Source organism: Candidatus Avelusimicrobium sp. (assembly GCF_050873505.1).
GTDB lineage: Bacteria > Elusimicrobiota > Elusimicrobia > Elusimicrobiales > Elusimicrobiaceae > Avelusimicrobium.
Map to the genome: position 1 here is coordinate 170,312 of NZ_JBNMIY010000003.1, position 42,536 is coordinate 212,847.

Here is a 42,536-nt window from a genome sequence, read left to right on the forward strand (position 1 = left end):
CGACTGGCGCGGCACTCGCGGCGTCTATTTTGCCGATTTGTCGTCGTACCGTAGCGGCAATTATGTCAAGGGTGTGCGTTTGGAATTTAAAGACGGGCGCGCCGTCAAGGCGGATGCCGAGCAGGGCGCGGCTTTTGTACGCAAAATGTTGGCAATGGATAAGGGCGCGGCGCAGATTGGCGAGTTCTCGCTGACCGACAGACGCTTCTCCAAAATTACCAAATTTATGGCCGATATCTTATATGATGAAAACTTTGGCGGCAAGTATGGCAACTGCCACGTTGCCGTCGGGGCCAGTTACGCCGACACCTACACGGGTGCGCAGGACAAACTGACCAAAGCCGTAAAGGAAAAACTGGGCTTTAACGATTCCTCCCTGCATTGGGATTTAATCAACACCGAGGACAAAAAGGTTACAGCCCGCTTAAAGGACGGCTCCTTGGTTACGGTGTACGAAAAGGGCCAATTTAAATACTAGGACCTTTTGACCCCTGGGCCTAGGTCCAAAGACCCTGGTATAAAAGGTTGTATTATTTTAAACTAATAGTAAGGAAGTTACTTAAAAAAAGGAGAGAACTATATGAAAAAATTTTTAACAGTAGCATTAGCGTTGTTGCTGACGACGGGGGCCTTTGCCCAAAAGAGAATTGAAAAAAATAACGTCTTGGACGCCAAATTGGCCAAGGCTATTACGGCGGCCACGCAAAATAAAGCAGGCTTTGAAAGCGCCGTAAACGTGATTAAGGCTTATGAGAATTTTGCTAAATCCGTCCAAGCCAAACAGTACCACGATTTTGGCTATATCTTTCAGGCAATGGACGAAGTCCGTGTAACCTTTATGGCGGTGCAGGAAAAATCGCCCGAAGCCGCGTCCCAAGTTGCCAAATACATCAACCGCCCGGTGGCGATTGCCAACGGTTCCTATTTCTTAACGCTTGAAAATTACTTGCGTATGGAAACGGTGAACCTGACCCAAGGCGAACAAGTGAAATTTGACGCGTTCCATACGGCTTTGGAAAATGCGCTGAACTATGCGGATGTTATTACGGTAAACCAAGCGTTGCCGAAAGAGTATGCCGAATCGGTGGTGGCGTTCCGCAAATTCGTAAGCGGCACCAAGGAACTCAAACCGAACTGGATTTTGCAGAGTATGATGAACCCGATGGACGAATTTAACGCCCAGTTGCAAAAGAACCCGCAGTTGGGCCCGGCGATGGCGAAGGAATTTGTAAAGCCGATTAAAGCCGCTTGGGGTACGGTGGAACCCGTGGACTTTATCAACGAGTACGCCATTACCTTGCAAGGCCCGGTACAGGACGAATTGTTTGACTTCCGCGACAATCTGAACCGCTTGGCCCGCTAATAAAAGCCTTTTCATAGAAACCGCCCGGAGCAATTGTTCCGGGCGGTTTTTTTATGGGCCTGGTCTAAAATTTTTCAGGGTCAAAAGGCCCTTGTGGTGCTCCTGTTAAATTTTTTAAACTACTAGTAGATAAAGGAGAACAATCTTCTATGAAAAAAATTCTAGTTTTGTTAATGGCTCTGTTGGTTAGCACAAGTGTTTTTGCGCAAAAAAAGGGAAAGCGGGTTACTGCTTCCCATTTGCGTGCCCGGTTGGACTGGTTGCAGGAGCAAGCGCTTGAACAGCGTTTGATTCAAGATGATAAAGTTCAAATGCAAGAAAAGTTGAACGAAGAACTGGAAGAAGAGTTGGAAGAAACCATAGAAATTGACGAAAACGCCTTGGGCACGATGGAGAGTTTTGTGGCTTTTACCAATGAAATTAAAACAAAAACCTCCCAAGATGTTGCGGCCATTTTTCAGGCGTTGGAACCGGTGGAGGCAAACTTTATGGCGTTGGCCGCTGAAAACCCCGATGAAGCCGCGCATTTGGCTACCGTTTTAAATCATCCGATTGTGTTGGCTGACGGCAAAAACTTGCTCCTAGCCAATTATCTGCGGGCAGAAATGGCTAAATTGCCCGCCGAGCAACAAATGAGACTGAAAGATTTTCGGGAAACTTTTTTAAAGTCCTTGGAAGAAGCCGTCTTGGTTACCGTGGATAATACGCTCCCGGAGGATTATAGCGAGGCGGTAATTGCGTTTCGCAAGTCCGTGGCCCACGCTCCCCGGGAAAATGCGTCCTTTATTTTACAAGGGATGATGAACCCAATGGACGAGTTTTATAGCCAGTTAAAGAAATACCCCCAGTTGGGGCCCACAATGGCAAAGGAATTTGTAAAGCCCATTAAAACCTCTTGGGGTATTGTTAAACCACTGGATTTTATTAATGGGCACGCCGTAGAATTGCTTAGCCAGCCGATGCAGGATAAATTGTTTTCTTTTGCCCGGGATTTAAGACGGCTTTCCCGTTAAACAAGCCTTTTATAAAAAACCGCCCCAATGTGTTTGGGGGCGGTTTTTTGTTGTTTTAATGGGTGCAAAAGGCCTGCTTTTTGGGGGGATATTCCCCGGTGGCCCATAAAAAAACGCGCCAGCAAGCGCGTTTTTTGCAAAATAAAACCAATTTTACAACTCGGTATGCATTACCTTTAAGGCGGCCTTTTCTTTGGCTACGGGCAGGCACTCTTGCACGCGGTAGTGTTTGCCGTCGGTCAGTTGCGTGATAGCCGCAATGTCCGCATCGGTCAGCACTTCCTTGTCATAAGTGGTGCGGAACTCGTATCCAAGTCCGCTTTCTACAATTAATTTCATAGATTCGCGCAGCACCGCCGGGTTAAAATCCACTCCCGTGATGAGTGAATATTTTTCCAGCGGGGCTTTTAAATCCATTGCGATAAAATCCAGCAATTTATCGTGAATTAATTGTTTAAGCACATCCGGGCGGGTGCCGTTTGTATCCAACTTGGTGGCATAGCCCATCCCTTTTAATTTGGCCAGGAACTGCGGTAAATCTTCGTGCAGGGTAGGTTCCCCGCCGGATACTACAATTCCTTCCAAGGTGCCTTGGCGGCGCTTTAAAAAGGCGTCTATTTCTTCTTCGGCAACGGGCTCGGCGAACATATGCGGATAGACCAGTTCCGGGTTGTGGCAGTAGCGGCAGCGAAAGTTACACCCTTGCGTAAAAATCACCGCGGCCGGCCGTCCGGGAAAGTCAATTAACGTAAATTTTAATAATCCGCCTATCTTCATACCCAGTCCGTTGCGCTAAAAGCGAAAAACTTATTTGTCGCAACCGCAAGAGCAGCCGACGTGCATCGTTTTTCTCATCGCAAATTCTTCTTTTTTGCCTTTATTCCAGTTTTGTACGGGGCGCAGATAGCCTACGACTCTGGAATAAACTTCGCATTTAGAACCGTGAACGTCGTTCAATTCTTTTTTAAGTTCCGAGATTTTGTTTTCAACTACTTGTCTTTCCTGTGCAGTCATTTGTATGTCTCCTAACGAATAATAACCTATGTTGACGGGAACGGGCCCGTGAAAACCCGTTACTTTATTATGGCACTTTATGGTGCCGGCCGCAACCGCTTTTTTGGGTTATCTTTGACGGGCAAAGTAACCCAAAAAAGGTAATATTTTACAGAACTATTTGCTGTATAACTGTTCTTCCAACAGTTTAATTTTGTGTTCCAGTTCCTGCATCCTCTCGGCCTTGCATTTGGGGCATTCAAAGTGTTCGCCTTCAATGTAGCCGCACTTGGGGCAGACGCTGAACGTGGGGGTGATAGAAAAGTACGGGAGAGTGTACTTTTCGCAGACGGTTTTGATGAATTTCTTCATCGCTTCCAAGTCTTTAATCTTTTCACCCGTAAAGATATGCTGTACCGTACCGCCGGTGTATTTGGATTGGATCGTGCTTTGCAAGTCCAACATTTCAAACACGTCGTCGGTATAGTTGACGGGCAACTGCGAAGAGTTGGTGTAGAAAGGCTGGTGCCCTTGCTTGTACAATTCTTCGTTGGCACAGATAATTTCGGGATAGTGCTCTTTATCCAGTTTAGCCAAGCGGTAGGACGTACCTTCCGCCGGGGTGGCTTCCAAGTTGTAGTTGTTGCCGGTTTCTTCCTGGAATTTTACGAGCGTCTCGCGCATATAGGTCAGCACGTCTTCGGCAAATTTTTTGCCTTTTTCGGTGCCGATATCTTCGCCCAACAGGTTGACGGAGGCTTCGTTCAAGCCCACGAGCCCGATGGTGGAAAAGTGGTTCTTCCAAAATTCGCCAAAGCGCTGGCGCACCGAGCGCAGGTAGAAACTCATATACGGATAGAGGTTCCCCTTAGTAAAGCGTTCAATGACCTTGCGTTTGATTTCCAAACTGTTTTTGGCTACTTCCATACGGTCCTTTAAGAGGGCAAAGAAGTCCTTTTCGTCCTTGGCCAAGTAGCCCAGTCTGGGCAGGTTGATGGTTACTACGCCGATAGAGCCCGTCAACGGAGCGGAACCGAACAGCCCGCCGCCGCGTTTGCGCAGTTCGCGGTTGTCAATGCGTAAGCGGCAGCACATAGAACGCGCATCTTCGGGGTTCATATCGGAATTAATAAAGTTGGCAAAGTACGGGATACCGTATTTGGCCGTCATTTCCCACAAGGGGGTAAGTTTGGGGTTGTCCCAATCAAAATCTTTGGTGATGTTATACGTCGGAATCGGGAACGTAAACACGCGGCCCTTGGCGTCGCCCGCGAGCATTACTTCGCAGAACGCGCGGTTTAACATATCCATTTCCGCCTGGAATTCGCCGTAGGTTTTGTCCTGCAATTTCCCGCCGATGATGACCGGCTGGTCCTTATAGTAGGACGGAACCGTCAAATCCAACGTTAAGTTGGTAAACGGCGTTTGGAAGCCCACGCGGGTAGGCACGTTTACGTTGAACAAAAACTCCTGCAAGGCTTGTTTTACATCGTTGTAGGAAAGTTTATCGTAATAGATGAACGGCGCGAGCAAGGTATCAAAGTTGCTGAACGCCTGCGCGCCGGCGCTTTCGCCCTGCAAGGTGTAAAAGAAGTTGACCACTTGGCCCAAGGCGGTGCGCAAGTGCTTGGCGGGTTTGCTTTCGGCTTTGCCGACCACGCCCGTAAAACCGCTTAAAAGCAGGTCCTGCAAGTCCCAACCGACGCAGTACGCGCCCAACAGGCCCAAATCGTGCAGGTGGAAATCGCCTTCGCTGTGCATACGGCGGACATTTTCGGGATAAATTTTGTTGAGCCAATAGACCTTGCTGATTTCGGAGGAAATATAGTTATTTAACCCCTGCAAGGAGTAGCCCATATTGCTGTTTTCGTTTACCTGCCAGTCAATTTTTTGCAAATACTGGTCCACCAAATCCACGTTAAATTTGGAGGAAATTTCACGCATACGGGCGTGCTGGTCGCGGTACAAAATGTAGGCCTTGGCCGTTTTGTGATAGTTAGAGGTCAAAAGCACATCTTCCACGATGTCCTGCACGTTTTCCACGTTAGGTACGGTGTCGGAATAAAGTTGCTGGATAATGTTAATGGCGCGAATCGTTAATTTCTTGGCGGTTTCGGCGTCAAATTCGCCGGTCGCTTCGGCGGCCTTGGTAATGGCACGGGTAATCTTTTTAGAGTCAAAATGTTGTGTCGTACCGTCTCTTTTAACGATACGGGTAATAACTTCGGAGTTTTCCATAATAGTTGTAATCCTGGTAGAATAATTCGCCGCTAAGTAAACTAACGACTTTTAAAATTTTGGCAAAAACGGACCAAAAATGCAAATCCCGTCTTAAAACCGATTTTGCCACAAGCCTAAAAATGTGCCCCTCCGACGGGAAAAACGCCCTTTTGCTGTGTCTTTTGTGCGGGGCCGGGCAGGCTTGTTAATAGTAATTATTACTAATAAGCGGGTTGTTTGTCAAAAATAAATCCGATAATTCCTAAAAAATAAGGGAAAACGGTGCGCGTTTTTATGTTGCTTTTTTAACCTCTTTTCCGGGGCTTGACGAACGCCGGGCAAAAAGTTTTAATAAAGAAAAAGCCGTAAAGGGGGAAATATATGGACTTTTACCAATGGTGCGTACTTGTAGCGGTAGTTGCTTTTGTGGTGCTCGTGATTTTTGCGGTGCGGGCGTTCCTGCAAATTACCCGCACGGCCGAAGCCGTGGAGTATTTGGCGGTTTCCGCCGCGGAAAATGTAGATAAAACCAAAAGCGCGTTTGACTTAATTGATAATGTTTCCACGCTGCTGGATTCTACTTTTTACAAGGTAATGAAGGTGGGTATGGATTTGGTGCGCCATTACCGCAACCGCTAATAGGGTTTTCTTTTGCAAAAAGCCCCGGTCTGTGTGCCGGGGTTTTTTATTGTGTCTAATTAAGCAGCCAAAAGCCGAGGTTTAAATAACACGCAAAGAACAGCCACACGGCATAGGGTACCAGCAGTAGGGCGGCCAGTCCATCCTTTTTGCGCGCTTCCGCCCACAGCCAAGAGGTTTCTATCAGCATTACCAGTAGTAGCAACAGGGCAAACTGCATATTGTGCCGCCCGAAGAAGAGCGGCGTCCACCAAATATTAAGCACCAGTTGCAGGATAAATAAAATAGCCGTTTTCTTGCGGCCCTGCAAACCTCTATTAAAAAGAAAAAACGCGCTTATCCCCAACAACAAATAAAGCAGGCTCCATACCGCGCCGAAAACACCATCCGGCGGCACGAGCGGCGGCTTGGTAAGCCCGTGGTACCAAACCAAATTTTGCCGCACGATATACCCACCGGGTAAGGCGGGCAACTGGCAGACGGCCAGCCAAAACAAAAGCGATAAAAAGGTCCTGTAAATGTTTTTCATAATTCCACCGTAGCATTTTGGGCTTCGCGGCCCAAGGCCGAAAAAGGGTTATAAAAGCGTGTTGTTCGGTTTATAAAAATGGTAAAATAAACTAAACGTATTTTATTTATCTATTGAGGACATTATGGACACCAAACTCATTACGGAAATTACCGATTGGCTCAAAACCACCGATTTAGCCGAATTTTGCTACGAAAAAGACGGCGATTGTATTGAAGTAAAAACCCAAGAAGCCCTGCCGGAGCCCGCACATTTTGAGTGCTCGCTTACGGCGGTATCTTCTCCGGCCATCGGCATTTACCACGCGGCTGAAAAAGGCAAAAACTTGGCGCTGAAAGAAGGCCAAGCCGTAAAAGAAGGCGACGCCTTGGGCGTGGTGGAAACCGTTTCCCAAAAGCATAAAGTAACGGCCCCCGTGTCCGGCAAGTTGCGTGTGGTAACCGCCAAAGACGGCGCTCCCGTGGAATTTGGTTTGCCGCTATTTTTTATTGAGCAGGCCGCCAAATAGGAGCGTAACCAATGTCTGCTAACATTAAAATTACTCCCTTTAAAAAAGTCTTGATTGCTAACCGCGGCGAAATTGCGCTGCGCGTTATCCGCACCTTAAAAGAAATGGGCATTAAGTCCGTGGCCATTTATTCGGAAGCCGACCGCAACAGTCTGCACGTCCGTATGGCCGATGAAGCCGTTTGTATCGGTGCGGCGCCCTCGCCTTTAAGTTATTTAAATATGGATGCTATCGTTACCGCCGGGAAAATTACCGGGGCCGATGCCGTCCACCCGGGCTATGGCTTCTTGTCCGAAAATGCGGACTTTGCCAAAGCCGTTACCAAAGCCGGGATGACGTTTATCGGGCCGACCGCGCACTCTATTGAAATGTTGGGCGTTAAATCCACCGCGCGCGAAATTGCCGTACGCGCCGGCGTGCCGATTACGCCCGGTTCCGACGGTATTGTAGGCAAAAACTTCCGCGAAGTGGCCCGCAAAATCGGTTTCCCGATTATGATTAAAGCCACCTTGGGCGGCGGCGGAAAAGGTATGCGCGCTTGCCTGAAAGAAGAAGATTTGGAACTGATGATGGAAACCGCGCAGGGCGAAGCCCGCGCCAACTTTGGCGACGACCGCGTATATTTTGAAAAACTCGTTTTGAACCCGCGCCATATTGAGGTGCAGGTAGCCGCCGATAACTACGGTAATGTAGTGGCGTTTGCGGAGCGCGATTGCAGTATGCAGCGCCGCCACCAGAAACTGGTGGAAGAATCCCCGTCCCCGTTTGTGGACCCGGTAACCCGCCAAAAACTCCAAGAAGCCGCTTGCAAATTGGTAAAAGCCGCCGAATACCGCGGTGTCGGTACGGTAGAGTTTTTGATGGCGCAGAATAAAGAATTTTACTTTATGGAAGTAAACACCCGCTTGCAGGTGGAACACCCGGTAACGGAATCCGTCTGCGGGCAGGACCTCGTTAAAATGCAGTTGCAAATTGCGCAGGGCGAACCGCTCCATATCACGCAAAAGGATGCGGCGGTTATTAAATGCCACGCGATTGAGCACCGCATTAACGCCGAAGACAGCGAACACAATTTTACGCCGTGCCCCGGCACTATTACCGAGTGGATTCCTTCGGGCGGCTTGGGCGTGCGCGTGGACAGCCATATGTACACGGGCTACACGATTCCCAGTTATTACGACAGTTTGATTGCCAAACTGATTGTTACCGCGCCGGACCGCGAGCACCTGCTTGCGCGTTGCCGCCGTTGCTTGGGCGAATTTTTGATTGAAGGCGTAAAAACCACGATTCCGTTCCACCAAAAAATCGTCAATAACCCGGACTTTATTAAAGGTAATATGGATACAGGGCTTATTGAGCGGATGATGGCGCAGGAGAAGGAAAAAGGTGAAGGCAAAAAATAAAATTTTAGGCCCGCGCGCGCTTAAAAAATTTGTGGAAACTGCCCGTGCGGAAGGCAAAAAAATCGTTTTTACGAACGGTTGCTTTGACATTTTGCACGCGGGGCACGTCAGCGTGTTGGAATTTTCCCGCTCCAAGGGCGATGTGCTGGTGGTCGGGCTCAACAGCGATGCTTCCGTGCGCCGCTTAAAGGGGCCTACCCGCCCGGTAAACACCCAAGCCGACAGAGCGTTGGTGTTGGGGGGGCTGGAAAGCGTGTCCGCCGTCAGCATTTTTGAAGAAGACACGCCGTATAATTTAATTAAACTCGTCCGCCCGGACGTTTTGGTAAAGGGCGGCGACTACAAGACCGACGAAATTGTCGGACGCGAATTTGCAAAAAAAGTGGTGCGTTTCCCCTTGCTTAAAGGTCGTTCCACCACCAATATTATTAAAAAGGTAAGTAAATAAACCGCTTTGCGGCTTTTGGGCTGCGGCGCGGTTGTTGCGTCAAGAGGATAAAATATGTCTGATATTTTTGAGAAATGCAAAAACTACAAAGACGCCAAACTGGCTATGCGCCTAGGCATTTACGGCTATTTCCAGCCGATTGAATCCGCGCAAGGGCCGGAGGTAATGTTGGGCGGCAAAAAATACATTATGGCCGGTTCCAACAACTATTTAGGCTTGGCGGATGACCCCGAAATGAAGAAAGCCGCCGCCGAAGCCGCTTTGAAATACGGTACCGGGTGTGCCGGCTCCCGCTTTTTAAACGGCAACACCAAGGCCGCCGATGCGTTGGAAGAACGCATTGCCAAATTTAAACGCAAAGAAGCAGGGCTTATCTTTTCTACCGGGTATCAGATGAATTTGGGCGTAGTGTCCTGTCTCGTTAAAAAAGGCGACTACGCGATTGTAGATAAATTGGACCACGCCAGCATTTTGGACGGTATTAAACTTTCCGACGGCGAAATGGTGCGCTTTAAACACAACGAACCGGGCGATTTGGAACGCGTCATTTCCAAACTCCCCGCCGAAGCCGGCAAATTGATTATTGTGGACGGCGTATTTAGTATGGAAGGGGACATTTGCCCCTTGCCGGAAATCGTCAAAATCGCCAAGAAATACGGCGCCCGTATTATGGTGGACGATGCGCACGCGACGGGTATCATCGGCAAAACGGGCCGCGGTACCTGCGAATATTTCGGCTTGGAAAACGGCGAAGTGGATTTGGTCGTCGGTACTTGCTCTAAAACCTTTGCCACCGTCGGTGGCTTCGTGGTGGGCGATGCGGATATTATCCATTACATCCGCCACAACGCCCGCAGCCAGATTTTTTCCGCGGCCTTGCCGCCTGCCTGTGTGGCCTCTATCACCAAGGCGTTGGAACTTATTGAAAACGACACTTCCCGCCGCGACAATTTGTTCCGCTTGACGGCCAAACTGAAAAAAGGCTTGGAAGACTTGGGCTACGATTTGGGCACCAGCACCACGCCGATTTTGCCGGTACACGTCGGCAGCAATGAAAACTGCTTTAAAATGTGGCGCGCCCTGCACGAGTTGGGCATCTTCTCCAACCCGGTGGTCAGCCCCGCCGTGCCGCCAGGCCACGCGCTTATGCGCTTAACGCTTATGGCGACCCACACCGACGAACACGTTGCCAAAATCATTGACGCTTTTGCCAAAGCGGGCCGTGCGGTAGGTGTGATTAAATAGTTTAGTAGCAGGATAACCCCGGTCTTTTCGGCCGGGGTTTCTTTTTTAGAGGGGAAAATATGAGTGTGGAAATACGTCAAATAGCGGACAAGGAGTTGGACTCTTTTGTTAATTTTCCGTTTGAATTATATAAAAATGACCAGTATTGGGTGGGCGAATTAAAAGCCGATACCAAAAAGTTGCTGCGCTTGGATAACGTCTTTTGGGCAAAGAACGAACGAGCCTTGTTTTTGGCATACCAGGACGGTAAAACCGTCGGGCGCATTGCCGCCATTTTAAATAAAGAGCACAACGAATACCACCACGAAAATATCGGTTTCTTTGGGTTTTTTGATACGGTAAAGGATGAAACTGTTTCGGCGGCGCTTTTTCAGGCGGCTGAAAACTGGCTCCGCGCCAAGGGCGTAACGGCCGTGCGCGGCCCGGCAAATCCGGACAGCAACCACGTTTACGGCCTTTTGGCGGACGGGTTTGACAGTATGCCCGCTATTATGATGCCGTATAACTATCCGTATTATATGGATTTGATTGAAAAAGCCGGATATGGGAAAATCAAGGACTTGCTCGCCTTTGAGCGCAGTAAAGACGATAAATTTTCCGAACGCTTTTTAAAGGTCTGCGCGCGCTGTTCGCGCGGGCACGGCATTACGCTTAGGCGGCTGAACCTTAAAAATTTGGACGCGGAGGCTGAAATCATCCGTGAAATTTACAATAAGGCCTGGGCGGAAAACTGGGGCTTTGTGCCGATGAGCAAGCAGGAAATGGCCGACGTGGTAAACGAGTTAAAATTAATCGTCCGCCCCGAAGGAACCTGCGTGCTGGAAGTGGAAGGCGTGCCTGCCGGGTTTTATATTGCCATCCCGAATATGAACCACGCGCTTAAAGAATTAAAGGGGTCGCTTGCCAACCCGTTGCGCATTGTAAAAGCGCTGTTGGCTTGGCGCAAAATTAAGGATGCGCGCCTGATTATGCTGGGCGTGGCGCCTGAATTTAGAAAGCGCGGCATTGACCTTATTTTGATTAAGCACATTATTGACCACGGCGTTGCCATTTGGAACGAGGCGGAACTTTCGTGGGTGCTGGAAGATAACGAGGGCATTATCCGTGGCATTACGGAGTGCGGTTGCCACACCAGCAAACGGTACAGACTGTACCAAAAAAGCCTGTAAAGACTTATTTTTGCGCCCTAAAACCAATAAAAAGGGTTTCGCTCCCTCCCACGGAAAACGAAACCCTTTTAGTGTGTTGCCCGGGGTAGCGGGTCCCCTCCCGCTTCCGGACGGATGAAATTTGTTTTAAGTGGACGCCCCGCCGGGTACTCCGGCTGGGGCGTCTTCCTTTAAAGCGCACCGTGTTTACCCCACTTTACGCTTTCCCCCAGTTCCCGGCCCCTTGCTTATCCTTTATCCCCCGGGCCGTTCTCTATATTTAAAGGATAGCGCATAAAACGCCAAAATAAAAGCCCAAAAAAGGATTAGTTTTTTAGGGCAAAAAAACCCCCGCCGGCTAAGGGCGGGGGAAAAGATTATTTACCTTCGGTAACGCGCTTCCACGCGGCTAAAAAGTCCGGCGGAACGGGCGCTTCAAACTTTAATTTCTTGCCCGTCAGCGGGTGTTTAAACTCAATTCTCCGCGCGTGCAACATTAAGCGGTCTGCCGTGGCGCCGCGGTAGAGCCAGTCCCCCAGCACCGGGTATCCCAACCAACTTAAATGTACGCGCAACTGGTTGGTACGGCCCGTGCGCGGGTAAAGTTCAATATAGGTAAATCCGTTTTTGCGTTCCAATACCTTGTAATCGGTTACGGCTTCGCGCCCTACGTCGGAAGCCTTGATTTTGCCCCCGGCCACGCGCCCTATCGGCACATCAATCGTGCCCTCGTCATCCGGCACTTCGCCGCAGGCAATGGAGTGATACGTTTTGTGCACCTCGCGGTTGGAAAATAGGGCCACCATTTCGGCCTGAAATTCCTGCGTTTTGGCTACCACCATTACGCCGCTGGTTTCGCGGTCCAAACGGTGTACAAGCCCAGCGCGCGGCATAGACGTATCAAAACCTTTGGGCGGGTTTGCCAAAATGACGGAGACCAGGGTTTCCTCGGTAGAAAACACCGCTTCGGGGTGCTCCTCCCACACGGGGCTTTGCGGGTGCACGAGCATACCCGCGGGCTTAATTACCACAAAAAAATCTTTACCGTCGTGGATGATTAAATCAGACAGTTTAGTTTTGGCTTCGGGGGCGGGCATTTCAAACTCCACCACCTCGCCGGGCGTAAGAGGCCAAGAGGGTTTTACCTTCTTGCCGTTGACGGTAATTTTGCCGTCTTTAATCATTTTTTGCACAATCGCGCGCGAAAAGTCGGCCAGTTCGTCGGCGGCAAAAATGTCTAAACGGCGGGAATATCCTTCAAAAACGATTTTTTTATTTTCCGGCATAAATAGCATCCTTTTTTAAGCGAGTCCAAAGCCAGCACGAGACCGCCGCGGCCACTAAGGCAATCCATTGGGAGGGGGATAACCCCAACCAATAGGCGCCGCGGTAATCCCCGCGGAAAAACTCAATCACAAAGCGCATTACGCTGTAACACAGTACATATTGCACTAATATTTTTCCGTCTTTATGCGGGTGTTTGGACGCATAATGTAATAATACGAATAAAATCAGGTTCCCGGCGGCTTCGTACAGTTGCGTAGGGTGGAGCGGCACATTTAAAAGTTCCGGGGCTACCAAGGAGTGCGGGTCGGTAAACCGTACTCCCCACGGCATTGTGGTCGGGCGGCCGAAACAGCACCCCGCCAAAAAGCACCCAATGCGCCCCAATGCGTGCCCCAAAGGCAAGCCGACAATTAAAAAGTCGCTCGTTTTTAAAAGGGGCAGGCCCTTTTTCTTCATATAATAAATAAGTGCGCCAACGGAAACAATCATCCCGCCGAAGAAGACAAACCCATAGCGGAAATCGCGCACGATGTTGGTCAGTTTTTCGGCTAATGTGGCCCCTAATTGCGGCCAAGAAACAATAATGTAGAGCAGTTTGCTCCCGGCCAACGCGCCGATAAAAGCGATAAAAAGCAGGTTCCAAAAGGTGTCTTTATCTAGGCCGATTTTTTTAAGGCGCGGCACTAAATAAAGCGCGGCGGCCGCATAACCGAGTGCAGTCATCAGCCCGTAACTGGCCAGTTCAAAGGAACCTATTTTAAAAAGTACTGGGTGCATTACAGGCGCTCCTCGTCGCGGATGGCGTTGCGCATAAACGGATTTTTTACCCGTTCATAGCCAATGGTGGAACTGCATTTCCCACCGTAGGCGTGGCCTGCAAAAATTTGCGTATCTTCGGGCAGTTTGGAAAGTTTTACCAAACTTTGGCGCATTTGGCGCGGATTAGAGGACGGCAAATCCACCCGTCCGCACGCCCCCGGGAAGAGGGTGTCGCCCGTAAAGAGTGCGTTGACAATGTGCAAACACACGCCGCCCGCCGTATGGCCGGGGGTGGGGATAATATGCACGGCAAAGGGCCCTATTTGCAAGTGTTGTTCGCCTTGATAAGTGTGTACAAGTTGCGGGTCCAAGCCCGAAAGAGCAAGGTCATTTTCCTCCAAAAAGGCCTGCAAATGGTGCTTTTGCAAGAGGTCTTGGGAAAATTTAACGTGGTCAAAATGCCCGTGCGTAAAAAACACGGCCAGCAAGTTTAACTTTTTTTCTTTTAGGGTATGTTCCAAATAGTTCATATCCCAAGCCGGGTCAATCAAAATGGCGTCTTGCCCTTCGCTTAGTAAATATGTGCAGTTGCCCATAGGGCCTAAATTGATAACGTCAATGTTCATAAGTTATTTATCGGGTTGAAATCTAAATTCCACTTCGTCCGCGCCTATCATATTGTATTGGGTGCGGGCGATTTTTTCCAAATAAGCGGAGTCGTCTTTTTCCAACAGGGCCATTGTGGCGGTCAACTGTTCGTGTTCTTTATCCAGTTGCACGCTTTGGCGCGTTAATTTGCGCAGTTCCAGTTTGTTATGCACCAAACTGACAATGCTGCTGCCTAAAAAGAATATAACCACTACTACCAGGGCGGTCCCCAGTAGTAGCGGTTTTTTGTTTTGGATAATAAAATCCGTTATGGCTTGCGTGTTCATTTGCGGCTAAATACGGAGTCCTGCGCGTACTCGGCTTTGTCGCCCAGTTCGGCTTCAATTTGGAGCAGACGGTTATATTTTGCCGTCCGTTCGGAACGCGCCGGCGCGCCCGTTTTAATGGCGCCAGCGTTGGTGGCTACGGCCAAATCGGCGATAAATGTATCCTCGGTTTCGCCGGAGCGGTGCGACACAATGCGCGAATAGCCGTGCTTCTTGGCCAGTTCCATTACGTCTATGGTTTCGGACACGGTGCCGATTTGGTTGACCTTGATTAAAATGGAGTTGGCGGCCTTTTCGGCAATGCCTTTTTCCAAGCGTTTTAAATTGGTAACAAACAAATCATCGCCCACCAGGTTAATTTTTTTACCCAGTTTTTCGGTAATGTGTTTCCACCCGGTCCAGTCGTCCTCTTGCAAGGGGTCTTCAATAGACACAATGGGATATTTTTGGCACCAATCGGTGTAAATATCGGTCATTTCCTGCGCGGAGTGCATTTTGCCCTCAAAGCGGTAGGAACCCTCGTGATAGAACTCGCTGGCGGCACAGTCCATAGCCAGCGAAATTTCCGCGTGCCCCGCTTGTTTGGCGGCGGCTAAAATAGTTTTGAGCACATCCTCGTGTTTGGTGATTTTCGGCGCAAAACCGCCCTCATCCCCTACGGCAATCACCATACCCTCTTTTTTAAGCAAATCCTTTAAGGCGTGATACGTTTCGCTCGCTTCGCGCAAGGCTTCGGCGAAAGTTTTGGGCGCGGTGGGCACAATCATAAATTCCTGTACGTCCAAGCCCGAGTCCGCGTGTTTCCCGCCGTTAATAATGTTAAGCATTGGCGCAGGCAAAACATAGCGGCTGTTATCCAAATTATAGACATTGCGGATATGCTGATAGAGTGGTACTTTGGCGCTGTGGCATCCCGCCCGCAAGACGGCCATAGATACGGCCAGCATTGCGTTGGCTCCTAAATTGGTTTTGTTTTCCGTGCCGTCCAGCGCGAGCATACTTTCGTCCACCAGACGGATATCAAACGGATTCATCCCGGCTAATTGCTGGGAGATACGCTCTACATTGGCTACGGCCTTTAAGACGCCCTTGCCGTTGTAGCGGTCCCCGCCGTCGCGCAGTTCAAGCGCTTCGTGCGAGCCCGTAGAAGCCCCGCTGGGCACGGACGCGGTGCCCGTGTTGCCGTCATCCAACAGGACATCGGTGGCTACCGTTGGGTATCCGCGCGAGTCCAAAATTTCTCTTGCCGTAATTTTTTTAATGCGAACCATACAACCCCCTTCCGGCAATGTGCCGGATTAGACAATGCTGTCTATGATTTTTTTGCCTTCTTTAATCAGTATTTCCGGCAATTTCGCATCTTGCGCTTCGGCGTACATACGGATTAACCGCTCGGTGCTGGACGGGCGAATCGCCAGCCAACTGCCGCCCTTTAAGATAAACTTAAACCCGTCGGTGTTGTCAATGCGCCACACGGAGGTTTTGTTAATGGAAAGCGGCGGTTTGATATCCAAGCGTTCCATAATGCGGTTAATTTCGGTTTCCGCCTTGGGAATACTAACTTTTTGGTCAAACAACTGTTTGTATTTTTTATAAAATTCTTTTTTCAGTTGTTTTAAGGTCTTGCCTTCGGTGGCCAACATATCCACCACCAGCAGGCAGGCCAACAGGCCGTCTTTGTCCGGGATGTGGTGGGCAATCGCAATACCGCCCGACTCCTCCATACCCATAATGTACTGGCCGGTAATCATTAACTCGGTAATATATTTAAAGCCTACTGGGGTTTCGCGCAGCATTAAACCGTTTACCTTGGCTACCTGGTCAATCAGGTTGGAGGTAATTACGCTTCTGCACACGCGGCCTTTGAGGTTTTTGTTGTGAACCAAGTGTTCCAGTAACAGCGGGGCTATTTCGTTGGGGGACACCCAGTTGCCTTCGGCGTCAATAATGCCGAATTTGTCGCAATCCGGGTTGCAAGCGATGCCCAAGTGCATTTTTTTGCTTACGACTAATTTTTTAAGATCCGTCAAACTTACAGGGCCGGCGTTAGGCGTGTGCCCGCCAAAGAGGACGTCTTCCCCTTCGTGGATGCCTTCCACCGTTACGCCGTGCTTTTCTAAAAAGTCGCGGAAGTAATATTTAGACGTACCGAAAAGCGGGTCAATGGCTACTTTTAATTTCGCCTTTTTAAGCGCCTTTACGTCAATCATTTTTTCCAAGCGGGCCATATAGCCTTTGCGGAAATCCTTGCTGACGGTCGCCGCGGCGTTCAAGACGCCAAACTCGGTGGATGACGCTTTTAAAATCTGTGCGTTGGGTGAAGGAATACGCTTTTCAATATCTTGTACGATTTCGTTGTTGGCAATACCGCCATAGTACGAAATCCATTTTACGCCGTTTACATAGTATTCGGCTTCGCTGCCCGTAATTACGATGGCGCCGACGGCGCACTCATTGAGCACCGCCCACTCGGCCACCGGGGTAGGCAGGGGCAGTTCGGCCACCTTTACGGTAATGCCGCTCTGCACAAGGGCGTTGGCCGCCACATAGGCAAATTGTTTAGAAAGAAAACGGGTATCATACCCCACCAGTACGAGGGGCTTTTTGGGTTTTTTGCCTTGTTCTTCACAGTGCTTGCGGTAACCAGTACCTTCAAATCCATAGAAAGGATGTTCCAAAATATGTTCGGAAATCCCGTAAGTCAAACGCTGTACGGACTGGGCGGTCAGCCCGTCCGCGGTAACGGCCCGGAAGCCGGCTGTGCTAAATTTAATATCTTCACTCATCGTGCTGGTATTATACTAAAAAATAGGCATTTTTTCATCTTTCTGCGGCTTTGTATATTGGATAGCGGAAAATGTTAAAATATATATACCCCATAATAAGGAAAGAAAAATGAATTTTGAATACGTCAAACAATACATAAAAGATGCGGGTTTGCCGAACTTCCGCATCTCGCAGGTAAAGGATGCCATTTTTAAACGCGGAATTTCGTCTTGGGACGAAGCCACCAGCCTGCCCGCCGATTTGCGCGAAAAATTGAAACAAGACCGGCCGTTGCTCAGTTTTAAGGTGGCCAAAATTGTCTGCTCGGACAGGGACAAAGTGGCCAAGGCGCTCTTAACGCTCAAAGACGGCTACCAGATTGAAACCGTATTGTTAAAACCGCAGGATACTTGGAGCGTGTGCGTATCCAGCCAAGTGGGGTGTCCGCTGCGCTGTTCCTTCTGCTCTACGGGCAAAATGGGCTTCAAACGCGATTTAACGCAAGAGGAAATCACCGATCAGGTGCTGATGTGGTACCAGTATGTGCATAAAGAAAAACTGGGCGAGCGTATTTCCAGCGTGGTTTTTATGGGGATGGGGGAACCGTTGCTGAACTATTTAAACGTGGTAAAGGCGGCGCAGGAACTTTCCAACCCGGACTATTTAAATATCGGCGCGCGCCATATTTCTATTTCCACTTCGGGCATTGCCGACAAATTGCATAAACTGGCGGTGGACTTGCCGCAGGCCAATTTGGCTATTTCCCTGCACAATGCGGACAACGCCGAGCGCAGCAAAATTATGCCCGTAAACCGCAAGTTTGATTTGGACGATATCAAAAAAGCGTTGGAAGAATATATCGCTATGACGGGCCGCCAAGTGTTTTTGGAATATTCCGTCATTGAAAACGTAAACAGCCGCCCGGAGCACATCCGCAAACTGGCGGATTGGATTTACAGCATTAAGGACAACTATTTACTGCACGTCAATTTGATTGCGTGCAACCTGGGCCGCGGCGAAAAGACCGAAGACCGCGTAGTAAAGGACTTTGCTGCCGGCTTAAAAGCAATGGGTATAGGCGTAACTATCCGCAAAAGTATGGGTAATGATATTTTAGCCGCGTGCGGACAGTTGGCTTCCCAGAAAAAGGAGGGCAAATGAAAAAATTAGGGTTACTGGTAGCCGGGCTTTTGTTGGCCGGGTGTGCCACCTTGGAAATGAACAACTTGGATTGGATTCCGATAGGGCCGGATTTCCCGCCTACCAAGGCTAAAAATGTGGAAATTATCGGCAGTAAGAGCGAAATTACCCGCCCGTACGGCAACTTGGGGCTCTTGCGCATTAAGAACTTACAGCCTACCCGCGACAATTTAAAAATGGGGGTGGAAAAAGGCCGCAAGTTTGTAGCGTCCAAGGGGGCCGATGCAATGCTTATCGGCCAATATAACAGCGCTGAGGACGGTGCGTCCAATCCGCGCGTAACGCTGATTATCTATGCCATTAAATATGTGGATAATTTGAGCGAAGAAGACGAAAAAGCGATTGAAGATTTTAAAGTATTGGGGATATTAAATGAGCGTTCTGATAGCTAAAACCGCAGGGGAATGTGAACAATGGACGGATGTAGCCGTCATTGTGGATGTGTTGCGCACGTCCACCACGCTGTGCGAATTGTTGGCGCGCGGCAAAAAGACTGTTTTAGGGTTTGATAAGGCGGAAGATGTAGCCGCTTTTAAAACGCGCCACGCTGATTTTGAGGTGTACAGCGAGCAGGATATTGCGATGAGCCACGAGGATGATTCCCCGTATGCGGCTTCCCGCGCGTCGGGCCGTACTCCTGCCTTGGTGCTCAGCAACGAGGGGATGAAGGCGTTGTTCGCCGCCAAAAACGCCAGCACCGTGCTGGTAGGCGGCTTCTGCAATTTTTACACCTTGGCGGATGTGCTTGCCAATATGGATAAGGATGTTTTATTAGTCCCCGCTTCGCTGTATGGCACGGCGGATGCGGTAGAGGACGGTTTTTGCGTATCCGCGTTGAAAGATTGCGTGCAAGGTATCGGCAACCCCGAGGACGCCATTGTGGAATATAACAATTCAATGCGCTGTGTAGAGTTTTTGAAGCAGGGTCCTAAAACCGCCGAAAAGGACGCTAAAATTGCGTTTAAAGTGGATGATTTAAAGGTGGTGCCGCAGGTGTCGTTTTCCGACCAAGGCTATGCGGTTTGCTACCCGTATGGGACGCAGGTGCCCGCGGCTTGGCTGGTTACCAAACAACCCGAACAGCAACCCGCCGCGGCCCCGGTTCAAACGCCTGTCGCTCCGGCGCAGGAAGAACCCGCCGCCAAAACAGTGGCTAACACCAAGAGCGGCCTGAAAAGTTTTTTTAGTGGGATTTTAAACACCGTGAAAGAGGAAAAAGAGGAATTGGAACAAGAAATTGCTAACAGTTTTGGCGAGACCCAGGCTGAAAATGCGCCTGCTCCGGCGGAGGACTTATTAGACGCCGCTTTGAAGCAGGCCCCGGCTCAACCGACCGCTAAGGCTGCCGCGGGTGTTCAGGCGACTGCGCCGCAACAGGCTGTGCCGTCTGCCGAAGTTACCTTTTCGGGCAAAACGGCGGCGTTTGGCGGTAAAACCAAAAAGAAAGCCATTGTGCTTTTTTCGGGCGGGTTGGATTCCACCACTTGTTTGTATTGGGCGTTGGCGCACGGCTACGAGTGCGAAGCGCTTACCGTTTCTTACGGGCAGCGCCACGACCGCGAGGTGTTGGCCGCACAAATGATTGCGCGCAACTTGGGTATTAAGCACCATATGATTACGCTTAATTTGCCGTGGCTGTCCTGCTGTTCCTTGGTGGATAAGAACCAGGTCCTGCCGGATGTGGCGTTAGAGGACATACCGAAAGAGGGGATTCCTTCTACCTATGTGCCGGGGCGGAACCTGATGTTCCTCTCTATTGCGGGCTCCTTGTTGGATGCAATTCACGCCGATGCGATTATCGCAGGCCCTAACGCGATTGACTTTTCGGGCTACCCCGATTGCACTCCCGCGTTCTTTAAAGCGGCGGCGGATGCGTTAAACCGCGGGACCAAAATGGGCGTAACGGAAGGGATTGAAGTGTTGGCGCCGCTGATGCGGATGTCCAAAACCGATATCGTGCGCTTGGCCGCTAAGTTGAAGGTGCCGTTTGAACTCACTTGGAGTTGCTACGCGGGCGGCAAAAAGCCGTGCGGTCATTGTGATTCGTGCAAACTGCGCGCCAAAGGCTTTGCCGAAGCGGGCGTACACGATACATCGCTGGATTAACGGGGCCTATATGAAGAGACTTCTTTTTGTTTTATTATCTGTGTGCTTGGCAGGAGGAATAACGGCGGCGGAACTAAAAGATACCGATGCCGGAACCCCGGCGGAGTGCAGTTTGCCTGCGGAGTCGGCTCCGGCTGTTAAAAAGACGGACGAAAAGTCCGCCCCGGCGGAGCAAAAACAAACGCCCGCCGAACAGAAAAAAGCCTTTAAGACGCGCCAAAAACGCATTAAAAAGTTGGTTAAGCAGTACAAAAAAGCCAAAGAGGCCGACAAGCCCGCTATCAAGGCCAAACTGGCGGAAGAGGTTTCCGCCGGAGTGGATGCGGGCCTTGCGTATGTAAAGGACCGCATTGCCGCCGAACGCACGAACTTGGATAACTGGGAAAACAAGATAAAAGCCGACGAGGCCAACTTGGAGCAGGTAAAGGCCCAGCGCGTGGAGGACTTATTGTCCGGCGTGGCCGAAAAGAAGCACAAGGAAGCCAAAAAGGCTTGGAAGAAACAACTAAAAGAAGCCAAAGAAAAATTACAATAATCCAAAAGTATTTTCCGATACCCCCGGCCCAACCCCGGGGGTTTTTGTTTTTTAATAACACCCCGTACAGAGACACGACGGGGTGTCGCCTAGCGGAAGGGCGGCAGTTCAGAATGCCCTCCAATTTTTATAACGGTTCTGTTGTATTGCTTTTTGTCGTCATCCCGTAGTGTTCTTATATGGGATCTGTCGTTTCGTAAGAGAACAACAACAGCAAAAACAGATTCCTGAGCGTTCCACGCCGGCCGACACTCGGGAATGACAAGGGAAAATGACCACTTATTAAACAAACGGTCATCCTGAACTTGTTTCAGGATCTACCGCTTGGGTAGTTGGTCGTTTGTAAAAATAAAGGTCATACTGGAAGGTTTGCCGTCGCGGAGCGTTCCTGTATCTAATCCTTATTTTAATAACAACAGATCCTGGACTACGACTTTCCAGGATGACGGCAACGACTAGCGACACAATTGGTAGATTCTGAAAACCCTGCGGGCCGCCAGTTCAGTGTGACGGCAAACAATGTTGTTTTTGTCGTTGCTTTTCAGTTGTTTACTGTAAAGGGGTTGTTTCGTTTTTTTTTTTTGTTAAAATTTTGATAAATCGCGGTGGTCGTACCCGGATGTATCCGCCGTATAAAAACGCGTATAAAAGGCCGTTTTGCTCAAATATAAAGGCCTAAACAAGGAGAAAAAATGAAAGGATTTAGTAATGTTTTATTGACTTTGTTGTCATTCTGGGGCCCGCATACGAGCGGGAACCCGGAATCCAGAAATAAAATAAAGAGGTTTTCTAATAAACAGACTGGATCCCGGGTCCACGCCCGGGATGACAACTATAACGACAGATCCCGTATAAGGACTCTACGGGATGACGGCTTAACAGCACCCAGGCATAAAAGCATAAGGGCGGGTTTTACTCTGATTGAACTCCTTGTAGTCGTGCTTATCATTGGTATTTTATCGGCGGTGGCTCTGCCACAATACACCAAAGCCGTAGAAAAAAGCCGCGCCACCGAGGCCTTAACTATGATTCGGGCGGCTATTCAGGCCGAAGAAGCCTATTACTTGGCAAATGGTGAATATACTGACGATATGGAAGCCTTGGATATCTCTATTCCAAGCACAGATAATTTTTATTTAGAGTCCTTGGCCGATGGCGATGAGGACGACTCCCGAATACAAATTTATAATGAAAGAACAGGTATGCGCTCTTGGTGGATATATTATTATAAAAATAAGACTTTAAATTGTCAGGTGGAAAAAGAGGAACCTAGTGGTTCTTTGGCAAGAAGTGTTTGTAAATCTTTTTCCAGTAAAGAAGTAACTTGTTTGGAGCCTGAATACGATTGTTATGTGATGAATTAACAAAGCCCCGCGGCGTGCGGGGCTTTTTAACTAACAAACTTCCTATTTAAATTTTTTATTCAAATATGCCGGAACTTTCCAGCGCATTGAGGGCTTTGGTAATGTCGTTTACCACTACAATCCAGCGGCTGTTGGGGCCCGCTCCGGCGGTACCATAAATAGTAGTGATATTAATGCCGTGGCCGGAAAGTACCGCTCCGATATCGTGCAATAACCCCACGCGGTTGACGGTGTCTATGCAGATGGCGTCCGTCTTTACGCTGGTAAAACCCGCCTTTGTCAGCGCGTGGCTGATTTCCTGGTCGTATTTCACCACCAGGCGGACGACGGCCGCATCATAGCGGACATCCTGCGAAATAGCGATTACGTCCACATTTTCGCGCACGAATAATTCGGCAAAATTTTTGAGCGCACCCGGTTCATTTATCAGGAAGACGCTGTACTGTTTCACTACGTTGATAGACATAAAAACCCCTTATAAATAAAACCCTATTTAAAATTATATCACACCCCCGCCCCTGATACAACAAAAAAGGACCGCTTTGGGGCGGCCCTTTTCAAAAGTGTTTAATACTTATTTTTCGGTTTCTTTAATGATTTTGAGCATTTGCGTGTGAATTTTGCCGTTAGAGGCCAAAATCGTGTGCCCGAAATCTTTTATTTTTTTGTATTTTTTGCCGGAATAATCCGTAACCTTTCCGCCGGCTTCTTGCAGGATAAGCACCCCCGCACTTACGTCCCACGGATTCAAGTTGTCTTCCCAGTAGCCGTCCAACCGCCCGGCGGCCAGCCAGCACAAATCCAGCGCGGCGGAGCCTAAACGGCGCACATCGTGGCAGGAGTTTAAAAACCGCCCGAAGCGGTTTAGCAACATCGGCAGGCGCGTAAAGCGGTCATACGGGAATCCCGTAACCAATAGGGATTGCTCCAATTTAGGTGTTTTGGAAACGTGAATCTTTTTGCCGTTTAGCGTGGCGCCCTTGCCCTTTTGGGCCAAAAAGGTTTCGCCCGTGGCCGGGTTTACTACGCCGCCCAAAACGGGTTCGTTCTTGTAGAAAAGCGCAATAGAAACGCTGCATTGCGGGAAGGTGTGCGCAAAATTGGTGGTTCCGTCAATCGGGTCAATAACCCAAGTGTAATCGGCCCCGGTGTTTTTTACGCCGTTTTCCTCGGCTAAATAGTCGTGCTCGGGGAAGTTCTTTTTAAGGAGCGACAAAACAGCCTTTTGGCTGGCGACATCGGCCTTGGTAACCAAGTTGGCCTTGCCTTTTAATTCGTAGCCCACCTTGCCAAAATTCTTGCGTACGATTTTGGCCGCGGCCTGTAAGCACTCTTGGAGTACGGCAAATTCTTTCTTCATTTTTTCAGGTCCAGTACGTCGGCTTCCTTTAATTTATTTTCAAGTACGAGCATCGCCTTGCAGTCGTCCTCGTTGTACATCAATACTTTATTGAGTAAATCTTGGTTGCCGGTTTTGAGCCAGTTGGTAAAATAGACCATACTGTCCATTGCGCCGCAGTCGTCCTGCCGCCAGTTAAAGCCAAAGGCGGGCGCGGCCGCTTTGAGCGAAAAACTGGGCGCGGGCAAGTAAAACTGCTTGTTGACGGATACCTTTAAGTCGTAGCAAATGGAGCACAGCGCCTTTAATTTGGCTTCGTCCTTCGGGTTTTTTCCGGCCAGATTCTTCATCTTTTTTACTTCGTATTCCGTCCAATGGTAGAGGGCGGTGTCGGAAAAATCTTTAATATAATCGTAAAACTGTTCAAAAATTTTAATTTCTTCTTCCGGCGTTTTGGCCACAAAACTGACGTATTTGTCTTCCTCTTTGTCCCAAATGCCGATTAAATAGACGAAGGACACGTTATCTTTGGTAAAAGTTTCCGTGGCTTCAAAATCAAAATACAAATTGTATTTTTTTACGGGTGGCGGAAAGTGCCCCGCTTCGCGCAGTACGGGCTTGTTGTACAGATACGCCAAAGAATTGTAATAGGAATCCGTGGCGTGCGGCTCTTCCAAAATGCCCCGTAATTTTTCCAGCCCGGCGTGCGCCACATCATCGGTAGTGAACATTCCGTTTATTTTAAGGCATTGGCGCATTTCGGTATTTAGGCCGGGGAGCATTAATAAATCCTTGCTTTGGGCCACCACTTTATTGGCGTAAACGCGCCACGGCGCGCTGGCGGCCTTGGGCGGTTTGTGCGCTTCGGGGCGGGCTTTGCCGTCGCGGATACTGCGCCAATAGGCCAGTTCGCGGGCCAAGCGGTCGCAATGGTCGGCGTAGCAGACGTCAATTGTGCGGTCGCGCAGAAACACGCGCGTGTTGGCGGGCGTGTATTTTTGCGCACAGCCCAACATACGGTTGAGCAAGCACACCTGTAAGGCGTAATGCTCCTTTAAATCGTGCGCGCGCTTAAATTGAAAAATATGATAATGATAGTTGCCCCACGCGCTGGGTGCGTCGTTGGAGCGGACGAGTAAATTCACGCTGCCGTAGGTGCTTTCGGGCAGGTTCCACAACAAGGCGTTGGCAATCGCGCTTTCGCCTTTGGCCATAGCGGCCAAGGTGTTTTTAAAGCGTTCGCTTTCCGTTTCGCCCGTGATAAACACCACGCCCGGGAATTCCTGCTTAATCCAATGGTCGCGGACGGTGCGGTCCGTGCGGATTTTTAAATTTTCGTAGCGGTTGGTTTCCGGCACGGCTTCTTCTTTGGGTGCGTGAAAAAAGCACCAAATGCTAAAAGGGTCTTCCAGCAAGGAAAACATCTTGGAAGCATTAAAATCCTGTTTACCGGGCACGCGGCCTGCGGAAAGGGTGTTAAAAAGGGTTTGCAACTCGTTCTCTGTCATTATATATGTATTCTATCTTTTTTAGCGGGGGAATAAAACCGCTTTTTGGCAACTTGCCAGCGGGGGGGCTTATTTGCTACCATAAAAACCTAGAATTATGGCTTTAAAAGAACAAACAAAAATGAACCTGGGCAGCCTGATTACGGCGCAAAATGTGCTGGTGGCGCCCGAAGGCTTAAACAAAGAGGGCTTAATTGAAACCTTGGTGCGTATGGCCTGCCGGAAGAATCCGCGCCTGAACCCGGCCGAGGTAACTGCCCAAGTGTTGGAGCGCGAAAAAGGTATCAGCACCACCCTAGATACGGGCTTGGCTATTCCGCACGCCCGCGTGGAGGAACTGGACGATTTCGCCGCCGCGCTTGCCGTATTGCCCGCCCCGGTGGCGGACGAACGCCATAATAATTTGCCTATCCGCGTGATGTTTTTGTTCTTATCTCCCGCAAAGCCATCTTTCTTTCAAAAGCACTTACAGGTATTGGCCGCCTTGGCCGAGACCTTCCGCCCGGATTTTATTCAAGAACTCCTTACCCTAAAAGACCCGCAGTCCGTGGCCGAACGCCTATCCCGCTGACGGGGCTTCCGACCGCGCCCAATTATGCTAGAATAAATTTATGGCAATATTGCGTGTAACAAAATACGGCGAGGACATCCTGCGCCAAAAATTGAAACCTGTTGATTTTAAAGCGTTGCAGCCGCAACTGCCCCAACTGCTAAAAGATATGGAGGAAACTTGTCTGGCGGTTAAGGGTGTTGGATTGGCGGCCAACCAAATTGGGCTGGATTACCGTTTGGCGGTAATTTTAATTCCCGAAAGTGATAAAGAAAACGCTCCTTTAAAAAGGTATGTTATTATCAACCCCGAAATTCTTTCTATGCGGGGGGAAAAGTTGGAAGAAGAGGGCTGCCTTTCTCTGCCCGGTTTGTGGGCGGAGGTAAAGCGCGCAACGGACGTAACCTTGAAATACACTGACGAAAACGGGGTAGAACAAGTTAAGCGTGCGCGCGGTCTGCTGGCCAAGGCGTTTCAGCACGAGGTGGACCACTTGGACGGCAAGTTGTTTATTGATTTGGTGGATCCGGTATTAAAGCCGGAACTTAAAAAAGCAATAAAAAAATTACGCAAAAACTGGAACTGATTATGAACAAATTACTCTTGTTAGGTCTTTTGTTTTGTACGCTTCCTGCGGGTGCGGAAGTAATCTCGGCGGTGTCGTATAACCCGTCGCGTATGGGCGATTACGTCTATTTAAAGGTGGCCGATAAAGCCAATTTAAAAGGCGGTATTGAAGCCAATACGATGAACGTTCGTTCCGGCGGCACGGTGAGCGCGAGTTCGTCCAATTTAAATTACGAGGTCCCCGCTGTGGTGGGTGCTTCGGGCTCTGCCTTGGATATGCCGAACACGGCTATCCACGGAAACGCGGTTAATACTTATAACGGTTATCAGGCCGTAAACAGCGGTGCACCAAGCGCACTTTTGAATAATGTGTATGTAAACGGTGGAAAAACGACCGTTAAAAATGATTCGTATTTGTCCACGTTAGACGCAGTAAACCGCTTAAAACAAAAGGCGACTACCCTGCGCGCGAATAAACTTTCGCTCAGCGGTTCGGAGGATGCAGGCCTTTACGACGGAGCAACGACGGACGGCTTTACATTAGCGGGGAACGATATCCCCCAACCGACGTCTTCGCACGTGAATACAGGTTCGGCACTTAGCAACTGCACCTTAAAATGGGAAGAGCGCACCACGAGCGACAACCAAAAAGTAAAACTCTTGGCTTTGGCTAACTGCGGAAGCGGCAGTTCCAGCGGGGACATTGGCGGAAGTGAAAAGTGTACTTGGGAGTACCGAAATCAGTTGAGTAGTTGCACAATGAACCATAAAATATATTGCAGCGTCGCGGGGGATTGGCCAAGTATTTTGTCTGCTTCTTCGTGTTCGGGGGCAGTTATGTCCTTGGATAAATGTCCTGAACCTACTCCTGGTGCTGAATGTTTAGTACGGGAACAGCATACCTATCCGATTGATTGCAACCCAGAAAAAATGAACTCATACACAGATACAATTACGGCTTGCCAGGCGCGTACTTATCGTGCAAAGTGTACGGCTTCTAAGTTTTAATAAAATTTGTGCTATAAAACCCCCGGGTACTGTAAAAAGTCCTCCCCGGGGGGTTATTAAAGGGAGTTTCCCTATGGTCGTCATCCCCGTAGAGTTTTTTCTCTCGTCATCCCCGAAGGTTTCTGTCGGGGATCTGTCGTTTCGCAAGAGAACAGCAACAGCAAAAACAGATTCCCGACTACGACACTCGGGAATGACGGCTTTATTAAAAAAAAGAGGTCATCCTGAATTTAGTTCAGGATCTACCGATTGTGTAGTTTGTTGTTTTAACAACCCAAAAGGTAGATTCTGAAACCTATTAATGGACCCCGTACAGAAACACTACGGGGTGCCGCCTAGCGGTAAGGGCGGCAGTTCAGTATGACCCCCAATTTTTATAACCGCTTTGTTGTATTGCTGTTTGTCGTCATCCCGTAGGGTTTTTATACGGGATCTGTCGTTAGTGTTGTTGTCTTAACCCTGAATTGGGGGCCCGCGGCGTGCTGTCAGGTAACAACCACGACCAAAAATGACTGCAAAAAGGTTGTTCCTCTTTTTACTTTGCCTTGCCTTGGTTGGCAACGGCCGCCATTTTCTTTTTGATTTCTTCCGCGTCGCCTAAAAAATAATCCTTTTGCAGTTTTAAGTCGTCCGAAAATTCAAACACATACGGCACGCCCGTCGGCAGGTTAAGGCCGATAATGTCCGCATCCGAAATGTTTTTAAGATGCTTTACAATTCCGCGCAGACTGTTGCCGTGGGCCGCCACAATAATTTCGTTGGCCGCTTTTAAGTGCGGGAAAATAACCTCGTTCCAATACGGCAAAATGCGGTTTACCGTGTCGCACAGGGCTTCGGTCAGTGGCAAATCCTTGGAGTTTACACTCGCGTAGCGTTTATCGTTTTGCGGGGCGCGCGGGTCGTCCAAGGTTAAAGCGGGCGGGCGGACATCATAACTGCGCCGCCACAGTTTTACCTGTTCGTCGCCATATTTTTTGGCAGTTTCGGCTTTGTTTAAGCCCTGTAAAGCACCGTAGTGCTTTTCGTTAAGCCGCCACGTTTTTTCCACGGGCAACCAATCTTGGTTGAGCACGTCCAGCACGCAGTTTAAGGTTTTTACGGCGCGTTTTAAATAAGAGGTATAAGCCGCATCAAAATAGAACCCGGCTTCCTTTAATAATTTCCCGGCGTTTAAGGCCTCTTCCACCCCTTGGGGCGTTAAATCCACATCCGTCCAACCCGTAAAGCGGTTTTCCAAATTCCACTGGCTCTGCCCGTGGCGCAAAAGTACAAGTCTTTTCATACAAACCTCCTGTTTGCCTATATATTAGTTCTTTTTGCGGCAAGCGTAAAGCGGCTTTGTAGGTTACTTTGGTATAATGTTTGCAGGGGAATTTAAGTATTTATGCAACCGATTTGTATTATGAAGTTTGGCGGAAACACCTTAGCCAACAAACAAAAACTTTTAATGGCGGCGGACTTGATTAAAGCCCGCTACTCGGCCGGGTTTATCCCGGTGGTAGTGGCTTCCGCCAATGGCAATTTGACCGATGTGCTTTTGGACCACGCGTTTAGCATTACGCCTAACCCGGATAAGCGCGAGTTGGATATGCTGATTACCACCGGGGAGCGCGTGAGTGTGGCGCTTTTGTCTATTGCCTTGCGGGCCAAGGGGGTGCCGTCCGTCTCGCTGACGGGCTCGCAAATCGGCCTTATTACTACTTGCACCCACACGGGCGCGGATATTTTAAAGTTAAAGGGCGACCGTTTATTGCGCGAAATTGAGGCCGAAAATGTGCCCATTGTGGCGGGCTTTCAGGGCATTGGCGAGAATAAGGAAATTACCACCTTAAAGCGCGGGGGGAGTGATGTGTCCGCCGTGTTTTTGGCGGCCCAATTAGGCGCGGACCACGTGGAAATGATTAAGGATGTGGACGGTGTGTATTCCGCCGATCCTAATAAGGACGTAAAGGCGCAAAAATACGAGGTGCTGGATTTTGACGAAATGTACAAACTGGCCTTAAACGGAGCGAGCGTGCTTCACCCGGATGCCGTGCGCCTGGCCAAAGAAAAGGGCGTAGAAATACGCATTGTCCACTATCAAACGGGCCAAACGGGCACGGTTATTAAATAGGAGTAAAAAATGCACTTAACTTTTAAATTTAACACTTTTGGGATTATTTCGTTTTTGGTGCTGTGCGGGCTATTTTATTGGCTGTGTCCGGTGCCGGATAATGCTTTTTGGCGCTACCTTATATATGGGGTGTTTGCGCTGGGGGCGTTTTTTGCCAGTTTTGTGATTGTCCGCCCCAAATAACGGGCGTATCTGACCCTTAAAAATATGGTATTATAAAAACTATGGAAACTACCGTCATTTTACAACTTATCGGTTTTACCGTTTGCTTTATTTTACTGTTCGTTTTTACGGCCAAGTACCGCGCGGCCTTGGCGCACGAAACGGACTTTGAACCGGCTGTGGAGGATTTAACCGTTGTAACCGTGGCCCAGCCGCCCGCCTTTAAACCGCGTGCTTCGCTGCTGCAATCGTTGCAGGGGTCGTCCTCTTTGGACCTGGCCGATTTAAAGGAAAAAGTGAAAAGTTTGCATTACCGTTTGGAAGAACTCAAAATGGCGCAAGATAAATCTGCGGGTGATTTGGCAAAACAAATGGCCCGTATGGAACAGCGTATGAGCACCTTTGAACAGGAATATGTAACCAAACTCCAACCCACTTTGTTAAGTCTGATTGAAGACTTGGAAAATATGAAAGTGGCGGAAGAAAAAACGCAAAAATAGTTCCAAATTTGCTTTATCCTTACTTAAAACCGTCGCAAAACTTGCGGCGGTTTTAACATTTTAAGCAAAAATATTTTGGCCTGGGACTATTTAAAAACGCAAAATCAGCCTTAATTTTGCAAAAAATGCTCTTTTGATAAAAATGCGGTCTAGGACGGAGAACCTTCCAAAACCGGGCACAAAGAGGGCAAATTCTGACAAAACGGATTAGATTTTGTCAATACTCTTGCGCAAAAAGACGGTTTAAAATTTGTTTTGCCTTGCTAAATTTCCTAAAATATATCTATATACGTATGCCAAGGAAAGAGGATTTTACGTTAGGAGAACAAATGAAAAATAAAAACCTTGAACCTATCGCCATTGTTGGTATTGGGGCGATTATGCCCGGAGCGTTGAACAAAGACGAATTCTGGACAAACATTAAAGAAGGCAAATACTGCATTACCGAAATTCCCGCGTCGTACTGGGACTACCATCTCTTTTACAGTCCCGATCACAAAGCAGAAGACAAACTGTACTCCAAAATCGGCGGTTTTATTCCGCAAAGTTTCAAATTTAATTCCTTAAAATACCGTATTCCCCCGCAAATTGCCAAGCAAATGGACACGGTGCAACACCTGGCCATTGAAACCACCCGTATGGCCTTGGAAGATGCCGGATACGATAAAAAAGCCTATGACCATAACCGCACCGCGGTAATTATTGGTAACTCTATGGGCGGTATGAAGAACGAAATGTCCAACACCCGCTTGAACCGTCCGTTCTTGTACGAAATTCTCAAAAATACCTCCTCTTTCAAGTCGCTGGCCCCGGCCGACGCCCAGAAAATGCTGGACGAAATGGATGCGGGCGTGCGCGAAAAATTTTCCCCGATTAACGAAGACTCTATGCCGGGCGAACTGGCGAACGTTATTCCGGGCCGCGTAGCCAACGTGTTTGATTTGCACGGCACGAACTTTGCGGTGGACGCCGCTTGCGCCACCTCTTTGGCGGCTATTGACCAGGCCGTGAACGGCCTGCGTATGGGGAACTTTGATATGGCCGTAGCCGGCGGCGTGGACCAAATGATGTCGCCCTCCGCTTATATTAAGTTCTGCAAAATCGGTGCCTTGTCCGAAGACGGCTCCTATCCCTTTGATGCCCGCGCAAACGGCTTTGTAATGGCCGAAGGCGCCGGTATGGTTATTTTGAAACGCTTGTCCGACGCCGTAAAAGACGGCGACCGCGTGTATGCCGTTATCCGCGCCGTGGGGGCCTCCTCCGACGGTAAAGGCAAAGGCATTACCGCGCCGAACCCCAAGGGCCAAAAATTGGCTGTGGAAAAAGCGTTTGAACAGTTGGACTACACCCCCGGTGATGTAGGCCTGATTGAAGCGCACGGTACGGGCACCCGCGTAGGCGATGCTACCGAACTGGGCGCTTTGACCGAACTTTTCGCTCCGTATGCCAAACCGGGTACGATTGGCCTCGGCAGCGTAAAGAGCCAAATCGGCCACGCCAAAGCGGCGGCCGGTATCGCTTCTTTAATCAAAACGACGCTCGCCTTATATAATAAGGTGTTGCCGCCGTCCGTCAATTTCAAAACGCCCAACCCGATTGTGGATTGGACCACCTGCCCCTTCCGCGTAATTACGCAGACGGAAGAGTGGAGCACCAACAAAGTGCGCCGCGCCAACGTTTCCGCGTTCGGCTTTGGCGGCACGAACTTCCACGTGGCTATGGAAGAAATGAACGACGGCCTTTTGAAACAGGCCGAAGAAGCCACTCATCACACCGTTTCAACCCCCGTACAGGAGAAATCTACTATGAGCAGCAGTTACACCCTTCACGTTCCCGGTGAAAAAATCCAGAGCGACGTTTTAACTTTCTCCGCCGCCACCAAACAGGAACTTTTTAACGTGTTGGATAAAGCCGTTGTCGCTATCCAATACGACCCCACCTATTTGCCGAGCATTTCCTACAAGAACCATATGGCCAAACCCGGCAAATTTGCGGTAACCATTAACGTGGAAAACCCGGAAAAATTAAAAGAAAAAATTGAATTTTTCAAGAAAACCGCTTCCACCCAGGATGTGTGGGAAAAAGAATCCTTGTACCTGCGTATGAAAGGCATTTATCCTTTCACTCCGACGGAAATCAAACCGAAAGTTTGCTTTATGTTCCCCGGCCAGGGTTCCCAGTATGTGGATATGATGAAGGACTTGGCTTCCAAATATAAAGTAGTGCAGGACACCTTTGACGAAGCCGACCGCTTGCTTTTGAACATTATCGGCCAAAACTTGACGGACACCTTGTGGAGCAAACCCGGCGAAACCAAAGAACAAATCGCCGTGCGCGAAGCCGCTATTAAAAAGACCGAAATGACCCAGCCCGCCGTACTCACGGCCGATATCGCTATGATGCGCTTGTTGTCCTCGTTCGGCATTAAGCCGGATGTGGTAATGGGCCACAGTTTGGGCGAATACGCCGCCGCCGTAGCCGCCGGGATTTTTGATTTTGAAAACGGTTTGAAGGCTGTTTGCACCCGCGGTAAGGTAATGTCTGAAATTAAAGTAGAAGACAATGGTAAAATGGCTTCTATCGCGGCCCCCGTGGAACGCGTAGAACCCGAACTCGTGCGCATCAATGGTTATGTGGCCGTGGCGAACAAGAACTGCCCGACCCAGACCGTTATTGCTGGCGGCAGCAAAGCCGTGGACGATGCGATTAAGATGTTTACTGATATGGGTATTCAGGCGGTGCAAATCCCGGTTTCGCACGCCTTCCACTCCGCTATCGTGCGCCCGGCTATGCCGCAGTACCGCGCGTTCTTGGATACGCTTACTTTCCACGCCCCTAAGATGCCGATTACGACCAACGTTACGGCGGAATTTTATCCGAGCGACCCCGAAAAAATCAAAGACCTTATGGTTACGCAGATTTCGCACTCTGTGGAGTGGATTAAACAACTCCAAACCACTTATGATTCCGGCGTGCGCTTGTTTGTAGAGTGCGGCCCGAAACGCGTGCTTTCCGCCTTGGCCTCTAACACCTTGTCTGATAAAAAAGATATCAAAGTGTTGGCCTCCAACCACCCCAAAAAGGGCGGTATTGTGGAATTTAACGATTTGTTTGCGAACTTAATTTCCTCTGGTATTCATTTGGATTGGACTGGTACTGATATGTACGGTGATAACCATACCTTTAACCCTGCTTTTGTAAACTGGGTAACCGGCAATGCCACCCCGGTTGAAAAAACCGAAGGCACCACCGAAACCCCCAAAACTTGTGCGTGCAAAGTTTCCGCGCCCGCCGCGAACAACGGTAAAAAATCCGTTGTAATTAGCGGTATTGCCGCCGGCGGTCCCGGCAGTTGGGATAAAATCTTCCGCGAAGGCGTACTGGACGAAATTCTTTCCGGCCGCAATATGATTGAGCCCGTCTCTGCGGAAATCCAGCAAAAACAAATTGATAAACACGTTGAATTTGTTATCAAATCCAAAGACGGCAACCACCGCTTTGAACGCTTGACCTCCCCGATGCAGGCCATTAAATTGGCGGCCAAGGGCGGCGCGTTTGACTTGGAAAAAGAATTTGGCCTGCCCGCCAAATGGGTCCGTTCTATGGACCGCAGTTTCCAACTGGCTATTGCCGCGGGTATCTTGGCCTTGAAGGACGCGGGTATCCCGTTGGTGCTTTATTACAAACCCACCTCTACGGGCGGTTACTTGCCGGACCGCTGGGGTCTGCCGGCTGAAATGATTGACGAAACGGGCGTGATTTTCACCTCCGCTTTCCCGGTGGCCAACAGTATGATGGGCGACCTTTCCAAACGCGTGGCCGGTTTGCTTAACAACAAAACCGCCAAAGAAGTCCGCGCGTTCTGCGATAAATTTGTTGCCCAAATTTCCGATCCGGCCCTCAAAGCCGAAATTGAGGCTTGGTACAGAGATAACTTTAAAGATAAAGAAATTGAACCCGAAGCCTTTACCTCGGAATTTATTTTAAAGACCATTATTATTGCCCATTGCCACTTCTGCCAATGGATCCGCGCCCGCGGCCCGGCGACGGCTATGAGCGCCGCTTGCGCTTCCACCGCCCAGGCGATTGCCGTGGCGCAGGACTGGATTAAACTCGGCCGCTGCAAACGCGTTATCGTCATCAGCGCCGACGACATTACCAATGATAATGTGTCTGAGTGGATTTTGACGGCCTTCTTGGCCTCCGGCGCCGCTACCACGGAAGCCGACGTTACCAAGGCCGCCTTGCCTTTTGACCGCCGCCGCAACGGTATGATTGTGGGTATGGGTGCGGTCTCCTTAGTAGTGGAAGACGAAGCCGAAGTAGCCAAACGCGGTATGAAACCGTTGGCTAAAATTTTGTCCACCGAAATCGCCAACAGCGGTTTCCACGTAACCCGTTTGGACGTGGGCCACGTTGCTCAGGTAATGAACCGCTTGGTAACCCACGCGGAACAGGAATACGGCTTGAACCGCTCCGACATTGCCAAACAGTTGGTGTTCATCTCTCACGAAACCTATACGCCGGCCCGCGGCGGTTCCGCCAGCGCCGAAGCGTATGCGCTTAAATCTACCTTTGGTAAAGATGTCAGCAGTGTTATCGTCAGCAACACCAAGGGTTTCACCGGGCACTCTATGGGTGCTGGGTTGGAAGACGCCATCGCCGTGCGCTGCCTGAACACGGGCCTCGTACCGCCGATTGCAAACTTTAAAGAAGCCGACCCCGAATTGGAAGGCATTACGCTTAGCAAAGGCGGCCACTATAACTTTAAATACGCCTTGCGCTTAGCCGCCGGGTTCGGTTCCCAAATTGGTATGACTTTACTTGAAAAAGTGTGGCAAGAGGGCGAACCCCGTATCGCCGATGAAGCCAAACACGCGGCTTGGTTAAAAACCATTTCCGGCCAGGAAGCCCCGGTGTTGGAAGTTGTGCAGAACACCTTGCGCATTAAAGACAACTACCGCCACGGCGTAAAACCCGCCTTGGTAATGGAAGGCTCCCAAGCGTTTGTGGATAAAGTGAACACGATTCACGCCCACGAAGCCAAAGCCGCGACCCCTGTGGCCGCTCCTGCGGCGCAACCTGCGGTAGCCCAAGCGGCGGTAACGCCCGCGCCTGTGGCCGCTCCGGCTGTCGCGTTGGACGAAGCCAGCGTAACCAAAGAAGTCGTCAAAATGGTTGGCGAAAAAACGGGTTACCCGGAAGATATGTTGGATATTGACTTGGATATGGAAGCCGACCTCGGCATTGATACCGTGAAACAGGCCGAACTCTTTGCCGCGTTGCGTGAGCATTACGGTATCGCCCAGCAAGACGGTATCCAGTTAAAGGACTATCCGACGATCCGCCATTGCATTAACTTTGTGCTCGCTAATGCGGGCAAACCTGCGGCTGTGGCCTCTGTGGCCACCCCGGCTCCGGCTGTACAAGCCCCGGTCGCCGCTCCTGTGGCGCAAGCCGCTGTGGCTCCTGCCGCTAAACCTGCGGTCGCGCTTGACGAAGCCAGCGTAACGAAAGAAGTAGTAGGTATGGTGGCTGAAAAGACGGGTTATCCGGAAGATATGCTTGATATTGACCTGGATATGGAAGCCGACCTCGGCATTGATACGGTCAAACAGGCTGAACTTTTTGCCTCTTTGCGTGAGCATTATGGTATTGCCCAGCAAGACGGTATCCAGTTGAAGGACTATCCGACGATTCGCCATTGCATTAAATTTGTGCTCGCTAATGCGGGCAAACCTGCGGCTGTGGCCCCTGTGGCCACCCCGGCTCCGGCTGTACAAGCCCCGGTCGCCGCTCCTGTGGCGCAAGCCGCTAAACCGGCAGCCGCGTTGGACGAAGCCAGCGTAACGAAAGAAGTAGTAGGTATGGTGGCTGAAAAGACGGGTTATCCGGAAGATATGTTGGATATTGACCTGGATATGGAAGCCGACCTCGGTATTGATACGGTCAAACAGGCTGAACTTTTTGCCTCTTTGCGTGAGCATTATGGTATTGCCCAGCAAGACGGTATCCAGTTGAAAGACTATCCGACTATCCGCCATTGCATTAACTTTGTACTCGCTAACGCGGGTAAAGCCGCGGCCCCTGTGGCCGCTCCTGCGGTGGCCCAAGCGGCGGTAACGCCTGCCCCTGTACAGGCTCCGGCGGCTGTGGTAGCCCCTGTGGCTGCTGCTAAACCGGCGGCCGCGCTTGATGAAGCGACGGTAACCAAAGAAGTGGTTAAAATGGTCGCCGAAAAGACGGGTTATCCGGAAGATATGTTGGACTTGGACTTGGATATGGAAGCCGACCTCGGTATTGACACCGTTAAACAGGCTGAACTCTTTGCCGCAATGCGCGAACACTATGGCATTGCCCAGCAAGACGGTATCCAGTTGAAGGATTATCCGACAATCCGCCATTGCATTAAATTTGTGCTCGCTAATGCGGGCAAACCTATGGTCCCTGTGGCCGCTCCCGCTCCGGCGGCTGTTGCGGCTCAGCCCGCAGTAGCCCCGGCTCCTGTGGCGCAACCTGCGGTTGCTCCGGCTCCGGCTGTACAGCCCGCGCCTGCCGCTAAACCGGCTGTGGCGTTGGACGAAGCCAGCGTAACGAAAGAAATCGTTAAAATGGTCGCCGAAAAGACGGGTTATCCGGAAGATATGTTAGATTTGGACTTGGATATGGAAGCTGACCTCGGTATTGACACCGTTAAACAGGCCGAACTCTTTGCCGCAATGCGCGAACATTATGGCATTGCCCAGCAGGAAGGTATCCAGTTAAAAGACTACCCGACGATCCGCCATTGCATTAACTTTGCCTTGGCTAATGCGGGTGGCAAGTCTGCGGCGGTAACCGCTCCGGCGGCAGATAAACCTGCTGTGCTCCCGCTTACTACGGAAGAAAAACCCGTCGTAACCGAACCGGCCAAAGCGGAAGTAAAACCCGCCGAAGCCCCGGCTGCGCAAGCGCCTGTGGCTCCCGCGCCGAAACTTATTAAAAAGCCGGCCCACATTATTGCCGAACACATTGGTAAACCGCAGGAAGATGCGCTGATTACCAACCCGACGGCTCCGATTGAAAAGCATTTCTCGCTGGCGGAACGCCCCGAAAGAGAAGGTTATCAGGGCGAACATTGCCACGAAAAGAAATTGCGCTATGTTACCACGGTGGCCGATGCACCGCTTACGGAACGCGAAAACAGACGCTTATCCAAGGACCGCACGGTGTTGTTATTTGCCGATAATTCCCAACTGATTAAAGCGTATGCGGAAGAATTTAAAGAATTGGGCGTAAAATACCACGTATTTACCACGCTCAAAACCCGCAGCAAAAATACGACCATTGTAAATTGGGAATCGTACGAAGAAACCGAAGCGGCCTTGAAAGCCTACGAAGCCGAGGACCCGAACATCCAAGGTATCGTGTATCTGTTGGGCGCTACGATTAAGAAATTTGACAAAAAAGCCAGCCCGCACGCCGAACTGACCAAATACGTAATGCCGCTGTTTATTGCGTTGCGCGTATTTGAAAAAGGCCTTACGAACCGCCAGGACGCCGATACGTTCTTCGCGGTGAACACGAAGATTGACGGTAACTTCGGTTACACGACCAAGGATGAGTTTAACCCGATTGTGGGTGCGCTCACGGGTGGTACCACCTGCTACCGCAAAGACGTGTACGAACGCACGGGCGCCATTAGCAAATTAATGGACTTTGAACCCACCGCCACGCCGGACGAAATGGCCCAAAAGACGATGGACGAAGTGCTCCACGGCGATATGCGCCTGATGATTGGTACGAGAGATAACGTGCGCTCCACGATTCTCTCCTTGCCGACCCGCTTGGATAAGAGCGTCAAACACTTTGACCTCGCCGGCAAAACCATTATCTTCACGGGTTCCGGCCGCGGTATCGGTGCGATGCTCTCCCAAAAGATTGCCGCCCAGTACCACAGCAAAATCATCGTGTTGGATATTATTGAAATCCAAGAAAAAACGCCGCTGTGGGCTTCTATGAACGAAGCCGAACTGGCCGCGCTCAAAAAACAAATCTGGGAAGACCTCAAAGCCGATCCGACCAAAAAGGCTACCCCGGTGATGTTGGAACGCGCCTTTGGCCGCGTGAAGGATTCCATTACGCTCTATAACAACTTGCAGAAACTGCGCAACTTGGGCAGTGAAGTGGAATACTACCATTGCGACGTGATGAACTCCTCTATGATGAAGGAAGTTTGCACCAAGATTAAAGCCAAAAACGGCCGCGTGGACGGGCTTATCCACTTTGCGGGCTTGGAACGCTCCAAACTGATTTACGATAAAGACCCGGCGGAATATTACCGTATCTTTGACGTAAAAGCCACGAGTTTTGCCACGTTCCTGGCTAACAACATTGTCCGCGACGACGGTTTCTTCGCCTTTGCCTCCTCTATTGCCGGTAAATACGGCAACTTGGGCCAGAGCGACTACGCCAGCGCCAACGACTACTTGGCCAAATCTGCCTTGTCCTTGTCCAACCAAGGCTACCGCGCCATCAGCATTGCTATGAGTGCTTACAAAAATGTAGGTATGGGTGTGCGTGCCGGTGTGGAAACCTTCTTGCGCTCCAACGGTGTGGACTTTGTGGACCCCGAAGACGGTATGCAAATCTTCTTGGACGAAATCGTCTATGGACGCGTGCCGGAAATCGTACTGACGGGTTCGTTGGGCCGCTTGGACTGGGACCATCAGTTAAAATTTGAGTGGGACGAAATCGGAGCCGAAGACAACGGCTCCGATGACTCCGCCAACGGCGGCAATACGCCTGCCACTCCGGCGGCTGCCCCCAAAGCGGCGGCTCCGGCGGTAGATTCCGCCAAGGCCACGCACTTTTTGGGCGAAGTTAAATCGCTCCAAAAGGGCTCCGAAATCCACTTGGAAAAAGAATTTAACTTAAATTCCGATCCGTACTTGGCCGACCACGCCATTGAAGGCACGCCGTATGTGCCGGGCGTAATGGGCATTGAAACGTTTATGGAAACGGCTACCGCGCTCACGGGCGAGGTCCCGCAAGGCTTGAAGGATGTTCACTTCTACTTGCCGATTAAACTGTTAAGAAACCGCCCGCAGGCTGTGCGCGTAATCGGTAAAGCCGCCGGTAATGAAGCCTCTATGGAAATTGAAAGCGACTTCATTAACAGCAAGGGCGTGAAAATGGGCAACACCCGCCGCCACTTTACCGCGCATACGCTGGGTTCCTTTGTTTCCACTTGGGACTCCGTAAAAGCCGAAGCGATGACGGGCCTCAACGCCCCGATGAGCGTAAGCAAAGAAGAAATTTATAAAAAGTATTTCCACGGTCCTTCCTTCCAGGTTTTGGCCGGGATTCTCCGCGTAGATAAACACGCTTCCTTGGCGGTTTACCACACGACCCCGCGCCCGCAATGGAACGACGGCCCGCGCACCTTGCTCGCTAACCCGATGCTGATTGAAGCGGCGTTCCAATGCTGCGGCTTCCAGGATATGAGCATTGAGCACAAAATGACGTTGCCCGACGGTATCGCCGAAGTGGCCGTACTCAATAAACAAGTACCGCCCGCGCAGTTGTATTTGTACGGCGTAAACCGCGGTAACACCGCCGACGGAAAGACTCTCCACGATGCTTATGTGTTTGACGCACAAGGCAAAGTGTGGGTGGAAATCCACGGCTACCAGGCTATCGGCCAATAAGGCGCGATGTCCTGCCAACTGAAAGTTGTTGATTTAAGTAATCTGCCCCCAGCCGAAGAAATCCTGGGCGCGAAGGAAAGCGCGTTTTTTCAAACGCTCCGCTTTCCCAAACGCCGCACGGAGTGGCTCGGGGGCAGATTTGCGTTAAAGGAACTCGTGCATCAGGCCACGGGCGCGGATAAAAAAGAAATAGAAATTTTGCCCCAGCCAAGCGGAAAACCGCTTTTGCGGGTGGGGGGAAAAGACAGCCCGCTGGCGTTTAGCATTACGCACAGCCACGGGTTTGCCGTAGCGGGGTTAGCCGGAGAAAATGCCGTTTTAGGTATAGATTTGGAAAAAACCGCCCACCGCATAGAAGCGTGGGCCAAGGATTTCTTCCACCCTACGGAACTGACAGAAAAAAGTGATACTTTTTTAACGGCCTTATGGACCCAAAAGGAAGCGCTTGTAAAGGTGCTGGGCACGGGGCTTTCTTTAAATAGTTATGATGTGCGGTGCGTAAACGGCCGCGCGGAATTTTACGGCCCGGCGTTGGCCGCTTACGAAAAACTGGGCTGCCCGGCGTTGGAAATAAAAACGTGGGAGTTGGTGCCCGGTTTTATGTTTACGCAGGCCTGCGGGAAAATCAGCCCGGTTATTTAGTAAAATATAAGTAAGACAGATTTGGAGGGAGCAATGATTGAACTTTTTGAAGATCCCAGATTAGACAAGCCGTCGGACCAGCCCGCTCCGGCCAGTTTAGTTAAGTTTAGACAAATTTTCCAAGACGCCCTAAAAGGCGCCGGTGAGGCGCGCATTAAAGCCCAGAAGGACAAAGGCAAGATGACCGCCCGCGAACGTATTTCCTACCTGCTGGATAAAGACAGTTTTTTAGAAATCAAAAGTTTAATGGAAAGTTCTTGCAGCGACTTTGGTATTAAAGATAAACATATCAAGGGCGACGGTGTAATTACCGGCTTTGGCCGCATTAACGGGCGCGAAGTGGCTCTGTTCGCGCAGGACTTTACGCAACTGGGCGGCTCGCTCGGGTTGGCTCACGCTAAAAAAATTGCGGCGTTAATGGACCGCGCGTTGGAAGCCAAAATCCCGGTAATCGGCTTGTACGATTCCGGCGGTGCCCGTATTCAAGAGGGCGTTGACAGTTTGAACGGTTACGGCGAAATTTTTTACCGCAACGTAAAAGCCTCCGGCGTGATTCCGCAGATTTCCGTTATTTTAGGCCCCTGCGCGGGCGGTGCGGCTTATTCCCCGGCACTTACCGATTTTATTTTTATGGTGGAAGGCATCAGCCATATGTTCATCACGGGCCCGGGCGCTGTGAAAGCGGCCACCGGCGAAGAGGTGGATTTTGATACCTTGGGCGGTTCCCGTCCGCACAGCGAAAAGAGCGGCGTGTGCCAGTTTGTCGCCAAGTCGGAGCAGGATTGCTTCCGCCAAGTGCGCGAACTGCTTTCTTTCCTGCCGCAAAACTGCGAAGAAAACCCGCCGTTAGACACCACCAGCGATTTGGCTTCCCGCCAAGTCCCGGTGTTGGAACGCGTGTGCGAAATGGACCCCAAAAAGGCGTTCCGTATCCACCACGTTATTTGGCGTTTGGCCGATGATTTTGGCTTCTTTGAAATCCACCAGAATTTTGCCAAGAACGTTGTTACGGGCTTTATCCGCTTAGGCGGCCAAGTGGTCGGCGTGGTAGCCAACAACCCGGCCTGCTTGGGCGGTGCGCTGGATAGCGACGCGAGCGACAAGGCCGCGCGCTTTATCCGCTTTTTAAATGCGTTTAATATCCCGCTTTTAACGCTGGTGGACACGGGGGGATATCTCCCTGGCGTGCAACAGGAACACGGCGGTATTATCCGCCACGGCGCGAAACTTTTGTATGCGTATTCCGAGGCGTCTATCCCCAAAGTTACGCTTGTTTTGCGCAAAGCCTACGGCGGTGCGTATATTGCAATGGGTTCTAAATACTTGCGTGGGGATTTCAACTTTGCGTTCCCCAGTGCGGAAATTGCCGTAATGGGCCCGCGCGGTGCGGTGGAAATTTTGTACTCGCGCGATTTGAAGGCCGAGCAAGACCCCGCCAAGAAAGAGGAACTCAAACAGAAGATGACCCAGCAGTATTCCGACAAGTTCGCTTCGCCCTATCAGGCGGCAACTAACGGGTCTATTGACGAGATTATTGAGCCTTCTGACGCGCGCAGTAAAATTATCCGTGCGTTTGCGGTGCTGAAAGGCAAGCGTGATCCGCGCAAAAACCCGCACAAGGGCAATATCCCGCTGTAATAAAGCGGTTTACAAATTCAAAATGAAAAACCCTCTGATAAGTTTTCAGAGGGTTTTTTACTTTTCCATTTGTTGTTGTTGTTATTAACAAAAGTAGGTCATCCTGAATTTATTTCAGGATCTACTGCTTGGGTAGTTAGTTGTTTTTGTTGTTTTTAACAACCCAAAAGGTAGATTCTGAAAACCCTGCGGGCCGCCAGTTCAGAATGCCCCCCAATTTTTATAACAGCCTTTGCCTTTTGTTGTCATCCCCGAGTGTTTCTGTCGGGGATCCGTTGTTGCCGTTGTCGTCATACTGAACTTGTTTCAGTATCCAGCGCAAGAGAGTCAAGGCTCGGCTGGACCCTGAAATAAATTCA

Annotated in this window: 37 protein-coding genes (1 of these 37 cut by a window edge); 23 read left to right on the top strand and 14 right to left on the bottom strand. The window is 50.1% G+C overall.

All coding sequences use genetic code 11. From position 1 onward, the window contains the following. From ACR0QV_RS02780 to ACR0QV_RS02790, 3 genes are all read left to right on the top strand, one after another. Positions 1 to 478, top strand: partial view of an aminopeptidase gene (locus ACR0QV_RS02780; protein ID WP_432634454.1) — the end only. The gene continues 728 nt to the left of window position 1, outside the view; the window shows 478 of its 1,206 coding nt (coding positions 729–1,206); the start codon falls outside the window, past its left edge; its stop codon occupies positions 476 to 478. A 102-nt stretch (positions 479 to 580) separates the two neighbouring features. Continuing rightward, on the top strand, positions 581 to 1,363 hold the full coding sequence (locus tag ACR0QV_RS02785) for a hypothetical protein (protein ID WP_432634455.1): 783 nt from the start codon (positions 581 to 583) through the stop codon (positions 1,361 to 1,363). Between the two features lie 149 nt (positions 1,364 to 1,512). Further along, the gene (locus tag ACR0QV_RS02790; RefSeq protein WP_432634456.1) at positions 1,513 to 2,376 is read left to right on the top strand and encodes a hypothetical protein; all 864 of its coding nucleotides are present in this window, start codon (positions 1,513 to 1,515) and stop codon (positions 2,374 to 2,376) included. Between the two features lie 153 nt (positions 2,377 to 2,529). Here ACR0QV_RS02790 and ACR0QV_RS02795 read toward each other — a convergent pair whose 3' ends face one another. The 3 genes from ACR0QV_RS02795 to ACR0QV_RS02805 all read right to left on the bottom strand — a co-directional run bounded on the left by ACR0QV_RS02795 (position 2,530) and on the right by ACR0QV_RS02805 (position 5,607). Next, entirely contained in the window at positions 2,530 to 3,153 is a 624-nt protein-coding gene (locus tag ACR0QV_RS02795; RefSeq protein WP_428053040.1) for an anaerobic ribonucleoside-triphosphate reductase activating protein, read from the bottom strand. A 30-nt stretch (positions 3,154 to 3,183) separates the two neighbouring features. Beyond that, positions 3,184 to 3,390, bottom strand: coding sequence for an anaerobic ribonucleoside-triphosphate reductase (gene nrdD / locus ACR0QV_RS02800; protein ID WP_177748700.1), 207 nt, complete (start codon positions 3,388 to 3,390; stop codon positions 3,184 to 3,186). A gap of 156 nt (positions 3,391 to 3,546) precedes the next feature. Beyond that, complete coding sequence (locus ACR0QV_RS02805) at positions 3,547 to 5,607, bottom strand: ribonucleoside triphosphate reductase (RefSeq protein ID WP_428059693.1); 2,061 nt, start codon at positions 5,605 to 5,607, stop codon at positions 3,547 to 3,549. A gap of 363 nt (positions 5,608 to 5,970) precedes the next feature. On the opposite strand from ACR0QV_RS02805, the gene ACR0QV_RS02810 reads away from it, so the two are divergent. Continuing rightward, a complete protein-coding gene (locus tag ACR0QV_RS02810) occupies positions 5,971 to 6,228 on the top strand; it encodes a hypothetical protein (protein WP_432634457.1) in 258 nt (85 codons plus the stop codon). 55 nt (positions 6,229 to 6,283) lie between these two features. On the opposite strand, the gene ACR0QV_RS02815 is transcribed toward ACR0QV_RS02810, so the two are convergent. Beyond that, complete coding sequence (locus tag ACR0QV_RS02815) at positions 6,284 to 6,757, bottom strand: TspO/MBR family protein (RefSeq protein ID WP_432634458.1); 474 nt, start codon at positions 6,755 to 6,757, stop codon at positions 6,284 to 6,286. 124 nt (positions 6,758 to 6,881) lie between these two features. On the opposite strand from ACR0QV_RS02815, the gene ACR0QV_RS02820 reads away from it, so the two are divergent. From ACR0QV_RS02820 to ACR0QV_RS02840, 5 genes are read left to right on the top strand one after another with little or no spacing between them, the layout of a single operon-like run. Further along, positions 6,882 to 7,265: an acetyl-CoA carboxylase biotin carboxyl carrier protein gene (locus ACR0QV_RS02820; protein ID WP_432634459.1), complete on the top strand. Its 384-nt coding sequence runs from the start codon at positions 6,882 to 6,884 to the stop codon at positions 7,263 to 7,265. Positions 7,266 to 7,276: 11 nt separating this feature from the next. Then, positions 7,277 to 8,668: an acetyl-CoA carboxylase biotin carboxylase subunit gene (accC, locus tag ACR0QV_RS02825; protein WP_432634460.1), complete on the top strand. Its 1,392-nt coding sequence runs from the start codon at positions 7,277 to 7,279 to the stop codon at positions 8,666 to 8,668. Next, positions 8,652 to 9,116, top strand: a complete 465-nt coding sequence (gene rfaE2 / locus ACR0QV_RS02830) for a D-glycero-beta-D-manno-heptose 1-phosphate adenylyltransferase (RefSeq protein WP_432634461.1) — start codon at positions 8,652 to 8,654, stop codon at positions 9,114 to 9,116. Before accC ends, rfaE2 begins: the two co-directional genes overlap by 17 nt. Before the next feature lie 54 nt (positions 9,117 to 9,170). Continuing rightward, entirely contained in the window at positions 9,171 to 10,361 is a 1,191-nt protein-coding gene (locus tag ACR0QV_RS02835) for an aminotransferase class I/II-fold pyridoxal phosphate-dependent enzyme (protein ID WP_432634462.1), read from the top strand. Positions 10,362 to 10,420: 59 nt separating this feature from the next. Next, a complete protein-coding gene (locus ACR0QV_RS02840) occupies positions 10,421 to 11,530 on the top strand; it encodes a GNAT family N-acetyltransferase (protein WP_432634463.1) in 1,110 nt (369 codons plus the stop codon). 356 nt (positions 11,531 to 11,886) lie between these two features. On the opposite strand, the gene ACR0QV_RS02845 is transcribed toward ACR0QV_RS02840, so the two are convergent. Genes ACR0QV_RS02845 through ACR0QV_RS02870 form a run of 6 tightly spaced genes read right to left on the bottom strand, consistent with a single transcriptional unit; the run spans position 11,887 to position 17,276 of the window. Beyond that, positions 11,887 to 12,795, bottom strand: a complete 909-nt coding sequence (locus ACR0QV_RS02845) for an RluA family pseudouridine synthase (RefSeq protein WP_432634464.1) — start codon at positions 12,793 to 12,795, stop codon at positions 11,887 to 11,889. After that, complete coding sequence (gene lgt, locus ACR0QV_RS02850) at positions 12,782 to 13,573, bottom strand: prolipoprotein diacylglyceryl transferase (RefSeq protein WP_432634465.1); 792 nt, start codon at positions 13,571 to 13,573, stop codon at positions 12,782 to 12,784. The genes ACR0QV_RS02845 and lgt overlap by 14 nt, the downstream gene beginning before the upstream one ends. Continuing rightward, positions 13,573 to 14,181: an MBL fold metallo-hydrolase gene (locus ACR0QV_RS02855; protein ID WP_432634466.1), complete on the bottom strand. Its 609-nt coding sequence runs from the start codon at positions 14,179 to 14,181 to the stop codon at positions 13,573 to 13,575. The genes lgt and ACR0QV_RS02855 overlap by 1 nt, the downstream gene beginning before the upstream one ends. Positions 14,182 to 14,184: 3 nt before the next feature. Further along, positions 14,185 to 14,490 (bottom strand): FtsB family cell division protein, encoded by a 306-nt coding sequence (locus ACR0QV_RS02860; protein WP_432634467.1) that lies wholly within the window; start codon positions 14,488 to 14,490, stop codon positions 14,185 to 14,187. Then, complete coding sequence (eno, locus tag ACR0QV_RS02865; protein ID WP_432634468.1) at positions 14,487 to 15,761, bottom strand: phosphopyruvate hydratase; 1,275 nt, start codon at positions 15,759 to 15,761, stop codon at positions 14,487 to 14,489. The genes ACR0QV_RS02860 and eno overlap by 4 nt, the downstream gene beginning before the upstream one ends. 27 nt (positions 15,762 to 15,788) lie before the next feature. Continuing rightward, a complete protein-coding gene (locus ACR0QV_RS02870; protein ID WP_428059712.1) occupies positions 15,789 to 17,276 on the bottom strand; it encodes a hypothetical protein in 1,488 nt (495 codons plus the stop codon). A gap of 109 nt (positions 17,277 to 17,385) precedes the next feature. Here ACR0QV_RS02870 and rlmN point away from each other — a divergent pair, with 109 nt between their 5' ends. The 5 genes from rlmN to ACR0QV_RS02895 all read left to right on the top strand — a co-directional run bounded on the left by rlmN (position 17,386) and on the right by ACR0QV_RS02895 (position 22,461). After that, on the top strand, positions 17,386 to 18,417 hold the full coding sequence (gene rlmN / locus ACR0QV_RS02875; RefSeq protein ID WP_432634469.1) for a 23S rRNA (adenine(2503)-C(2))-methyltransferase RlmN: 1,032 nt from the start codon (positions 17,386 to 17,388) through the stop codon (positions 18,415 to 18,417). Then, the gene (locus ACR0QV_RS02880) at positions 18,414 to 18,848 is read left to right on the top strand and encodes a hypothetical protein (protein WP_432634470.1); all 435 of its coding nucleotides are present in this window, start codon (positions 18,414 to 18,416) and stop codon (positions 18,846 to 18,848) included. The genes rlmN and ACR0QV_RS02880 overlap by 4 nt, the downstream gene beginning before the upstream one ends. Beyond that, positions 18,829 to 20,562 carry a 7-cyano-7-deazaguanine synthase QueC gene (gene queC, locus ACR0QV_RS02885; protein WP_432634471.1) on the top strand — a complete coding sequence of 578 codons (1,734 nt, stop codon included), beginning with the start codon at positions 18,829 to 18,831 and terminating at the stop codon, positions 20,560 to 20,562. The genes ACR0QV_RS02880 and queC overlap by 20 nt, the downstream gene beginning before the upstream one ends. Positions 20,563 to 20,572: 10 nt before the next feature. After that, positions 20,573 to 21,097: a hypothetical protein gene (locus tag ACR0QV_RS02890; RefSeq protein WP_432634472.1), complete on the top strand. Its 525-nt coding sequence runs from the start codon at positions 20,573 to 20,575 to the stop codon at positions 21,095 to 21,097. Between the two features lie 692 nt (positions 21,098 to 21,789). After that, a complete protein-coding gene (locus tag ACR0QV_RS02895; RefSeq protein ID WP_432634473.1) occupies positions 21,790 to 22,461 on the top strand; it encodes a type IV pilin protein in 672 nt (223 codons plus the stop codon). A 55-nt stretch (positions 22,462 to 22,516) separates the two neighbouring features. Here the strand turns inward: ACR0QV_RS02895 and ACR0QV_RS02900 are convergent, their stop codons facing one another. From ACR0QV_RS02900 to ACR0QV_RS02910, 3 genes are all read right to left on the bottom strand, one after another. After that, on the bottom strand, positions 22,517 to 22,927 hold the full coding sequence (locus tag ACR0QV_RS02900) for a hypothetical protein (protein WP_432634474.1): 411 nt from the start codon (positions 22,925 to 22,927) through the stop codon (positions 22,517 to 22,519). 108 nt (positions 22,928 to 23,035) lie between these two features. Further along, positions 23,036 to 23,821 (bottom strand): inositol monophosphatase family protein, encoded by a 786-nt coding sequence (locus ACR0QV_RS02905; RefSeq protein ID WP_432634475.1) that lies wholly within the window; start codon positions 23,819 to 23,821, stop codon positions 23,036 to 23,038. Continuing rightward, positions 23,818 to 25,308 (bottom strand): TM0106 family RecB-like putative nuclease, encoded by a 1,491-nt coding sequence (locus tag ACR0QV_RS02910; protein ID WP_432634476.1) that lies wholly within the window; start codon positions 25,306 to 25,308, stop codon positions 23,818 to 23,820. The genes ACR0QV_RS02905 and ACR0QV_RS02910 overlap by 4 nt, the downstream gene beginning before the upstream one ends. Positions 25,309 to 25,405: 97 nt before the next feature. Here ACR0QV_RS02910 and ACR0QV_RS02915 point away from each other — a divergent pair, with 97 nt between their 5' ends. From ACR0QV_RS02915 to ACR0QV_RS02925, 3 genes are read left to right on the top strand one after another with little or no spacing between them, the layout of a single operon-like run. After that, positions 25,406 to 25,879 carry a PTS sugar transporter subunit IIA gene (locus ACR0QV_RS02915; protein WP_432634477.1) on the top strand — a complete coding sequence of 158 codons (474 nt, stop codon included), beginning with the start codon at positions 25,406 to 25,408 and terminating at the stop codon, positions 25,877 to 25,879. A gap of 40 nt (positions 25,880 to 25,919) precedes the next feature. Beyond that, positions 25,920 to 26,444 (top strand): peptide deformylase, encoded by a 525-nt coding sequence (gene def / locus ACR0QV_RS02920; RefSeq protein ID WP_177748746.1) that lies wholly within the window; start codon positions 25,920 to 25,922, stop codon positions 26,442 to 26,444. 2 nt (positions 26,445 to 26,446) lie between these two features. Continuing rightward, a complete protein-coding gene (locus tag ACR0QV_RS02925) occupies positions 26,447 to 27,433 on the top strand; it encodes a hypothetical protein (RefSeq protein ID WP_432634478.1) in 987 nt (328 codons plus the stop codon). A 535-nt stretch (positions 27,434 to 27,968) separates the two neighbouring features. Here the strand turns inward: ACR0QV_RS02925 and gpmA are convergent. Continuing rightward, positions 27,969 to 28,715 carry a 2,3-diphosphoglycerate-dependent phosphoglycerate mutase gene (gene gpmA, locus ACR0QV_RS02930; RefSeq protein WP_432634479.1) on the bottom strand — a complete coding sequence of 249 codons (747 nt, stop codon included), beginning with the start codon at positions 28,713 to 28,715 and terminating at the stop codon, positions 27,969 to 27,971. Positions 28,716 to 28,817: 102 nt separating this feature from the next. On the opposite strand from gpmA, the gene ACR0QV_RS02935 reads away from it, so the two are divergent. The 6 genes from ACR0QV_RS02935 to ACR0QV_RS02960 all read left to right on the top strand — a co-directional run bounded on the left by ACR0QV_RS02935 (position 28,818) and on the right by ACR0QV_RS02960 (position 42,177). Next, positions 28,818 to 29,546 carry a hypothetical protein gene (locus tag ACR0QV_RS02935; RefSeq protein WP_432634480.1) on the top strand — a complete coding sequence of 243 codons (729 nt, stop codon included), beginning with the start codon at positions 28,818 to 28,820 and terminating at the stop codon, positions 29,544 to 29,546. 9 nt (positions 29,547 to 29,555) lie between these two features. Further along, positions 29,556 to 29,729 (top strand): hypothetical protein, encoded by a 174-nt coding sequence (locus ACR0QV_RS02940; protein WP_432634481.1) that lies wholly within the window; start codon positions 29,556 to 29,558, stop codon positions 29,727 to 29,729. A gap of 41 nt (positions 29,730 to 29,770) precedes the next feature. Next, the gene (locus ACR0QV_RS02945) at positions 29,771 to 30,208 is read left to right on the top strand and encodes a hypothetical protein (RefSeq protein ID WP_428053092.1); all 438 of its coding nucleotides are present in this window, start codon (positions 29,771 to 29,773) and stop codon (positions 30,206 to 30,208) included. A gap of 329 nt (positions 30,209 to 30,537) precedes the next feature. Further along, complete coding sequence (locus ACR0QV_RS02950) at positions 30,538 to 39,897, top strand: SDR family NAD(P)-dependent oxidoreductase (protein ID WP_432634482.1); 9,360 nt, start codon at positions 30,538 to 30,540, stop codon at positions 39,895 to 39,897. Between the two features lie 6 nt (positions 39,898 to 39,903). Continuing rightward, positions 39,904 to 40,539, top strand: coding sequence for a 4'-phosphopantetheinyl transferase family protein (locus tag ACR0QV_RS02955; RefSeq protein WP_432634483.1), 636 nt, complete (start codon positions 39,904 to 39,906; stop codon positions 40,537 to 40,539). 33 nt (positions 40,540 to 40,572) lie between these two features. Further along, entirely contained in the window at positions 40,573 to 42,177 is a 1,605-nt protein-coding gene (locus ACR0QV_RS02960) for an acyl-CoA carboxylase subunit beta (protein ID WP_432634484.1), read from the top strand. The last annotated feature ends 359 nt before the right edge of the window (positions 42,178 to 42,536 follow it).

What these genes read in the sequence shown, in the direction of transcription:
- ACR0QV_RS02785 (WP_432634455.1), top strand. Translation starts at nt 581, where the DNA reads ATGAAAAAATTTTTAACAGTAGCATTAGCGTTGTTGCTGACGACGGGG.
- ACR0QV_RS02790 (WP_432634456.1), top strand. Translation starts at nt 1,513, where the DNA reads ATGAAAAAAATTCTAGTTTTGTTAATGGCTCTGTTGGTTAGCACAAGT.
- ACR0QV_RS02795 (WP_428053040.1), bottom strand. Translation starts at nt 3,153, where the DNA reads ATGAAGATAGGCGGATTATTAAAATTTACGTTAATTGACTTTCCCGGA.
- nrdD (WP_177748700.1), bottom strand. Translation starts at nt 3,390, where the DNA reads ATGACTGCACAGGAAAGACAAGTAGTTGAAAACAAAATCTCGGAACTT.
- ACR0QV_RS02805 (WP_428059693.1), bottom strand. Translation starts at nt 5,607, where the DNA reads ATGGAAAACTCCGAAGTTATTACCCGTATCGTTAAAAGAGACGGTACG.
- ACR0QV_RS02810 (WP_432634457.1), top strand. Translation starts at nt 5,971, where the DNA reads ATGGACTTTTACCAATGGTGCGTACTTGTAGCGGTAGTTGCTTTTGTG.
- ACR0QV_RS02815 (WP_432634458.1), bottom strand. Translation starts at nt 6,757, where the DNA reads ATGAAAAACATTTACAGGACCTTTTTATCGCTTTTGTTTTGGCTGGCC.
- ACR0QV_RS02820 (WP_432634459.1), top strand. Translation starts at nt 6,882, where the DNA reads ATGGACACCAAACTCATTACGGAAATTACCGATTGGCTCAAAACCACC.
- accC (WP_432634460.1), top strand. Translation starts at nt 7,277, where the DNA reads ATGTCTGCTAACATTAAAATTACTCCCTTTAAAAAAGTCTTGATTGCT.
- ACR0QV_RS02835 (WP_432634462.1), top strand. Translation starts at nt 9,171, where the DNA reads ATGTCTGATATTTTTGAGAAATGCAAAAACTACAAAGACGCCAAACTG.
- ACR0QV_RS02840 (WP_432634463.1), top strand. Translation starts at nt 10,421, where the DNA reads ATGAGTGTGGAAATACGTCAAATAGCGGACAAGGAGTTGGACTCTTTT.
- ACR0QV_RS02845 (WP_432634464.1), bottom strand. Translation starts at nt 12,795, where the DNA reads ATGCCGGAAAATAAAAAAATCGTTTTTGAAGGATATTCCCGCCGTTTA.
- lgt (WP_432634465.1), bottom strand. Translation starts at nt 13,573, where the DNA reads ATGCACCCAGTACTTTTTAAAATAGGTTCCTTTGAACTGGCCAGTTAC.
- ACR0QV_RS02855 (WP_432634466.1), bottom strand. Translation starts at nt 14,181, where the DNA reads ATGAACATTGACGTTATCAATTTAGGCCCTATGGGCAACTGCACATAT.
- ACR0QV_RS02860 (WP_432634467.1), bottom strand. Translation starts at nt 14,490, where the DNA reads ATGAACACGCAAGCCATAACGGATTTTATTATCCAAAACAAAAAACCG.
- eno (WP_432634468.1), bottom strand. Translation starts at nt 15,761, where the DNA reads ATGGTTCGCATTAAAAAAATTACGGCAAGAGAAATTTTGGACTCGCGC.
- ACR0QV_RS02870 (WP_428059712.1), bottom strand. Translation starts at nt 17,276, where the DNA reads ATGAGTGAAGATATTAAATTTAGCACAGCCGGCTTCCGGGCCGTTACC.
- rlmN (WP_432634469.1), top strand. Translation starts at nt 17,386, where the DNA reads ATGAATTTTGAATACGTCAAACAATACATAAAAGATGCGGGTTTGCCG.
- ACR0QV_RS02880 (WP_432634470.1), top strand. Translation starts at nt 18,414, where the DNA reads ATGAAAAAATTAGGGTTACTGGTAGCCGGGCTTTTGTTGGCCGGGTGT.
- queC (WP_432634471.1), top strand. Translation starts at nt 18,829, where the DNA reads ATGAGCGTTCTGATAGCTAAAACCGCAGGGGAATGTGAACAATGGACG.
- ACR0QV_RS02890 (WP_432634472.1), top strand. Translation starts at nt 20,573, where the DNA reads ATGAAGAGACTTCTTTTTGTTTTATTATCTGTGTGCTTGGCAGGAGGA.
- ACR0QV_RS02895 (WP_432634473.1), top strand. Translation starts at nt 21,790, where the DNA reads ATGAAAGGATTTAGTAATGTTTTATTGACTTTGTTGTCATTCTGGGGC.
- ACR0QV_RS02900 (WP_432634474.1), bottom strand. Translation starts at nt 22,927, where the DNA reads ATGTCTATCAACGTAGTGAAACAGTACAGCGTCTTCCTGATAAATGAA.
- ACR0QV_RS02905 (WP_432634475.1), bottom strand. Translation starts at nt 23,821, where the DNA reads ATGAAGAAAGAATTTGCCGTACTCCAAGAGTGCTTACAGGCCGCGGCC.
- ACR0QV_RS02910 (WP_432634476.1), bottom strand. Translation starts at nt 25,308, where the DNA reads ATGACAGAGAACGAGTTGCAAACCCTTTTTAACACCCTTTCCGCAGGC.
- ACR0QV_RS02915 (WP_432634477.1), top strand. Translation starts at nt 25,406, where the DNA reads ATGGCTTTAAAAGAACAAACAAAAATGAACCTGGGCAGCCTGATTACG.
- def (WP_177748746.1), top strand. Translation starts at nt 25,920, where the DNA reads ATGGCAATATTGCGTGTAACAAAATACGGCGAGGACATCCTGCGCCAA.
- ACR0QV_RS02925 (WP_432634478.1), top strand. Translation starts at nt 26,447, where the DNA reads ATGAACAAATTACTCTTGTTAGGTCTTTTGTTTTGTACGCTTCCTGCG.
- gpmA (WP_432634479.1), bottom strand. Translation starts at nt 28,715, where the DNA reads ATGAAAAGACTTGTACTTTTGCGCCACGGGCAGAGCCAGTGGAATTTG.
- ACR0QV_RS02935 (WP_432634480.1), top strand. Translation starts at nt 28,818, where the DNA reads ATGCAACCGATTTGTATTATGAAGTTTGGCGGAAACACCTTAGCCAAC.
- ACR0QV_RS02940 (WP_432634481.1), top strand. Translation starts at nt 29,556, where the DNA reads ATGCACTTAACTTTTAAATTTAACACTTTTGGGATTATTTCGTTTTTG.
- ACR0QV_RS02945 (WP_428053092.1), top strand. Translation starts at nt 29,771, where the DNA reads ATGGAAACTACCGTCATTTTACAACTTATCGGTTTTACCGTTTGCTTT.
- ACR0QV_RS02950 (WP_432634482.1), top strand. Translation starts at nt 30,538, where the DNA reads ATGAAAAATAAAAACCTTGAACCTATCGCCATTGTTGGTATTGGGGCG.
- ACR0QV_RS02955 (WP_432634483.1), top strand. Translation starts at nt 39,904, where the DNA reads ATGTCCTGCCAACTGAAAGTTGTTGATTTAAGTAATCTGCCCCCAGCC.
- ACR0QV_RS02960 (WP_432634484.1), top strand. Translation starts at nt 40,573, where the DNA reads ATGATTGAACTTTTTGAAGATCCCAGATTAGACAAGCCGTCGGACCAG.